This window comes from Paenibacillus harenae DSM 16969 (assembly GCF_000422465.1).
GTDB lineage: Bacteria > Bacillota > Bacilli > Paenibacillales > Paenibacillaceae > Pristimantibacillus > Pristimantibacillus harenae.
In genome coordinates this window covers 1-55206 of the sequence record NZ_AULV01000022.1, presented here as the reverse complement: position 1 = coordinate 55206, position 55206 = coordinate 1, and the positions used below count along the sequence as shown (strand labels likewise).

Genomic DNA, 55206 nt, shown 5'->3' with positions numbered 1-55206 from the left:
AAGCCCATTCTCGTCCATACGCTAGAGCTGTTTCAGTCGATGGATATGGTAAAGGAAGCCGTGCTTGTCGTAGGCGGAGAAGATGTTGAGCGCTGCCGGCAGTGGGTGCGGCAGTATAAGCTGACGAAGGTTACGGCGGTCGTTGAGGGAGGCACGGAGCGGCAGCATTCCGTGTTCTGCGGACTGCAGGCGCTCTCGACGGAATGGGCGATGGTCCATGACGGCGTTCGTCCGCTGGTTACCGCGGATGCGGTTCGGGCATGCTGCGCGGCAGCGGAAGACAGCGGAGCCGCGGTGCTCGCCGTACCGGTCAAAGATACGATCAAGCAAGTTAACGAAGCCGGGATTATCGTTTCAACGCCAGACCGCCGGAGCTTGTGGGCGATTCAGACGCCGCAAGCTTTTCGGCGTGTTTTGCTTCTGGAAGCGCTTGAACGCGCGCTGGCGGAAGATTTTATCGGAACGGACGATGCCATGGTTGTAGAACGGATGGGCGTGCCGGTTACCGTTGCGGAAGGCGAATATACGAATATCAAAATTACGACGCCGGAGGATCTTCCGTGGGCGGAATTTCTGCTGGCGCAGCGTCGCAAGAAACAGACAGAGGGGAAGAGTGAGCGAGAATGATTCGGGTTGGACAAGGCTTTGACGTGCATCAATTGGTGGAGGGGCGTCCTTGCATTATAGGCGGAGTTACGATTCCTTATGAGAAGGGGCTGCTTGGGCATTCCGATGCCGACGTGCTGCTGCATGCCGTATCGGATGCTATTCTGGGCGCTCTGGCGCTGGGGGATATCGGGAAGCATTTTCCGGATACGGCGGCGGAATATAAGGATGCCGACAGCTTGAAGCTGCTCGAGCATGTATGGAAGCTTGCGCGCGAGCGCGGCTATAAGCTGGGCAACATCGATTCCACGATCATCGCGCAGCGGCCGAAGATGCTGCCTTATATACCGCAGATGGCGGAAATTATTGCGAAGGCGCTCGAGGCGGACGTCTCGCAGGTGAATGTGAAGGCGACGACGACGGAGCAGCTTGGTTTTACGGGACGGGGAGAAGGAATTGCGGCGCAATCTATTGTTTGCCTAATTAAGGATGTGCTATGATCGGGATTAAGCAAATAGAAGAGGAAGCACGACTTTCAGGAGGGGTACCTATGTCATCAGAAGTTCGCGTGCGTTATGCGCCGTCACCAACGGGGCATTTACATATCGGCAATGCCAGAACGGCCTTATTCAATTATTTATTCGCAAGAAACCGCGGCGGAAAATTCATTATTCGGATTGAGGATACGGACATCAAGCGCAACGTGGCCGGCGGGGAAGAAAGCCAGCTTAAGTATTTGAAATGGCTCGGCATCGATTGGGATGAAAGCATTGATATCGGCGGAGGTTATGGTCCGTACCGTCAGACGGAGCGTCTTGATATTTATAAGGAATATTGGCAGGAGCTGCTTGACCGCGGGCTTGCTTACCGTTGCTATTGCTCGGAAGAGGAGCTTGAGCGGGAGCGGGAGGAGCAAACCGAGCGCGGCGAGACGCCTCGCTACTCCGGCCGGCATCGCGACTTGACCGAGGAGCAGCGCCAAGCCTTCGAGGCCGAAGGCCGAGTGCCAAGCATTCGCTTCCGTGTGCCGGAGAACCGCAGCTATGCCTTCGACGATATGGTGAAAGGCTCGATCAGCTTCGATACGGCTGACACGGGCGACTTCGTCATCGTCAAGAAGGACGGCATTCCGACTTACAACTTTGCGGTTGCGCTCGACGATCATTTAATGAAAATAAGCCATGTGCTGCGCGGGGAAGACCATATCTCGAATACGCCGCGTCAGCTCATGATCTATGAGGCGTTCGGCTGGGAGCCGCCGCAGTTCGGACATATGACGCTAATCGTGAACGATCAGCGCAAGAAGCTGAGCAAACGCGACGAATCCATCATACAATTCATCTCGCAGTACGATGAGCTTGGTTATTTGCCGGAAGCGATGTTTAACTTTATTGCCTTGCTCGGCTGGTCGCCTGAAGGCGAACAGGAGATGTTCCTGCGCGACGAGCTCATCCAAGTGTTTAATCCGGACCGTCTCAGCAAGAGCCCTGCCGTATTCGATACGCAGAAGCTTAGCTGGATGAACAACGAATATTTGAAAAAAACCGATTTGCAGCGCCTGGTTGATCTATGTATCCCGCATCTGCAGAAAGCGGACCGCTTGGAGAAGGAGCTTGATGCCGAAGGGCGCGCCTGGGCGGCGGATCTGATTGCGCTTCACCAGGAGAAGCTGCGTTATGCCGCGGAAATCGTACCGATGACCGAGTTGTTCTTCCGCGAAACGGTTGCGGATGAGGATGATGCGGCCGTCGTGCTCGCTGAGGAGCAGGTGCCGGTTGTGCTTAAGGCGTTCTTGGAACTGATCGAAGCGGGCGAAACGGAATTCCATGTCGATGGAATCAAAGAAATGATCAAGTCCGTTCAGAAATTGACGGGCTTCAAAGGGAAGCAGCTGTTCATGCCCATTCGGGCTGCGCTTACCGGACAAACGCACGGCCCGGATTTGAATCAATCGATCGCGCTGCTCGGCAAGCGGAAGGTGATCGAACGGCTGCGCGGGCGCTTAAACGGGTAAAAGCGTCAATGCCTTAAGATTGCTGACGAGCCGTGAGAGATAGCTCTTGTCACCATTTCGGGTATTCGGTATACTATGACTAATATTGAGTTGAATAGATCGGCTATGAACAGGAGAAATACGTTTGCCGGCGGATTCGCAGAGAGGACAACCGTCATTCGAATCGGCGCTGCAGGAAGTGCGGCGCTAAAGATCGAATGGGGCTGAAAGTTGTCTGTCCGCCGAACGGAAATATGCACCTGGGAGCCTTGTTCCGATCCGCTTGAAGCGGGGTAGGCAGCAACGTAACGTCTGCGTTAAAGACATCGAGACGAACATCCTTGGCCGACGGCCGGAGGCATGTTCAGAGCAGAGTGGGACCGCGAGTTTACACGCCTCTGCAGCATCTAATGCTGCAGGGGCTTTTTTTATTATAAAACGCTATATGATTTATCACTTCTAAAATGGACTTATTTCACTGCGGTACCGTTTTTCGCGAAGCATGACTCATGAGTTGCTTCAGAACATCATGACGACACCGTCATCCCCCAGAATGGAGTACACGGTTGCGTTCTCATACAAGGACGCCGACAGGCGCTTCTGCTGTCAAAGAAAATAGAGCGCGAGTAAAAGGAGTCTTGCCTATGTTTCGCCATTTTCAATCGGATATAAAAGCGGTATTCGAGAATGACCCGGCTGCGCGCAGCCGATTCGAAGTCATTTTCACCTATTCGGGCTTGCACGCCATATGGGCACACCGCGTCGCTCACCCGTTGTACCGCAGAGGCTGGTTCACGTTGGCGCGCATCATCTCGCAAGTAAGCCGTTTTATGACCGGCATCGAGATCCATCCCGGCGCTCGAATTGGCGAAAGGCTGTTTATAGACCACGGCATGGGTGTCGTTATAGGGGAAACCTGCGAAATCGGGGACGATGTCGTGATTTATCAAGGGGTGACCCTTGGCGGTACGGGTAAGGAGAAGGGAAAGCGTCATCCGACCATCGGCAATAATGTCGTTATCGGATCAGGCGCGAAGGTGCTAGGGTCCTTCAGCGTAGGCGATTATTCGAACATCGGATCGAATGCGGTCGTGCTGCGCGAGGTGCCTTCGAACTGCACGGTGGTCGGTAATCCGGGGCGCGTCGTGAAGCGTGACGGGCAACGCGTAGGCGACCGGCTGGATCATACGCAGCTGCCCGATCCGGTCATCGAAATGTTCCGTGCGATGCAGAAGGAAATAGATGATTTAAAGACCGAGCTGGAGAAGGTTCGGGAACCTATAGCTGGAGGAGAATTGAGAAAATGACAGTAACGATATATAATACGATTTCGCGTCAGAAAGAAGCATTTGAGCCGCAAGAGCCGGGCAAGGTGAAAATGTACGTCTGCGGCCCGACCGTTTACGACTATATTCACATCGGCAATGCCCGCCCCTTTATTTTCTTTGACGTTGTCCGCCGCTATTTCGTGGAAAACGGGAACGAGGTACAGTATGTTGTTAACTTTACGGATGTAGACGATAAGCTCATTCGCAAAGCCGAGCAGCTCGAAACGACGGTGCCGGAAGTGGCGGATAAATTCATTGCCGCGTACCACGAAGACATAGAATCACTCGGCATCCATAAAGCAACCTTGAATCCTCGCGTAACGGATCATATCCCGCAAATCATCACGTTTATTCAAGGCTTAATCGAGAAAGGCTATGCTTATGAGAGCGAAGGCGACGTATATTTCCGGACTTCGTCATTTGCCGATTACGGCAAGCTGTCCCGTCAAAATCTCGATGAGCTTCAATTCGGGATTCGGGTTGAGGTAGGGGAACGGAAGGAAAGCGAGCAGGACTTCGTGCTCTGGAAGGGCGCAAAGCCGGGTGAAATCAAATGGGAGAGTCCATTCGGCGATGGACGTCCCGGCTGGCATATCGAATGCTCGGCCATGGCGCGTAACTATCTTGGCGACACGCTGGATATTCATGGCGGCGGCCACGATTTACAGTTCCCGCATCATGAGTGCGAAGTGGCGCAATCAGAGGCGTTTACAGGCAAACCGCTGGCGAATTACTGGATGCATAACGGTTATATTCACATTAATAATGAAAAAATGTCAAAATCGCTCGGTAACGGTATTTCGGTTCATGAGCTGGTGAAGCGGGTAAAGCCGAACGCGATTCGTTATTTTATGCTTGCTGCGCATTACCGGAGCCCGATTAACTTTAGCGACGATACGATCGCACAGGCAGAGAACAGTGTGGAACGGATAGCCATTTGCGCGGCTAATCTGAAGCACCGCTTGGCGTCGGCCATCGGCGGGCCGTTACCTGAGGGAGGAAGCGCGCAAGGATTAATCGCTTCTGGAGAAATCGTGCTTGATGAGAAACTCCGTGCGATTCATGAACAATTTCATGCGAAAATGAGCGATGATTTCAATACGCCGGATGCGATTACCAGTGTGTTCGATCTGGTAACGGAAGCTAACCAATATATAAGCAGAACGGATGCTTCTGCGGCAGGACTTCGCGCCTTGCTAACTCTGCTCGAGCGGATGGATCGAGTACTCGGTTTATTGCCGCTCCAACAATCGAACGCCGATTTGCTGGATGCAGACATTGAACAGCTTATCGTAGAGAGAACGGAAGCGCGCAAAGCGAAGAACTGGGCAAGGGCCGATGAGATTCGCGACCTGCTGACGGAGAAAAACATCGTGCTTGAGGATACGCCGCAGGGTATCCGTTGGCGGCGCAAATGAGCGAACGGTTAGAAGGAAGCTCGTTGTTGTTCCACCAGCCGGCCAAAAACCCGCAGCTCATGAATCCCGTCGTTCTCGCATACATCGGCGATGCGGTCTTTGAATTGCTGGTTAGGCAATATTTGATTTCGCTGCCAAATCAGAAGTCGCATCACCTGCACCGCGAGGCGACCAAATTCGTATCGGCCAAAGGGCAGCGTAAGGTGCTTGAGCGCTGGCAGCCCCACTTGTCGGAGGAGGAGGCGGACATCGTCCGCCGCGGCCGCAACGCTAAATCCGGCACGCCGCCCAAAAATGCGGACCAGGCGGATTATCGCCTGGCTACGGCGTTGGAGAGCCTGGTCGGATATTTATATTACGAAGGACGCACCGCCAGGTTAAAGGAATTGCTTGCGATTGGGCTTGGCGAGGAAGAGCAGTCATAGACTCTTCTCGCAACAAATAGGAGGAAAACCAATGACCGAGGAAACGAATCAGGAGGAAATCATCGCCGGAAAGCATCCCGTGCTCGAAGCGCTGCGTTCCGGTCGTGAATTGAATAAAATATGGATTGCCGACGGCGCCCAGAAAAGCTTGACGCAGCCGATTGTTGCGGAAGCAAAGAAAAACAGTATCGTTGTCCAATTCGTTGACAAAAGAAAGCTGGACAGCTTGGCCCCCGGCGTTACGCATCAAGGCGTTGTCGCTCAGGCGGCCGCTTTTGCCTATGTTGAAGTGGAGGAGCTTCTTGACCGGGCCGGCAAGCTCGGCGAAACGCCGTTTATCCTGCTGCTGGATGAGATTGAGGATCCTCATAACCTCGGTTCCATCTTGCGGACGGCGGAATGCACGGGCGTGCACGGCGTGATTATTCCGAAGCGCCGTTCGGCCGGCCTGACCGCTACGGTGCTGAAGACGTCGGCTGGCGCAGCGGAGCATGTGCCTGTCGCGCGGGTGACCAATTTGGCGCAAACGATCGATAAGCTTAAGGAAGCGGGCGTATGGGTGGCCGGCACCGATGTATCCGCCTCGCAAGATGTATATAAGATGAAATTCGATATGCCTCTCGCCATCGTTATTGGAAATGAGAGCAAAGGAATGGGCAGGCTGATTAAAGAAAAATGCGATTTTCTCGTTAAGCTGCCTATGCTTGGCCAATTAAATTCGCTTAACGCATCCGTTGCCGCCGGCGTACTGATGTATGAAGTTGTCCGGCAGCGCCGGAGTATGTAAGGATGAACCGGCGCGACGATATTTTGTTAGTCGACGGGTATAACATGATCGGCGCTTGGCCGGTGCTTGAGAAGCTGAAGGAGCATGATCTGGAGGATGCAAGGGACAAGCTGCTCGATATGATGGCTGATTACCAGGGATATACCGGGATGAAGGTATACGTCATATTTGACGCGCATCAGGTGCCGGGACTTGGGAAGACGTACCGGCGCCACAAGCTCACCATCGTATATACGAAAGAAAAGGAGACGGCTGATGAATGTATCGAGCGCCTCTGCTCGGAATTATTTGTCAGACGCAGAAATATCTATGTCGCGACCTCCGATTTGGTGGAACAGCATGTAGCGTTCGGCAAGGGCGCGCTTCGTGTTTCCGCCCGCGAGCTGTTGATCGACATTGGGCAAAACCGCAAAAACATTGAGAAAACGCTGCGCGAAGATAAGCCGGGAAAACGAAATCCGGTCGACGGGATCATTAGTCTGGAGGTGCGCAGCCAGCTTGAGCGTCTAAGGCGCGGCGAGAAATAATGAAGCGCAGCGGATCCCACAAAGTTACAATTTTACTATATAATCGATAGTATTCGGGTGCTCGATCGGTTGACGGTGCAAGGTTACATAATGTATACTGGCTCTATGTTTCTTGAACGTTAAGAATCTATAATCTAGCGGTGTACGCCTTGCAGGCCGGAGGGATAGTTCGTGAGCATCGACCTCAAAGAATGGAGTACGCTTGAGTATGACAGCAGTACGGACGAGGAAATCGTCGAAGCGGTCCGCAATGGCGACAGCATAGCGCTGGAGTATTTAATAAATAAGTATAAGAATTTCGTGAGAGCCAAAGCGCGTTCATATTTTCTTATCGGTGCGGATCGTGAGGATATAGTTCAGGAGGGCATGATCGGTCTCTACAAAGCCATTCGCGATTTCAAAGGGGACAAGCTCGCAAGCTTCAAAGCCTTTGCCGAATTGTGCATAACCAGGCAGATTATTACGGCCATCAAGACAGCTACGCGTCAAAAGCACATCCCGCTTAATTCCTACGTTTCCTTAGATAAGCCCATTTATGATGAAGATTCGGACCGCACGCTGCTGGACGTCATTTGCGGCACGAGGGTATCCGACCCTGAGGAGCTTATTATTAATCAAGAAGAATTCGTCGGCCTGGAAGATAAGATGTCCGAGATATTAAGCGATCTGGAGCGGAAGGTGCTCATGCTTTATCTGGACGGAAGATCCTACCAGGAAATTGCTGTGGACTTGAACAGGCATGTGAAATCCATAGATAATGCGCTGCAGCGCGTAAAGCGCAAGCTTGAGCGTTATTTGGAAGTTAGAGATATTGGCGGATAACCGCACGAATAATGGCTTCAACCTAAAAGTAGGGCTGTCTTCCATCCGGCGGTTTGCGGAATGGAATAAACGGCTCTTTTTTGTTTTAAAAGAGCGAAACTAGACTATACTGAGAGAAACGAGCCCGATGTCGTATTTGTTGCCAATTTTTCGCATGCGTTTGCTCCTATCTTTTACATTGACATCAAAAATGCACTATGATAAAGTGTTTAGGTAGGCCTGAATTCGAGGTTTTTTTTCGTATTGGCGTTGGAATCAATGAACTTCATCATAGAGCTTCATGATTCGTATTTTGTAGCAGTTCGGGAGGTGTAATTCAATGCGGGTAATTATCACGTTGGCATGCACAAACTGCAAACAGAGAAACTATGCGAGCACCAAGAACAAACGCAATCACCCCGACCGCATCGAGTTGAAGAAGTTTTGCAAGTTCTGTAACGAGCAGACTCCTCATCGCGAGACGAGATAGTCAAATGGAGGTGTGACTGTGGCATTTTTGGCTAAACTAAAGCAGAGCTTTGGTACGACGTTTAGTTTTTTTGCCGACAGCTGGGCGGAACTGAAGAAGGTTCGCTGGCCAAGCCGTAAAGAGTTGACAAGCTACTCGATCGTAGTATTGCTTACGATCACGTTTGTAACGATTTACTTCTGGCTTCTTGACATCGGGATCTCGTCTCTGGTTGAACTCATTGTTTAAGAAGGGACCAAAGGTGGGTTTGTGATGGAAAAAAGATGGTACGTCGTGCATACTTACTCCGGATATGAGAACAAGGTGAAGGCCAATTTGGAGCGCCGTGTTGAATCGATGGGCATGGAAGATAAGATTTTCCGCGTCCTTGTTCCGATGGAAGATGAAGTGGTAGAGAAGGACGGGAAGAAGAAGACCGTCCAGCGTAAGGTCTACCCCGGTTATGTTCTTGTGGAAATGGTTCAAACTGACGATTCATGGTACGTTGTTCGGAATACGCCGGGCGTAACAGGGTTTGTAGGATCGACTGGATCGGGTTCTAAACCGACTCCTCTATTGCCGGATGAAGTGGAACAGATTTTGAAACACATGGGCATGGAAGAGCCGAAGCCGAAGATCGAGTTCGAGCTGAAGGAGACTGTTCGCGTCAAAGTAGGTCCATTTGCTGATTTCGTAGGTTCGGTAGAAGAAATTTTGCTGGACAAAGCGAAGCTGAAGGTTCATGTGAACATGTTTGGCAGGGAAACCCCGCTTGAGCTGGATTACACTCAGGTGGAGAAGATCTAATATCGGTTTCCAGATTCAACGGATCATTCCGGTGAAAGCTTTATCGCGTAGTAGCATTGCCCCTATCGGCGGTATATGCTGTATACGCGCGGATTACCAAGTAAGGAGGTGTCAAGCATGGCAAAAAAGGTTATCAAGATGGTCAAATTGCAAGTTCCTGCAGGCAAAGCGAACCCAGCGCCCCCAATCGGTCCGGCACTAGGTCAAGCAGGCGTTAACATCATGGCATTCTGTAAGGAATTTAACGCTCGTACTGCGGATCAAGCAGGCTTGATTATTCCAGTTGTTATCACAGTATTCGAAGACCGCTCCTTCACATTCGAAACAAAAACGCCGCCGGCAGCAGTATTGCTCCGCGTAGCAGCAGGTATCGAGAAGGGTTCGGGCGAACCGAACAAGAAGAAGGTCGCTACTGTAAAACGTGACAAAGTTCGCGAAATCGCTGAGCAAAAAATGCCGGATCTGAACGCGGCTTCCGTTGAAGCGGCAATGCGTATGGTAGAAGGTACAGCTCGCAGCATGGGCGTAACGATCGTCGACTAATGACGCTTCGTCCTTCCGGACGATTGCGTAAACTGCCGAATGGCAGTTCGCTTTGCAAAGCGATGGCTTTGCGGGTGGGAGGATCATCCCTTTGGAGGATTTTCCGCTATAACCACATAAGGAGGAAGAAAACAAATGGCTAAACACGGCAAGAAATATCTGGAAGCTGCTAAGCTGATTGACAGCGAAGCGACATACGAGCCTTTGGAAGCGATCGAGCTTGTAAAGAAGGCTGCGACAGCTAAATTCGACGAATCCGTTGAAGCGGCAGTTCGTTTGGGTGTAGACCCTCGTAAACAAGACCAAGCGGTTCGCGGCGTAGTCGTACTTCCGCATGGTACTGGCAAAACAAAACGCGTTCTCGTTTTCGCAAAAGGCGAAAAGGTGAAAGAAGCGGAAGCGGCAGGCGCTGACTATGTCGGCGATGCTGATATGATCAACAAAATCCAACAAGGCTGGTTTGAATTCGACGTCTGCGTAGCAACGCCGGACATGATGGCTGAAGTTGGTAAGCTTGGACGGATCCTCGGCGGTAAGGGCTTGATGCCTAACCCGAAAGCCGGTACCGTAACGTTTGACGTTGCGAAAGCCGTTCAAGAAATCAAAGCCGGTAAGATCGAGTACCGTCTTGACAAAGCAGGCCAAATCCACGCTCCAATCGGAAAAGTTTCGTTCGATGCCGAGAAGCTGAACGAGAACCTCAAAGCATTGGTTGACGCGCTGAACCGGGCAAAACCGGCTGCAGCTAAAGGGATTTACCTGAGAAACATTTCCGTTTCTTCGACAATGGGCCCTGGCGCTCGTGTCTCCACAGCGGTTTACCGTTAAGAAACCGGAACTAACATTCGAATACGCATACCGTAGACAGTAGGTGCCGCTAGGCTTAATTTCCTACCGAGGTGTTATGATAAAACGTTTGTAAGCAATATTCGACCATTTGGTTGATGCGCGATAACGACATCATGGCCTTCGCTTTGTCCGCGAAGGCCTTTCTCATGCATCGAGGCGTGGAAAGCCCGTCGTATTAACGGAATGTATACTATTACGGGAGGTGTACAGTTTGGCTAACGCTAATATCATCCAAGAAAAACAACAGGCAGTAGCGGTTATCGCTGCTAAAATCGCGGAAAGCTCCAGCACGGTTGTTGCTGACTATCGCGGATTGAACGTTGCCCAAGTTACTGAGCTTCGGAAGCAGCTTCGTGAAGCGGGCGTTGACTTCCAAGTTTTGAAGAACTCTTTGGTTCGCCGTGCGACTGAAGGTACGGATTATGTTGAATTGAACAACATTTTGACAGGTCCTACCGCTGTTGCATTCAGCAAAGACGATGCAGTTGTCGCTGCAAAAATTTTGAACGATTTCGCTAAGAAAAACGATGCTTTGAAACTTAAAGGCGGCGTTGTTGAAGGTAAAGTCGTAAGCATGGAAGAAGTTAAAGCACTTGCGGAACTTCCGTCCCGCGAAGGTTTGCTTTCTATGCTCCTCAGCGTATTGCAAGCTCCAATGCGCAATTTCGCGCTTGCAGTTAAAGCAGTCGGTGAACAAAAAGAAGCTTAATGACGGGTACGCCCGTGTGAACGCGGCCCGGCTTAAGCCGGCCATATAATCATAACCAAAAAAATAAACCAAACCTTCGGAGGTATAACCATGTCTAAAGAGCAAATCTTAGAAGCCATTAAAGTTATGACCGTTCTTGAACTGAACGATCTTGTAAAAGCAATTGAAGAAGAATTCGGCGTAACAGCTGCAGCACCAGTTGCTGTTGGCGGCGCAGCTGTAGCTGTTGAAGCCGAGCAATCCGAATTCGACGTAATCCTTAACAGCGCTGGCGCTTCCAAAATCAACGTAATCAAAGTTGTTCGCGAAATTACAGGTCTTGGCCTGAAAGAAGCGAAAGACCTGGTTGACAGCGCTCCTAAAGCAATCAAAGAAAAAGTGGCTAAAGAAGAAGCTGAAGCAGTTGCAGCTAAACTTACTGAAGCTGGCGCTTCCGTAGAAGTTAAGTAATATCGCTTGAATATCATACAGCAGAATACCCGCTTATGCGGTGATTCGGCTGACGAGCCCCTTGAACCGTCAGGTTTCAAGGGGTTCGTTGTATGTTTACGACCAACATTTGGCGGGAGGGATGGATTATGTCGGATCATTATTACTCCCAGAGTCCGGACGTGAAGCATAATCGTCAAGTTCATGAAGTGTCTCTGCGAGGTTTTCCTTTCAGATTTGTGACGGATGCCGGCGTTTTTTCGAAGTCGGGTATCGATTATGGAAGCCGGGTTTTGATAGATGCGTTAGAGCTTAAGGCTGATGCGAAGGTATTGGACGTCGGCTGCGGATACGGGCCGATCGGATTGACGGCGGCGAAGCTTGCGCCTCAAGGCCAAGTGACGATGATCGACATCAACGAGCGGGCTGTCGAGCTTTCACGCGAAAATGCGAAGTTAAACGGCATTGCCAATGTGAACATTTTGCAGAGCGATGTGTATGAAGCGGTTAAGGAGATGCGTTTCCAAACGATTTTAACCAATCCGCCGATTCGAGCAGGCAAGTCGGTTGTACATCAGATTTTCGAAGAGGGCTATCAGTTGTTGGAGGAAGGCGGCAGCATGTGGATCGTCATTCAGAAGAAACAGGGCGCTCCTTCTGCCGAAGCGAAGCTGGAGGCTTTGTTCGGAGAAGTTGAGGAAGTTACGAAGGATAAAGGCTACCGGATTTTTCGGGCTGTAAAAGGTTAGTCGAATATCTCAAAAGCTGTTTTGAAATTTCCTTTGAAAACAGAGTTAAATTTATTGACTTGACTTTTTAGATATGGTAATATTATAAAATGTCAGCATTAAATTGGGCTCAATCTCTTTAGTTAACTAAAATGTCAAGTGTGATTTTAGAGCGCGGAATGCATAAAATAAATACATTTGACGTATAATGTTTACGTTTTGGGCAAAATTACTTGATATGAGACTATCGCGTCCGCGCTGCGATCGGTTAACTGCCGGAACTTGCTCTTTTTTCGAACTATTCGATAAGGGCTTTTCTTTATTTGACAATATAGGCGGCTGGTTCCGACTATGGTGACGCAGTAAGTATCGGTGCTGTGATACAGACATGAGGGGTGAGGTTAAGTTGGCAGGACAACTTGTTCAGTATGGTCGGCGCGCACGAAGAAGCTACGCCAGGATCAACGAGGTGCTGGAAGTCCCGAACCTGATTGAAATCCAACAAAAATCGTATGAGAAGTTTTTGGACAGCGACTTGATTGAGTTGTTCCAGGATATTTCTCCGATTTCGGACTTTACGGGCAATCTATCGCTTGAGTTTATCGACTATAGCTTAGGCGAACCGAAATATTCGGTCGATGAATCAAAAGAGCGCGACGTGACGTATGCAGCTCCTTTACGCGTGAAGGTACGACTTTTTAATAAGGAGACCGGCGAGGTAAAGGAACAAGAAGTTTTCATGGGTGATTTCCCGCTTATGACAGAAACGGGCACGTTTATTATTAACGGAGCCGAACGTGTCATAGTAAGCCAATTGGTTCGATCCCCAAGTGTATACTTCAGCACGAAGGTCGATAAGAACGGGAAGAAGAACTACACCGCAACGGTTATCCCTAACCGCGGCGCATGGCTGGAGCTTGAAACAGATGCCAAAGACATCATTTACGTTCGTATTGACCGGACCCGGAAAATACCGGTAACGGTGCTTTTGCGTTCGCTTGGCTTCGGAACAGACGCAGAAATTCTAGAACTGCTGGGCCACGATGAGTATATTCGCAATACGCTAGACAAGGATAACACGGATTCAACCGAGAAAGCGCTGATCGAAATTTACGAGCGCCTTCGTCCGGGCGAGCCGCCGACCTTGGATAACGCGAAGAGCTTGCTGGTTGCTCGCTTCTTTGATCCGAAACGCTATGACCTGGCCAATGTAGGCCGTTACAAAATAAACAAAAAGCTCCATATCAAAAACCGTTTGTTCAATCAGCGGCTTGCGGAGAATTTGATTGACCCGACTACCGGCGAAATTATCGCGGAATCGGGGCAGATGATTGACCGCCGCTTGCTTGATGAAATTTTGGAAAAGCTTGAGAAGGACGTAGGCTTCAAAACGTATCATGTAGCAAACGGCGTCTTGGATGCTGATAGTATTCCACTGCAAACGATCAGTGTATTCTCGCCTTATGATGAAGGCAAGGTGATCAAAGTTATTGCGAACGGCAATATCGACAAATCCGTTAAGCATATTACGCCGGCGGATATTATTGCTTCCATTAACTACTTTATTAACCTGCTCCACGGTGTTGGCAGCACAGACGATATCGATCACTTGGGCAACCGTCGTCTGCGCTCGGTAGGCGAGCTGCTTCAGAACCAATTCCGTATCGGTCTGTCTCGTATGGAGCGCGTTGTGCGCGAGAGAATGTCCATTCAAGACGCGAATGCAATTACGCCGCAAGCGTTGATTAACATTCGTCCGGTTATTGCATCGATTAAGGAGTTTTTCGGCTCCTCGCAGCTTTCCCAGTTCATGGACCAAACGAATCCGCTTGCTGAATTGACGCATAAGCGTCGTTTATCCGCACTCGGACCTGGCGGTTTGACGCGGGAACGCGCGGGCTTCGAAGTCCGTGACGTCCATCACTCCCACTATGGGCGGATGTGTCCGATCGAGACGCCGGAAGGACCGAACATCGGTTTGATCAACTCCTTGTCTTCATTCGCCCGAATTAACGAATACGGCTTTATTGAGGCCCCGTATCGTTGGGTCGACCCTAAGACGGGTATCGTTACGGAACAAATTTCTTACATGACAGCGGATGAAGAAGATAACTACGTTATTGCGCAAGCGAATGCGAAGCTGAATCCGGATAGTACATTTACAGAAACGAACACGATTGTTCGTTACAATAAACAAGCGGATAACATCCTGACGATGCCAAGCGATCGCGTTGATTATATGGACGTATCGCCTAAGCAGGTTGTATCGGTTGCAACGGCGTTAATTCCGTTTCTGGAGAACGATGACTCCAACCGTGCGCTTATGGGATCGAACATGCAGCGGCAAGCGGTGCCTCTTCTTATTCCGAAGGCTCCATTTGTCGGTACGGGGATGGAACATAAAGCTGCGAAAGACTCCGGTGTATGTATTGTATCCAAATTCGACGGAGTTATTGAACGTGCCTCCGCGAACGAAATATGGCTTCGCCGCGTTGAGCAAATTGACGGAAAACCGGTTACAGGCGACCTCGTGAAGCATAAGCTTCATAAGTTTATGCGCTCTAATCAAGGAACGTGTATTAATCAGCGGCCGCTTGTACGCAGAGGCGATGTCATTAAAAAAGGCGACATTCTTGCAGACGGTCCTTCCACGGAAATGGGAGAATTGGCTCTTGGACGCAACGTTGTCGTTGCCTTCATGACGTGGGAAGGTTACAACTACGAGGATGCCATTCTGCTTAGCGAGAAGCTTGTTAAGGAAGATGTCTACACATCGATCCATATTGAAGAATATGAGTCCGAAGCTCGTGATACGAAGCTTGGACCGGAAGAAATCACACGCGATATTCCGAATGTCGGCGAGGAAGCGCTGCGCAATCTTGACGAGCGCGGTATTATCCGCGTTGGTGCCGAGATTGGCGCCGGCGACATTCTGGTAGGCAAAGTTACTCCAAAGGGCGTAACCGAGCTTACTGCGGAAGAAAGATTGCTGCACGCTATCTTCGGCGAGAAGGCTCGCGAAGTTCGCGATACATCGCTCCGCGTACCGCATGGTACGGACGGTATCGTTGTAGACGTGAAAGTGTTCACTCGCGAGAACGGCGATGAATTGCCGCCTGGCGTTAACCAATTGGTTCGTGCATATATCGCTCAAAAACGGAAAATTTCCGAAGGCGATAAAATGGCCGGACGTCACGGCAACAAAGGGGTTATTGCCCGCATCATGCCGGAAGAGGATATGCCGTTCCTGCCGGACGGCACACCTGTAGAAGTTGTTCTTAATCCGCTCGGCGTACCGTCGCGGATGAACATCGGTCAAGCGCTTGAGGTACACTTAGGCATGGCCTGCAAGCATCTCGGCATTCATGCTGCGACGCCGGTTTTTGACGGCGCGCGCGAGAATGACGTTTTCGATACGATGGAAGAAGCCGGCATGCAGCGTAACGGTAAAACGGTGCTGTACGATGGACGGACCGGTGAAACATTCGAACGTGAAGTTACCGTCGGGGTCATGTATATGATCAAGCTGGCGCACATGGTCGACGATAAGATCCATGCCCGTTCAACAGGTCCTTACTCTCTCGTTACGCAACAGCCTCTCGGCGGTAAAGCCCAGTTCGGCGGACAGCGTTTCGGGGAGATGGAGGTATGGGCGCTCGAAGCATATGGCGCTGCCTATACGCTGCAAGAGATTTTGACCGTCAAGTCCGATGACGTGGTTGGACGCGTCAAAACGTACGAATCGATCGTCAAGGGCGAGAACGTTCCAGAGCCTGGCGTTCCGGAATCGTTCAAAGTTTTGATCAAAGAGCTTCAAAGCTTAGGCATGGATGTTAAGATCCTGACCGAGAATGAAGAAGAGATCGAAATGAAAGAGATAGATGATGAAGACGAGGCTACCGGCGATAAGCTTAACCTCAATTTAGAAGGCGCAGAAGCAGGCGCTGAATAACAGGCATGATGGATTCCGTCTATGGTCACGCGCTCTGGACGGAATCCGGCTATTAAGAGACACAGTCATACATGACGGAGGAGGGTTGCTCCTTGTTGGACGTGAACAACTTCGAGTATATGAAAATCGGTCTGGCTTCGCCGGATAAAATTCGCTCGTGGTCCCGCGGAGAAGTGAAAAAGCCGGAGACGATCAACTACAGGACCTTAAAACCGGAGAAGGAAGGACTCTTCTGCGAGAAAATTTTTGGACCTACAAAAGACTGGGAATGCCATTGCGGCAAATATAAACGCGTTCGTTACAAAGGCGTTGTATGCGACCGCTGCGGAGTAGAAGTAACCCGCGCGAAGGTGCGTCGCGAGCGTATGGGACATATTGAGCTTGCCGCTCCCGTATCCCACATTTGGTATTTCAAAGGTATTCCTAGCCGCATGGGCTTGGCACTTGATATGTCCCCTCGCTCGCTCGAGGAGATCATCTACTTTGCATCCTATGTCGTAACGGATCCAGGTGATACGCCTCTTGAGAAAAAGCAGCTGTTGTCCGAGAAGGAATACCGCAGCTACCGGGAGAAATACGGCTACGGATTCCAAGCGGGCATGGGTGCCGAAGCGGTTAAGAAGCTGCTCCAGGACATCGATGTCGAGAAAGAATTGGAGCAATTGAAGGAAGAACTCCGTACGGCTCAAGGCCAACGCCGCAATCGTGCGATTAAACGCCTTGAAGTGGTAGAAGCATTCCGTAATTCCGGCAACGAGCCGGAGTGGATGATTCTTGACGTTCTTCCTGTTATTCCTCCGGAGCTTCGTCCGATGGTACAGCTTGACGGCGGACGTTTTGCAACGTCTGACCTTAATGATTTGTATCGCCGTGTTATTAACCGCAATAACCGTCTGAAGCGTTTGCTGGATCTTGGCGCGCCCGACATTATCGTGCAAAACGAGAAACGGATGCTGCAGGAAGCGGTTGACGCGTTGATCGATAACGGCCGTCGCGGCCGCCCGGTTACGGGTCCCGGCAACCGTCCGTTGAAATCGCTCAGCCATATGCTTAAAGGTAAGCAAGGACGTTTCCGTCAGAACCTCCTTGGTAAACGGGTTGACTATTCCGGTCGTTCGGTTATCGTCGTAGGTCCGAATTTGAAAATGTTCCAGTGCGGCCTTCCTAAGGAAATGGCGCTTGAGCTGTTCAAGCCGTTCGTCATGAAGGAGCTTGTCAATAAAGGTCTTGCGCACAACATTAAGAGCGCTAAGCGCAAGGTTGAGCGCGTAAGTCCGGAGGTATGGGATGTTCTTGAGGAAGTAATCAAGGAACACCCGGTATTGCTGAACCGTGCTCCGACGCTTCACCGTCTCGGAATTCAAGCATTTGAACCGATTCTCGTTGAGGGTCGCGCCATTAAGCTTCATCCGCTCGTATGTACGGCATACAACGCCGACTTTGACGGCGACCAGATGGCCGTTCACGTTCCGTTGTCTGCAGAAGCGCAAGCAGAAGCGCGATTGCTCATGCTGGCATCCGGCAACATTTTGAACCCGAAAGACGGTAAGCCGGTAGTTACTCCGTCTCAGGATATGGTTCTCGGAAGCTTCTACTTGACGATGGATAATAAAGAATCGAAGGGCAGCGGTTCCGTATTCGGCACCGTAAACGAAGCGATCTCGGCTTACCAGCGCGGAATTGTGTCCCTGCATGCGAGAATCTTCATCCCTGTTCGCGTTCTGAAGAAAACAAACTTCACGGAGCAGCAGCAGAAATCGTTGCTGGTCACGACGGTTGGCAAGGTTATCTTCAACGAGATTTTCCCTGAGGATTTCCCTTATATCAACGAAGCGACCAAGAAGAACCTGCTGCACGGTACTCCGGATAAATATTTTGTGTACGAAAAAGGCGCCGACCTTCCGAAATTCATGGATGCGATCGAAACGCCTGGTGCGGTAGGCAAAGACTATCTCGCATTAGTAATTGCAGAGTGCTTCCGTCAATACCACACTACGCTTACGGCGGTTATTCTTGACCGCATTAAGCAGCTTGGTTTCACTTATTCGACAAAGGCTGGTATTACGATCGGCGTATCCGATGTTATCATCCCGAAAGAAAAAGCGGAAATCATGAAGCAGTCCGACGAGAAGGTCGCAACCGTTATGAATCAATACCGTCGCGGTTTGATTACGAACGAAGAGCGCTATGACCGGATTATCGGCATTTGGAGTAAATGTAAAGACGAGATTACCGACGTTCTGATGAAGTCGATGGATCGTTACAACAACATCATGCTTATGGTGGACTCCAAAGCACGGGGTAACAAATCGCAAATTACGCAGCTTGGCGGTATGCGAGGACTGATGGCGAATCCGTCCGGCCGTATCATCGAGTTGCCGATTAAATCGAACTTCCGCGAAGGCCTCACCGTCCTTGAGTACTTTATCTCGACGCACGGCGCGCGGAAAGGTTTGGCGGATACGGCGCTTCGTACGGCCGACTCCGGTTACTTGACCCGCCGTCTCGTAGACGTTGCGCAGGACGTTATCGTTCGCGAAGACGATTGCGGTACGGATAAAGGCTTCTCCGTCAGCAAGATTCAAGACGGTAAAGAGGTTATCGAGGATCTTTACGACCGGATCGAAGGACGTTATGCGTTCGAGACTGTCCGCCATCCGAAGACGGGAGAAATTATCGTTAACCGCAGCGAGCTGATTGATTCGAATAAAGCGGATGCGATTATCGAAGCAGGCGTCGAGAAGCTGCAAATACGTTCTGTACTGAGCTGCCGTGCCCGTCATGGCGTATGTAAAATCTGCTATGGCCGGAACCTGGCAACAGGCAAACACGTCGAGATCGGTGAAGCTGTCGGTATTATTGCAGCGCAATCGATCGGCGAACCGGGAACACAGCTGACGATGCGTACGTTCCATACAGGCGGCGTTGCCGGAGACGACATTACGCAAGGTTTGCCGCGTATTCAAGAGTTGTTTGAGGCGCGTAACCCGAAAGGTCAAGCGATCATTTCCGAGCTTGACGGCGTTGTCAAAGAAATCCGTGAAGCGAAGGACCGTCGCGAGATTGAGGTTCAAGGCGAAGCGGAGTCGAAGGTTTATGCCGTTACCTACGGATCGCGTATTCGCGTAACCGAGGGGCAGCAAATCGAAGCAGGCGATGAACTGACTGACGGTTCGATTGACCCGAAAGATATGCTGCGCATCAAAGGGATCCGCGGCGTTCAAAACTATATTTTACAGGAAGTACAGCGCGTTTACCGGAACCAAGGGGTTGAAATCAATGACAAGCACGTTGAAGTCATGATTAAACAAATGCTCCGGAAGATCCGGATCGTAGACGCGGGCGGTACTTCGCTTCTTCCAGGCGCTTTCGTGGACATTCATGAATATGAAGCGCAAAATCGAGAAGCGATCTTCGCTGACGCGGAGCCGGCTGTTGCAAAACCTGTATTGCTCGGTATTACGAAAGCTTCTCTCGAGACGGATTCCTTCTTGTCGGCGGCCTCGTTCCAAGAGACAACTCGCGTATTAACGGATGCCGCAATTAAAGGCAAAGTTGACCAGTTGCTTGGTCTCAAGGAAAATGTTATTATCGGTAAGCTGATACCGGCCGGTACCGGTATGCCGCGTTACCGCAACATTCGTTTTGCAGGCATTGAAGATGAGGTTGTCGAGCTTGCGGATCTTGAAACGGAAACGGAAGCTGTAGCAATCGAATAGAGAGCTCAACAGCAGCAACGTACTGTTTAAGACCCGATACGGATAAACATCGGAAGAGCGATACAGCATTCGCTTCCTTTTGGAGCGTTTGCTGTCCGCTCTTTCGCATGTTATTTGAACGCTGGATTTTAACCAAATGTTTGCAAATGAATCTGCTTAAAGTTTCTTGACATGAGCATAGCCTAGGTGTTAATATATCGAAGTGTGCCTAGTTGTGTGATCGCTTTAAGAGTGAATGAAGGTGATATCATGCAATTCAAAGTCGGCGCGAAGCAGACAATGAAGATGCTCGAGCAGAATAGAGCGATTGAAGTCTATGTTGCGAGAGATGCAGATCCGCAGATGAAAGAGAAAGTCGTTCATCTATGTGAGCGGGCAGGAGTTCCATTTAAGTGGTTTGATACGAAGGATGTCCTTGGGGAAACCTGCGGAATCGATATCGGTGCCGCAATGGCAGCGCTCGTACCTGAAGAAGAATAAGGCAATGGCCGTTTTTGTTAGTTGATTATTTAGCGATGATTGACTGACGAGAACTTTTGTTTGTTCTTTTATGAACCGCCTGGATCTGTGGGCTTAAAATTAGGTAAAATGTCTACCGTAATAAAGACATTGATATAGGGGAAGGGGGTGGCAACATGCCAACAATTAACCAGCTGGTCCGTAAAGGACGTGAAGCGAAAGTAGTAAAATCGAAATCGCCAGCATTGCAAAAGGGATTCAACGCTCTGAAACGTGAGGCTACTGACATTAGCGCTCCTCAAAAACGCGGTGTGTGCACTCGTGTAGGTACAATGACTCCTAAGAAACCGAACTCCGCACTTCGTAAATATGCGCGTGTACGTTTGACGAACCGTGTAGAGGTAACGGCGTACATTCCGGGTATCGGTCATAACCTGCAAGAGCACAGCGTCGTATTGATTCGCGGCGGACGGGTAAAAGACCTTCCAGGGGTACGTTATCATATCGTTCGCGGCGCACTTGATACTGCAGGTGTGAATAACCGTAATCAAGCCCGTTCCAAATACGGAACGAAACGTCCGAAAGTTAAAAAATAAACCGTATAACCCTCTCGGGTTATCGCAATGCTAGAACTAGCGACTATTAGAAGAAAGGGGGACTTTCTCATGCCACGCAAAGGTCCTGTAACGAAACGCGATGTGCTTCCAGATCCGCTATATAACAGCAAGCTGGTAACGCGCCTAATCAACCGCATTATGCTTGACGGTAAAAGAGGTGTTGCGCAAACACTGTTATACGATGCTTTCAAATTGATTCAAGAACGCACGGGTAAAGATCCGATGGAAGTTTTTGAAGCAGCTTTGAAAAATATTATGCCGGTTCTCGAGGTTAAAGCACGCCGTGTCGGCGGTGCAAACTATCAAGTGCCAATCGAAGTTAAACCAGAGCGCCGTACGGCACTTGGTCTCCGTTGGCTCGTGAACTACTCACGTAACCGCGGTGAGAAAACGATGGAAGAGCGTTTAGCTGCAGAAATTACAGATGCATCCAATAACACTGGCGCAGCTGTTAAGAAGCGCGAAGATACTCACAAAATGGCTGAAGCAAACAAAGCGTTTGCTCACTACCGCTGGTAGAATCTTTACATTCGAGAGGAGACAATTTTATGTCAAGAGAGTTCTCCTTGAAAAATACGCGTAATATCGGGATTATGGCGCATATTGACGCCGGTAAAACCACAACCACTGAACGGATCCTGTTCTATACGGGCCGCACTCACAAAATCGGCGAGGTGCACGAAGGTGCAGCGACGATGGACTGGATGGAGCAAGAACAAGAGCGCGGTATTACGATTACGTCTGCCGCGACAACCGCTCAATGGAATGGTCACCGCATTAATATTATCGACACCCCGGGACACGTTGACTTCACGGTTGAAGTTGAACGTTCCCTGCGCGTATTGGACGGGGCCGTAGGCGTTTTCAGTGCGAAAGAAGGCGTTGAGCCGCAGTCTGAGACTGTATGGCGTCAGGCTGACCGTTATGGCGTTCCGCGGATCGCTTACATCAATAAGATGGACATTATTGGCGCAGACTTCATGAATGTTATCAAAGACATGCGTGAGCGTCTGCAAGCTAATGCTGTTGCGATCCAAATACCGATTGGCGCTGAAAGTGATTTCATAGGCGTTATCGATATCGTTGAACGCGTAGCTTATAAGTACAAGGATGATCTCGGAAAAGACCCTGAGAAAATCGAAATTCCTGCAGAATATGCAGACCAGGTTGAAGAACTTCGCACGGAATTGATTGAGAAGGTTGCCGAGCTGGATGAGGAATTAACGATGAAATATCTGGAAGGTGAAGAAATCACTATTCCAGAAATTAAAGCAGCGCTCCGTACGGGTGTTTGCCAAGTTAAAATCTTCCCGGTTATCGTTGGATCTTCTTATCGTAACAAAGGCGTTCAAATGATGTTGGATGCGGTAGTTGACTACCTTCCTTCCCCGCTTGACGTACCGGCAATCAAAGGTACGCTCGAAGACGGAGAAGAAGGCGTGCGTCATTCTTCCGACGAAGAGCCGTTTGCGGCTTTGGCGTTCAAAATCATGACAGACCCTTATGTCGGTAAGCTGACGTTCTTCCGTGTCTACTCTGGCATACTGAAATCCGGTTCGTATGTTCTTAATGCAACGAAGAATAAACGCGAACGTATCGGACGTATCCTTCAGATGCACGCGAACAGCCGTCAAGAGATTTCCGAGGTTTACTCCGGCGATATCGCGGCCGCAGTCGGTCTTAAAGACACGATTACAGGCGACACGCTTTGCGATGAGAAGAACATTATCGTTCTTGAATCGATGAACTTCCCTGATCCGGTTATCTCGGTTGCGATCGAACCAAAAACGAAAGCTGACCAAGACAAACTCGGTATCGCAATCTCCAAGCTTGCTGAAGAAGATCCTACTTTCCGTGCACACACGGACGAAGAAACGAATCAAACGATCATTTCCGGAATGGGTGAGCTTCACCTTGAAATTCTCGTTGACCGTATGTTCCGTGAATTCAAAGTTGAGACAAACGTTGGTAAACCGCAGGTTGCTTACCGTGAAACGTTCCGTCAAGCGGCGAAAGTGGAAGGTAAGTTCGTTCGTCAATCCGGCGGTAAAGGTCAATTCGGTCATTGTTGGGTTGAGTTTACCCCGCAAGAGCCAGGCGCAGGTTTCGTATTCGAAAGCAAGGTTGTCGGCGGCGCGATCCCGCGTGAGTTCATAGCTCCGATCCAAGCGGGTATTGAAGAGTCGATGAAGAACGGCGTTATCGCCGGCTTCCCGCTCGTAGACGTGAAAGCAACTGTAGTTGACGGATCGTACCATGACGTTGACTCCTCGGAGATGGCATTTAAGATCGCTGGTTCCCTGGCGCTTAAAGCAGCTAAAGACAAGTGTAAGCCTGTCTTGCTCGAGCCAATCATGAAGGTTGAAGTTACCGTTCCTGAAGAGTACATGGGCGATGTAATGGGTATGCTGAACTCCCGCCGCGGTCGTATTGAAGGTATGGATACTCGCGCAGGCGCGCAAATTATCCGTGCTAAGGTACCTCTCTCCGAGATGTTCGGCTACTCCACAACACTTCGTTCCGGTACGCAAGGACGCGGCGTATTCTCGATGGAGCTTTCTCACTATGAAGAAGTTCCTAAGTCGATTTCTGAAGAAATCATAGCTAAGCACAAAGGCGAGTAATAATGCCCCGCTTGCTGTAACAATTTGTTTTCGGCCGCCACCAGGTATGCTTGCACTCTAGGTGCCGGCCCACACATAAAAAATAAATGGTATATGAGGAGGATTAAGTTCAATGGCTAAGGCTAAATTTGAACGTACTAAACCGCACGTTAATATCGGTACAATCGGTCACGTCGACCATGGTAAAACGACTTTGACAGCTGCGATCACAACTGTACTTTCCAAAAAATACGGCGGTGCAGCAGTAGCATTCGACCAAATCGATAAAGCTCCAGAAGAGCGCGAGCGCGGTATCACGATCTCGACAGCTCACGTTGAGTATGAGACGCCTAACCGTCACTACGCACACGTTGACTGCCCGGGTCACGCCGACTATGTTAAAAACATGATCACTGGCGCTGCACAAATGGACGGAGCTATCCTTGTAGTATCCGCTTCCGACGGCCCAATGCCACAAACGCGCGAGCATATCCTGCTTTCCCGTCAAGTTGGCGTACCTTACATCGTAGTATTCCTGAACAAATGCGACATGGTTGAAGACGAAGAGCTTCTTGAGCTTGTTGAAATGGAAGTTCGCGATCTTCTTTCCGAGTATGAGTTCCCAGGCGACGACACTCCAATCATCCGCGGCGCGGCTCGTGAAGCACTTGCTAACCCAGACGGTCCTTGGGCTGACAAAATCGTTGAACTGTTCGAACAAGTTGACACTTATATCCCAACTCCAGAGCGCGACACGGCTAAGCCTTTCCTTATGCCTGTCGAGGACGTATTCACAATCACTGGCCGCGGTACAGTTGCAACTGGCCGTATCGACCGTGGTGTGGTTAAAGTTGGCGATGAGATTGAAATCGTTGGCCTGGCAGAAGAAACTCGCAAATCCGTTGTTACGGGCGTAGAAATGTTCCGTAAATTGATGGATTCCGCACAAGCGGGCGACAACATCGGCGCATTGCTTCGCGGTGTAGACCGTAAAGATATCGAGCGTGGTCAAGTATTGGCTAAACCGGCTTCGGTTAAGCCGCACACGAACTTCACGGCTCAAATCTACGTTCTTACTAAAGAAGAGGGTGGCCGTCACAAGCCTTTCTTCACTGGATACCGTCCACAGTTCTACTTCCGTACAACTGACGTAACAGGTATCATCAACCTGCCAGAAGGTACTGAAATGGTTATGCCTGGCGACAACATCACTGTAACGGTTGAGCTTATCGCACCAATCGCGGTTGAAGAAGGAACTCGTTTCTCCATCCGTGAAGGCGGCCGTACAGTAGGCGCCGGCGCTGTAGCAACAATCCAAAAATAATTCAAGGCGGCATTAGCCGCTGCGAATTTAAGCCCTCACTTCGGTGAGGGCTTTTTAAATTTTAAGAGATCGTCTAAAGTTTCTCTTACTTATTTTTACATCGAACTAATGATTGACGTCATACGTCCGGCACATTTAATATTAGGTAATAGTAAATAAAAGTCGTACATGCTCGATTAAAGTAAACTCATGTCGTTTATTAACACGCTTTAATGCGAGGAAGCGGTATAGCTTTGCTATGATCGTTTAGGTTCGGGTGAGCAAAGAGGTATTGAAATCGGTTTGAAATGGAGAGGGGATTACCAGGATGAAGAAAAAATTTTGGTTAGGACTTGCACTTGCTTCCGTCATGGTTGTAACAGCAGCCTGCGGTGCGAATACGGGGAAAACAGAATCAAATAATGAAGGAAACGCTGCAAATAAGGAAGGTGGTGCTGAGAAGACGTATTCAATCGCGATTTCTCAGATCATCGAGCATCCTTCTCTAGATGCTACTCGTGAGGGCTTTCTTGCTGCATTGAAAGATGGAGGTTTCGAAGAGGGCAAAAATTTGAAAGTCGATTACAATAATGCGCAAGGTGACCCGACGAACGTGCAAACGATCGCACAAAAAATTGCTTCTTCAGATGCGGATTTGGCATTCGGCATTGCAACGCCTACAACGCAAAGTTTAGTAGATGAAGTTAAGGACAAGCCTGTATTATTCGCAGCCGTAACGGATCCGGTTGATGCGGGCATCGTACCACAGCTTACAGCGCCGGGCGGCAACGTCACGGGAGCGGCAGACACGAACCCGGAAGCGATAGTGAAGACAATGGATTTTATTGCGAAGGAATTCCCTAACGTGAAGAAAGTCGGACTTGTCATTAATGAAGGTGAAGCGAATACGGTTGTCATGAGCGGCATCGCCAAAGAAGCGCTGGCTAAACATAAAATCGAGCTGGTCAAAGCGCCGGTAGCAAACAGCTCTGACATTCAAACAGCGGCTCAATCATTGGTCGGACGCGTCGATGCCATCTACATTACGCTCGACAACATGGTTGTCGGCGGCGTGGACAGCATTATCGAAGTAGCGAACGAGAAAGACATCCCGTTCTTCTCGGCAGACCGCGATTCTGTAGAGAAGGGTGCGTTCGCGACGGTCGGCTTCAAATATTTCGACCATGGATACGAGGCCGGACAGATGGCTGTTGAAATTCTAAATGGTAAAAATCCAGGCGAGATGGACGTAACGGTTCCTCAGAAGCTCGACTTTATTATCAACCTCAAAGCGGCAGCCGAGCAAGGGATTACGGTTACGGACGCCATGAAGGCATACGTTCAAGATCCGACGAACAATATTATCGAATAACGGCGTGAATACAACCGAAAATTAGTAAACAGCTTTTGGGGTGATCGGGTAATCTGGTCCACCCCATTGCTTTTCATGAGGGAGGATTTCATTTTATGCTTGCATCGATGCAAGGGGCAGTCGAATCGGGATTGCTTTACGCACTCATGGCGCTCGGCGTCTACATTACGTTCCGCATCTTGGATTTCCCAGACTTGACGGTGGACGGAAGCTTTACGACGGGAGCGGCGATCGCGACGGTCATGACCATTAATGGCACGCAGCCATGGATTGCGATTATTTGCGCTTTCCTGGGCGGGGCGGCTGCAGGGTTATGTACGGGATTACTTCATACGAAAGGAAAGGTCAATGGGCTGCTTTCGGGCATTATTATGATGATTGCGCTATACTCCATTAACCTGCGAATCATGGGGAAACCGAACCTTTCCTTGCGCAACCAAATGAATGCGTTCGACCAAATCCCGGTTATTGTTATAGCCATTGTTTTAGCTGTTGTTATTAAAATATTGCTTGATCAGTTCTTCAGAACGGATCTGGGTCTAAGCCTGCGAGCTACGGGTGACAATAATCGGATGATTCGCAGCTTCGGCTCCAATACGGATTTGACGACGATCGTTGGTATCGCATTGTCCAATGCCCTAGTTGCTTGCTCGGGCGCACTAATCGCGCATCACCAGAAGTTTGCAGATAACAGCATGGGAATCGGGATGATTGTAATCGGCCTAGCCTCGGTTATTATCGGTGAAGCGATATTCGGCTCGAAGTCAATATTCAGAGCGACACTTGCCGTCATACTAGGCGCGATCATTTACCGTATTATTTATGCGCTTGCCCTTCGCGTACCCGGCATGGAGGCACAAGACATGAAGCTGATTACGGCTGTCATTATTACTTGCGCGCTTGTCATACCGACTGTGCGGAGAGCGATTAACACGAAGACGAGTGCAAGAAAACGAACGGCGGAAGTACTATCGGGACTCAGCCGGCCTGGCGGAGGTGGACGGTAATGCTTAAGATCGATGGCGTGTCCAAATTGTTTAATCCAGGAACCGTGGACGAGAAGATCGCTCTCATGCATGCTAACCTGCATCTTAAGCCGGGAGACTTCGTTACCGTGATTGGAAGCAACGGCGCAGGCAAGTCGACCCTTATGAATATTATCTCAGGCGTCATGAAATCCGATGCAGGTAAGATATTCATTGAAGGTAAAGATGTCAGCGAGCTGACCGAGTTCAAACGAAGCAGATGGATCGGACGTGTATTTCAAGATCCGATGGCCGGTACGGCGCCGCGAATGACAATTGAGGAAAATATGGCGATTGCATACACACGTGGCAAATCACGCGGATTATCCTTTGGCGTGACGCGTGCGAAACGTGAGATTTTTAGAAAAGAACTGCAGCGTTTGGGCATTGGTCTGGAAAACCGTCTGAATGCAAAGGTCGGTTTATTGTCTGGCGGAGAGAGACAAGCGCTAAGCCTGCTGATGGCAACCTTTACAAGACCGCAAATCCTGCTGCTTGACGAGCATACGGCAGCGCTTGATCCGGCGAGAGCCGAACTCATCACGACCCTGACGGATAGCATTGTCCGTGAAATGAAGCTGACGACACTGATGGTTACGCACAACATGGAACAAGCGATCCGTCTTGGCAACCGTCTAATCATGATGGATAAAGGCCGAATCATTCTGGACATACCGGAATCGCGCAAAAAGGATCTTACCGTCGAGCAGCTGCTTGGCGAGTTTGAGCGGATTAGCGGCAAGAAGCTGGCGGATGACCGCATCGTGCTGGGGTGAGTTTGATATTCGAATTTACTGCTAGAAAAGTGGGCGCTGAAGCTTCTAATTAATGATGAGCTTCACTGCGAGAAATACGGGCGCTTGCGCCTGCGTTGAAGCCTTGTTCCCTTGGAATTAGGAATATTGGTTGGAACGAGCCTTCAAAAGCAGGACGTAAACTCTCCAGCTGCCCGTTTTTCTCTCCGTTCCGTCTTCATCAAACTTATATAATAAAATAAATCACGCAACGTCTTGATTCGTTGCGTGATTTTTCTTTAACCCCATAAACGTTCAACGTGCTCCAGCTTATTTTTATCAAATACAAGCTTGTAAATATCCGGCTTCGATGTGCCGTTCCAGAAATCGAATCCGTACTTGTCATCGTAATGATTCATAATGATGGTCATAATATTACCGTGAGTCCCAATAACAATGTTTTTTCCTTGTTGTTCTTTAAGGAGCTTCTCTATTATAGGAATTGCTCTTCGCTGAACCATTCTGGTTGTTTCCCCGCCTTCCAGGGCATAATCCTTATCCATAGAGGATTTGCGAATGGCTTCGTACAACTCCTCCCACGGCGCTTTATAATCGAGTCCTTTGATGGGCCGTTCGATTAACTCTTCATACTCTACGATGTCCAAAGCTTTAGCTTCAGCCAAGAAGCGGATCGTCTGCTTTGCTCTGTTATATGGACTGGAAGCCATATAATGAATATCAATATTTTTTAATAACTCAGCAACGCGCTTAGCATCTTCAAATCCTTCATCTGAAAGACCCCGTTCTCTCTCTTGGCCAAACGCAAAAGGCGACTCTGCATGTCTTACCATATAGATCGTTGTTTTCATATGAACCCCCTTGTGTTGACTTTTTTGTTTGTTGTTCTTTTACATTCGATATTACCTGCAATTCTCCTGTTCCTTCTTCTGTTTGTTAATTGGCATTATTTTGCGGTGTCTTTTAAATGCTCAGCTGTTTATAATCATATAGGACAATTCATTCGGCTAATTACAGATTTATTCTAAATTAGCGGAAGAACGGACATAATGGGCGTTATACGGCAATAGAACGAATGAGTCAATCAAGTTTGCTACGGGAGACAAACAGATTCAATGAAGTTATTCCTTCATTATAAATAAGTGTGGACGACAAAAGTCCACACTTTGCTGTTTTCTCCTTGAGCGTGCTTGTATGAAAGCAATTGTTGTGTTTGAGGAAAGCAAAGCTGTAATCGAGTCTGAGAGTTTACGTGCTGCTCTTGAAACCGTGAATTAACCTTGTAATCTAATAATAGAATTCATGGTTTCAATGCATGCCGAAGACCGATTACAGCGCCGCGCAGCGATAAACACATAAAAAATGATTTTTATGCAACTACGTTCAATATTCTTGTTGCATTTGCCTACTCATTTCGGTATAATATTGACTGTTGGTCTGACGTTGCGATGATGTGAGAGGTTGCCGACACACCCGGCCCCTTTGCCATGGGGCTCGTGCCAGGGTTTTTCTCACGGAGTATGTCCGATAATAAATTGGGCGATAGAAGGAGGGACTTATATGGCAAAGCAAAAGATTCGTATCCGCTTGAAAGCATACGATCACAGAATTCTTGATCAATCCGCAGAGAAAATCGTTGAAACTGCAAAACGTTCCGGTGCAGGCGTATCCGGGCCGATTCCGTTGCCAACGGAAAAGCAAATCATCACCGTTCTCCGTGCGGTACACAAGTACAAGGATTCCAGGGAGCAATTCGAACAACGCACTCATAAGCGTTTGATCGACATTGTAAACCCGACTCCGCAAACGGTTGATGCGTTGATGCGCTTGGATTTACCATCCGGTGTAGATATCGAAATCAAACTGTAATAGAAGCATATGCGATCATAGAAAGGGAATGAGGTGTCAACATGAAAGGTATCTTAGGGAAAAAACTTGGTATGACTCAAGTGTTCACCACTGAAGGTAACGTCGTTCCAGTAACGGTTATCGAAGCTGGACCTTGCGTAGTGCTTCAGAAGAAAGATCAAGAGAACGATGGCTATGAAGCCGTTCAATTCGGTTTCTCTGATAAGAAAGAAAGCAGATCGAACAAGCCGGAAGCGGGTCACGCTAAAAAGGCTAACACAACACCTAAGCGCTACGTTCGTGAGATTCGCGGAATCAACCTGGGTGATTATGAAGTTGGCCAGGAAGTGAAAGCTGATCTTTTTGCAGCTGGCGAATTCGTTGACGTAACTGGTATTTCGAAAGGTAAAGGCTTTGCCGGCGTAATCAAACGTTGGGGACAAAGCACTGGACCTATGTCTCACGGTTCCCGTTACCACCGCGGGCCGGGTTCGATGGGCTCGATCCAAGCGAACCGCGTACCGAAGGGCAAACGCCTTCCAGGTCATATGGGTAACGAAACAATCACGATTCAGAAGCTTGAAGTTATCCGTGTAGATACAGAACGTAACGTTCTTCTTGTAAAAGGATCGATTCCAGGTCCGAAAAACGGATTCGTTAAAGTGAAGCAAACAGTTAAGAACTAATTGCTCTTAAAGAAAGGAGGAACAAGAAATGCCTAAAGTAACAGTATTCAACGTGAGCGGAGCTCAAGTTGGTGAACTGGAATTGGCTGAATCGGTTTTCGGTATTCAACCAAACTCTCACGTATTGCATAGCGCTGTCGTTCTTCAGCAAGCTGCTGAACGTCAGGGTACGCACAAAACAAAAGGACGCTCTGAAGTGCGCGGCGGCGGTCGCAAGCCTTGGAAACAAAAAGGCACAGGCCGTGCTCGTCAAGGCAGCATTCGCTCCCCGCAGTGGGTTGGCGGCGGTACCGTATTCGGACCGACTCCACGTTCGTACGGTTTCAAGCTTCCTAAGAAAGTTCGTCGTCTTGCGATCAAATCCGCATTGTCTTCGAAAGTTATCGCGAGCGAAATTATCGTTCTTGATCAACTGGCTTTCGCGGCTCCTAAGACGAAAGAATTCGCAGCGATTCTAAACAACCTTAAAGTTGACCGTAAGGCTCTTGTCGTAACGGCTAACTATGAAGATAACGTTGCATTGTCCGCCCGTAACATTCCAGGTGTGAAGTTCGTCGCAGCTGACGGCATTAATGTTCTGGATGTATTGGTACATGACAAGCTTATTATTACCAAAGAAGCAGTAGAGAAAGTACAGGAGGTGCTTGCGTAATGAAAAATCCACGCGATATTATCAAGCGCCCGGTTATTACGGAACGTACGAGCGATTACATGGCTAACAAACGTTATGTGTTTGAAGTAGACATTCGTTCGAACAAAACCGAAATCAAAGATGCAATTGAACAAATTTTCAAAGTAAAAGTAACCGGCGTTAACACGATGCGTGTAGCGGGTAAACCGAAACGTTATGGTAAACATAGCGGCTACAGACCGGATTGGAAAAAAGCGATCGTTCAATTGAGCGCTGACAGCAAAGAACTTGAGTTCTTTGAAACGTCTGTTTAGAAAAGGAGGGAATACAAGTGCCAATCAAAAAGTACAAACCGACATCTCCAGCTCGTCGTGGCATGTCCGTATCGACTTTCGAAGAGATCACGACAAGCACACCGGAGAAATCGTTGCTTGCTCCGCTTTTCAAAAAAGCTGGACGTAATAACCAAGGTAAAATTACGGTTCGTCACCATGGCGGCGGACACAAACGCAAATATCGTATTATCGACTTTAAACGTAATAGCAAAGACGGTATCATTGGTAATGTTGCAACGATCGAATACGATCCGAACCGTACATCCAATATCGCTTTGATCCATTACGTAGATGGCGAGAAAGCTTACATCATCGCTCCGAAGGGCCTTAAAGTCGGAGATCAAGTTATGACCGGGCCTACTGCCGATATTAAACCGGGCAACGCGTTGCCGCTTGTGAATATCCCAGTCGGTACAGTTATCCACAACATCGAATTGAAACCAGGCAAAGGCGGACAATTGGTTCGTGCTGCCGGAACGGAAGCTCAGCTTCTTGGTAAAGAAGAAAGCTACGTATCGATTCGTCTAAGCTCCGGCGAAGTTCGCCGCATTCTGAATACATGCCGCGCAACAATCGGTTCTGTTGGCAACGAAGATCACGAACTCGTGAAAATCGGTAAAGCCGGCCGTTCCCGTTGGATGGGCAAACGTCCAGAAGTTCGCGGTGTCGTCATGAACCCTAACGATCACCCGCACGGTGGTGGTGAAGGCCGCGCTCCAATCGGACGCAAGTCGCCTATGTCCCCATGGGGTAAGCCGACTCTTGGATACAAAACACGCAAGAAGAAAAAAGCATCGAGCCAATATATTATTCGTCGTCGTACGAAGTAATAACCGCTTGATCCAAACCGCGTGATACGAATATCACGCTCGTGTGAAGGGAGGAACTCGAATGGGTCGCAGTTTAAAGAAAGGTCCGTTTATCGACGGTTACCTGCTTAAAAAAGTCGAGGTTATGAACGAGACTGAGAAAAAGGTCGTTATCAAAACTTGGTCCCGCCGCTCGACCATTTTCCCGCAATTCATCGGCCACACTTTTGCTGTATATGATGGTCGTAAACACGTGCCGGTGTATGTGACGGAAGATATGGTTGGACACAAACTTGGTGAATTCGCACCAACTCGTACGTACAAGGGCCACGCAGGCGATGACAAAAAAACGGGCAGACGTTAATTTGCCCTTAAACATCTTTAAATGATCGAGAGGAGGTTCCTACATGCCAGAAGCTAAAGCGCACGCTAAATTTATTCGAATTGCTCCTCGTAAAGCACAGCTTGTTGCGGATTTGATTCGCGGTAAACAAGTTGGCGAAGCAATCGCGATTTTGCGTCATACGCCGAAGTCTGCATCCCCAATTTTGGAGAAGCTGCTTAACTCCGCAATTGCTAACGCTGAGCATAACTATCAGCTGGACGTTAATAAATTGTTCATCTCTCAAGCCTTCGTTAACCAAGGACCGACGATGAAACGTTTCCGTCCTCGCGCAATGGGTCGCGCAAGCCGGATTAATAAAAGAACCAGCCACATTACCTTGGTGGTATCTGAAAAATAAAGGAGGGATTACGTGTGGGTCAAAAGGTAAATCCAATAGGTTTTCGAATCGGAGTTATCCGTGATTGGGAATCCAAGTGGTTCGCAGGCAAAGACTTCGGCGATCTTCTTTTGGAAGACGTGAAGATTCGTGAATATCTGAAGAACAAGCTGAAAGACGCAGCCGTTTCACACATCGAGATCGAGCGTGCAGCTAACCGCGTGAACGTAACGATCCAAACTGCTAAACCGGGCATGGTTATCGGTAAAGGCGGTTCCGAGGTGGAAAACCTGCGTACGGAACTTGGCAAAATTACGAACGGCAAAAAAGTACACATCAATATCTCTGAAATCAAACATGCAGATCTTGACGCTATTCTTGTAGCTGAAAGCATCGCACAACAACTTGAGCGTCGTGTATCTTTCCGTCGCGCATTGAAGCAAGCTATGCAACGCTCCATGCGTTCGGGTGCTAAAGGGATTAAAACCGCGGTTAGCGGACGTCTCGGAGGCGCGGAAATCGCACGTTCGGAAGGCTACAGCGAAGGTACAGTTCCACTTCATACGCTGCGCGCTGATATTGACTATGGCACAGCAGAAGCACATACGACTTACGGCCGAATCGGCGTAAAAGTATGGATCTACCGCGGTGAAGTCCTTCCGACTAAGAAGAAAGCAGCTCCAGTGGAAGGAGGCAACTAATTATGTTGGTACCTAAACGTGTCAAACACCGCAAACAACAACGCGGTCATATGAAGGGCCGCGCTAAAGGCGGCACAACAGTAGCATTCGGTGAGTTTGGTCTTCAAGCTCTTGAGCCATCATGGATCACGAACCGTCAAATCGAAGCGGCTCGTATCGCAATGACACGTTATATCAAACGTGGCGGTAAAGTTTGGATTAAAATCTTCCCGGCTAAGCCGATTACTCAAAAGCCTCTTGAGGTTCGTATGGGTAGCGGTAAAGGTAACGTTGAGAAGTGGGTAGCAGTGGTTAAACCAGGTAAAATCCTGTTTGAACTGGCTGGCGTTTCGGAAGAAACAGCTCGTGAAGCAATGCGCCTTGCAGCTCACAAGCTTCCGATTAAAACGAAGTTCGTGAAACGCGAAGAAGTGGGTGGTGAAGCAAATGAAAGCTAGTGAATTTCGCAACCTAACCTCTGCTGAGATTGAACAACAAATCTCTGGTTTTAAAGAAGAGCTTTTCAACCTTCGTTTCCAATTGGCTACCGGTCAACTGGATAACCCGACTCGGATCCGTGACGTTCGTAAGGAAATAGCTCGTGCTAAAACCATTTTGCGTGAGAGAGAACTCGGAATCAGCAGCTAGTAAATACCCATGCAAATAAAGTATGATCACTGCTGAAGGAAGGAGGATGAACATGAGCGAACGCAATGCCCGCAAAGTTCAAATCGGCAAAGTCGTAAGCGACAAAATGGACAAAACAATTGTGGTTGCTGTTGAAACTTACAAAAAACACAATTTGTACCATAAACGCATTAAATACACGAAGAAATTTAAGGCACACGATGAAAACAACCAAGCGAAAATTGGCGACATCGTGAAAATCATGGAGACTCGTCCGTTATCGAAAGACAAGCGCTTTAGACTCGTAGAAGTTGTTGAAGTTGCTGTTGTCATTTAATGAACGTATGCAGTACCTGAGCATTTTTCCGAAAGGAGGACGTTGAAATGATTCAACCATTTTCGCGCTTAGCTGTCGCTGACAACTCCGGCGCTAAAGAATTGATGTGTATCCGTGTACTTGGCGGAACGGGACGTCGCGTTGGTCACATCGGCGATTTGATCGTTTGCTCCGTAAAACAAGCAACACCAGGCGGCGTTGTCAAAAAGGGTGACGTTGTTAAAGCGGTAATCGTTCGTACGAAGCGTTCGGTTCGCCGTAAAGACGGTTCCTACATCGCATTCGACGAGAATGCGGCAGTAATCGTTAAGGAAGACAAAAGCCCGCGCGGTACTCGTATTTTTGGACCTGTTGCCCGTGAGCTTCGCGATAGAGATTTCATGAAAATCGTATCGCTTGCACCAGAAGTTATCTAATTAAAGAATCCCTATATAAGCTTGAAAGCACAAGCGTGCAGGAGGTGTACTCATGCCAAGGCTGAAAAAAATATTGGAATCCCATAACAACAAATTGCACGTGAAGAAAGACGACACGGTCATCGTCATTACCGGTAAGGACAAAGGTAAAAAAGGCCGCGTTATCGCTGCTTATCCTCGTGAAAACCGCGTTCTTGTTGAAGGTGTAAACATGGTGAAGAAGCACTCGCGTCCTTCCCAAGCGAACCCGCAAGGCGGCATCATTGAGCAAGAAGCTGCAATTCACGTGTCGAACGTTATGCATATCGATCCGAAGAGCGGTAAAGTAACACGTATCGGATACAAAGTGCTGGACAACGGCAAGAAAGTTCGGATCGCAAAACGTTCCGGAGAAGTAATCGACTAATCGTTACGGTAGGAAAGGAGGTCCATGAACAATGGCAGCAAGATTGAAAGGTCGTTTTCTAAACGAAATAACTCCTGCTCTGATGCAGAAGTTTAATTATACGTCTGTTATGCAAGTACCGAAAATCGAGAAAGTAGTTATCAACATGGGGGTAGGCGAAGCGGTTTCCAATTCGAAAATCCTTGATGTAGCTGTTGAAGAACTTCGCATCATTTCCGGTCAAAAGCCAGTCGTAACTCGTGCGAAGAAGTCTATCGCAGGCTTCAAGCTTCGTGAGAACATGCCAATCGGGGTTAAAGTAACACTGCGCGGCGAGCGCATGTACCACTTCCTTGATAAGCTGTTCAATATTTCTCTTCCACGCGTGCGTGACTTCCGCGGTGTATCGACTAAAGCTTTCGACGGTCGCGGTAACTATACACTTGGGTTGAAAGAGCAATTGATTTTCCCGGAGATCGAGTACGATAAAGTCGATAAAGTGCGCGGTATGGACATCGTCATCGTCACGACGGCAAAAACGGACGAAGAATCTCGTGAACTGCTGACCCAAATGGGCATGCCGTTTGCGAAGTAATCCACTTTTAGGAGGTGTAATACCCAGTGGCAAAAACTTCGATGAAAGTGAAGCAGCAACGCGAACCGAAATTCAAAGTGCGTGCATACACACGCTGTGAGCGTTGCGGTCGTCCGCATTCTGTTTTGCAAAAGTTTAAAATTTGCCGGATTTGTTTCCGCGAGTTAGCATACAAGGGCCAGATTCCTGGCGTTAAAAAAGCAAGCTGGTAATCAGCCTAGTTCGGGAAGGAGGTTCACACAAATGGTTATGTCTGATCCGATTGCAGATATGCTGACGCGTATTCGCAATGCGAATGTCGTTCGTCACGAAACCGTGGAAATGCCCGCTTCGAAAATCAAGAAGCAAATCGCTGAAATTCTGAAGCGCGAGGGCTTTATCCGCGATGCTGAATATATCGAGGACAACAAACAAGGGATTATCCGTATTTTCTTGAAATACGGCCCTAACCAAGAGCGCGTAATTACAGGTTTGAAGCGTATCTCCAAACCAGGTCTTCGCGTTTACACACAATCAACTGAAATCCCACGTGTTTTGGGCGGCCTAGGAATCGCAATTATTTCTACGTCCAAAGGGGTTATGACCGATAAAGAAGCTCGTCAGGTTAAATCCGGCGGCGAAGTCGTTTGCTACGTTTGGTAAGTAACAAGTCACAAAGTCAGGAGGTGTAACAATGTCCCGTATTGGTCGCAAAGCGATCCAAGTGCCTAACGGCGTAAGCATTAACTTGGATAACACAGTCATTACTGTAAAAGGACCGAAAGGTACGCTTTCCCGTGAAATTCACAAAGATATGAAAGTGAACGTAGCGGAAAACGAAATCGTAGTAGAACGTCCTTCCGATAATAAATTGCATCGTTCCTTGCACGGAACTACTCGCAGCATCATCGCTAACATGGTGAGCGGCGTTACTGAAGGCTTCTCGAAAAACCTTGAGCTTGTAGGCGTAGGTTACCGTGCAAACAAAGCGGGTGAAAAAATCGTACTTAACGTCGGTTACTCTCACCCGGTGGAAATTGCTCCCGAGACTGGAATTGAGTTCGATGTTCCTGCGAACACGAAAATTACCGTTCGCGGTATCGACAAAGAGCGCGTAGGCGCTGTTGCCGCTCAAATCCGTTCCGTACGCGAGCCTGAGCCTTATAAAGGTAAAGGTATCAAGTACGAAGGCGAACGCATCATCCGTAAAGAAGGTAAAGCTGGTAAGAAAAAATAAGCAAACGGTCCGTTTGCTTAAGATAGCTTCTTAAGGCAATGAGAAAGGAGTGAACCTTGCATGATTACGAAAGGCGACAAGAACAAGGCCCGTCTAAAAAGACACCTTCGTGTTCGTAAAAAAATTAACGGCACAGCAGCACGTCCGCGTCTGTCTGTATTCCGTTCCTCCAAGCACATGTACGCGCAATTGATCGATGATGTAGCAGGCGTAACGCTGGTATCCGCGTCCACACAGGACAAAGAATTGGTTGAAGCGATCGGCAACGGCGGCAACGTCGAAGCAGCTGCTAAAGTCGGAGAATTGATTGCAAAACGCGCTCAAGCGAAAGGCGTAACTGAGGTCGTATTCGACCGCGGCGGTTACTTGTATCACGGCAGAATTCAGGCGCTTGCTGCTGCAGCTCGCGAAGCTGGTCTTGAATTCTAATCGACTTTACTTATAAGGAGGTTAAATGACTTGCGTGTAGATCCTAATACGTTAGAACTGACTGAAAAAGTTGTTCATATCAATCGCGTAGCAAAGGTTGTAAAAGGCGGACGCCGTTTCAGCTTTAGTGCGCTTGTAGTAGTCGGTGACGGCAAAGGCTACGTAGGCGCAGGGATCGGTAAAGCAGGCGAAGTACCTGATGCGATTCGCAAAGGTATCGAGGATGCTAAGAAAAACCTGATCCATGTACCGCTCGTAGGAACCACAATCCCTCACCTTGTTCTCGGACACTTCGGCGCTGGAGAAGTTCTCCTGAAGCCGGCATCCGAAGGTACTGGCGTTATCGCCGGCGGCCCGGTTCGTGCTGTGCTCGAACTTGCTGGCGTTGGCGACATTTTGACGAAATCCCTAGGTTCTTCGAATTCCATGAATATGGTTAACGCAACGCTCGAAGGTCTTTCCCGCTTGAAACGTGCGGAAGATGTTGCGAAACTGCGTGGAAAAACAGTCGAAGAGCTGTTACGTTAAGGAGGGAAATAAGATGGCAAAATTGCAAATCACCCTCGTTCGCAGTTTGATCGGCCGCAATGAAAAACAACGTGCAACTGTTGCATCCTTTGGACTTAAGAAGATCCGTCAGTCCGTTGTTTTGAATGATAGCCCAGCTATCCGCGGCATGGTTAACTCGGTTAGCCATTTGGTTAAAGTTGAGGAAGTTTAGGAATAGATCGTTCGCTGATCCGTCATTAGCCGGTATTAGCGCATACGCTTGAAGAAATAAATAAGGAGGTGCACGAACGATGAAATTGCATGAGCTAGCTCCAGCACCGGGTTCTACCCAAGAGCCGAAGCGTAAAGGCCGCGGTATCGGATCCGGTAACGGTAAGACAGCCGGTAAAGGTCACAAAGGCCAAAACGCTCGCTCCGGCGGCGGCGTTCGTCCTGGTTTCGAGGGCGGTCAAAATCCTTTGTATCGTCGAGTGCCGAAGCGCGGATTTAACAACCGTTTCCGTACAGAGTATGCTATTGTGAACATTGAAGAGCTTAACAGCTTTGCAGCAGGAACTGAAGTCACTCCAGAAGTTCTGATCGAGCAAGGGATCGTAAAGAACCCGCTTGCAGGAATCAAGATTTTGGGTAATGGTGAAATTAGCGTTTCACTTACTGTTAAAGCAAGCAAGTTCTCTCAATCTGCGGTAGAGAAAATCCAGGCTGCCGGCGGTAAAACCGAGGTGATCTAATTGTTCAAGACCGTGTCCAATATTTGGAAAGTGGCGGATCTTCGTACAAGGATCCTCTTCACCCTTTTCATCTTACTGATCTATCGTATCGGTTCCTTTATACCGGTACCGGATGTAAACAAAGATGTGTTTAAGCAGGTTGATGCAGCCGGTGCGGATCTGTTCGGCTTGCTTAACACGTTTTCTGGCGGTGCTTTGTTCCAATTCTCCATCTTCGCAATCGGGATTACTCCTTATATTACAGCTTCGATTATCGTACAGCTGTTATCGATGGATGTTATACCGAGGTTCGCGGAATGGGCGAAGGAAGGCGAGAACGGTAAACGTAAGCTCGCACAAATCACTCGTTACGGCACGATTGTGCTTGGTATGATTCAAGGCTTCGCAACGGCAATCGGATTTAATCGTCAATACGGTTACGAGATGATTGTTGGCGCCACCTTCGTTGATTACTTGCTGATCGCTATCATTTTGACTGCAGGTACTGCATTCTTGATGTGGCTGGGCGAGCAAATCACGGAAAGAGGAATCGGCAATGGTATTTCCATTCTGATCTTCGCGGCCATTGCGGCAGGTATTCCTGGACACATTCGCACGATCTACGAGGATCAATTCGTAGGTGTCCAAGATCAACTGTTCCTGAATGTTGTTAAGATGGTTTTGATTTTGATTGCGATCATCGCAATCATTGTCGGCGTTATCTTCGTGCAGCAAGGTATTCGTAAAATTCCGGTTCAATACGCTAAACGTGTAGTGGGACGGAAAATGTACGGCGGACAATCGACGCATATTCCGATGAAAGTGAACGGCGCTGGCGTTATACCGGTCATCTTCGCGGTATCGCTTATCATGTTCCCGATTACGATCGCGCAGTTCTGGTCCACAGCGGCCTGGGCGGATTGGATTATCAAAAACATGAACTATGACCAACCACTCGGTATGGTGTTGTACGTTCTGCTCATTATCGGATTTACCTTCTTCTATACATTCGTGCAAATTAATCCGGTACAAATGGCGGATCAGATGAAGAAAAACGGTGGATACATCCCTGGCATTCGTCCTGGTAAGCCAACCTCGTCCTACCTGACGCGCGTAATGTCGCGCATCACGTTGACGGGTGCGATCTTCCTGGCGCTCATCTCTGTTCTTCCAGTGTTCTTCGGAGCATTAGCTGGATTACCGCGCTCAGTACAGCTAGGCGGCACCTCGCTCTTAATCGTAATCGGGGTTGCCCTTGATACGATGAAGCAAATCGAGAGCCAGTTGATCAAACGCCATTACAAAGGGTTTATCAATAAATAACAATAGGTTCTGACCGGGCTTTACGCGTTCGTCGATTCGTTGGTGGCGCGCCAGGCCCGCCCGAGCCTATTGTGCTTAAAGCGAGGAACTCGGCAATGAACATTTTATTTATGGGTCCTCCGGGAGCCGGTAAAGGTACGCAAGCTGAACGGATCGTAGAAGAGTTCGGTATACCGCATATTTCCACTGGCGATGCATTCCGCCTTGCCATGAAACAAGGAACCGCACTCGGTCTTAAGGCGAAGGAGTTTGTCGATCAAGGCTTGCTTGTTCCCGATGAGATAACGAACGGAATCGTCAAAGAACGTCTTGAACTGGACGATTGCAAAAAGGGCTTTTTGCTCGACGGTTTCCCTCGTACGCTGCAGCAAGCCGAAGCGCTTGACGGCATGCTGTCGGAGCTTGGCCGCAGCATTGATCATGTTGTAAATTTAAAGGTTGACCGCGGACTGCTGCTTGCTCGTTTGACGGGCAGACGCATCTGTAGAACTTGCGGAGCGACTTACCATGTAATCTTTAATCCGCCTAAAGTCGAAGGCATTTGCGACAAAGACGGCGGGGAACTGTATCAGCGTTCTGATGATACGGAAGAAAAGGTAGGCACGCGTCTGGATGAGTATACATCGAAGACCGCCCCTCTTCTTGATTACTACAATGTTAAAGGTCTTCTGCGCGAAGTCGACGGCGAGAAGGACATTGATGTCGTAACATCGGACATCGTATCCCAATTGCGAGGTTCATTGTAATGATTATTTGCAAATCCGAATCGGAGCTGCGATATATGAGAGAAGCAGGTCGCATTGTTGCGGAGACGCATCGTCTAATGGCGCAGGCTGTGAAACCGGGCATCACGACTCGTGAGCTTGACCAAATCGCCGATACGTACATTAGAAGTCAAGGCGCGATTCCTTCTTTCAAAGGTTACAATGGTTTTCCGTCCAGCATTTGCGCTTCAGTCAATGACGAGCTGGTGCACGGCTTCCCTGGGTCACGCAAGTTGAACGAAGGCGATATAATCAGTATCGATATCGGTGCGCAGTATGAAGGCTATCACGGTGATTCAGCTTGGACCTATGCGGCCGGAGCGGTAACCCCTGAAGTACAAAGACTGCTTGATGTAACCGAGGCTTCGCTGTATGCGGGGCTGCAGCTCATCAAACCCGATATCCGATTGTATACGATATCGCATGCTATTCAGAAGGTTATTGAAGATGCAGGATTCTCCGTCGTGCGGGAATACGTAGGGCACGGAATCGGCGCGGATCTCCATGAGGAACCGCAAATACCGAACTACGGCATACCGGATCGCGGACCTCGTCTAAAAGCCGGAATGGTGCTTGCAATCGAACCAATGGTTAATATCGGCGAACGATATGTCCGTACGCTTGAGGACAATTGGACGGTCGTAACGGAAGACGGCTCATGGTGCGCTCATTTCGAGCACACGGTGGCCGTGACAGAGGACGGCTTTGAAATATTGACCATTTTGCCGCAGCAGCCAACCGCTTGATGATGGATGCTCGTCCCCAGATTGGTCAGTTCGTCAAAGTACTTCGCGGCAAGGATGAGGAAAGCTGCGCTGTTATCATCGCAATTCTAGACGAACGCTTCGTTCTGATTGCGGACGGCAGCAAACGCCGATTCGACCAGCCGAAGAAAAAGAACGTTCTGCATCTCGAGTTACAGCCTGCCGTTAGTCAAGAGGTCTCAAGCAGCTTGAATGAAACAGGCAGAGTGACCAATGCCAAGTTACGTTATGTGATTCAGAAGTATGCGAATGCGAAAGGAGAATGACGGTGGCTAAGGAAGACGTCATTGAGGTCGAAGGTACGGTTATTGAACCGTTGCCGAATGCCATGTTCAAGGTGGAGCTGGAGAACGGTCATCAAATTCTCGCACACGTTTCCGGCAAGCTCAGAATGCACTTTATTCGCATCCTGACAGGAGACAAAGTGGTTATACAGTTATCGCCTTATGATTTATCCAGAGGGCGCATCACCTATCGGAAGTAGTCCTTCAGGGATTGCTTGCGAAGGATTCGGGAGGTAATTCACAATGAAGGTCAGACCTTCGGTAAAGCCGATCTGCGAAAAATGCAAAGTCATTCGTCGTAAAGGCAATGTTATGGTAATTTGTGAAAATCCGAAACACAAACAAAAACAAGGATAAAAGGAGGGGAATATAGCCTATGGCACGTATAGCTGGTGTAGACTTGCCGCGTGACAAACGCGTCGAAATCGCCCTGACGTACATTTTCGGTATCGGTAAAACAACGTCGCAAAAGCTTTTGAAAACGGCTGATGTCAACTTCGACACTCGCGTTCGCGATTTGACGGAGGATGAATTGGGTCGCCTGCGTGAAGCAATCGACAAATCGGTTAAAGTAGAAGGCGACCTGCGTCGTGAAATCTCGCTTAACATTAAGCGTCTGACTGAAATCGGATGCTACCGCGGCCTTCGCCACCGTCGTGGCCTGCCTGTTCGCGGTCAACGTACAAAAACGAATGCTCGTACACGCAAAGGTCCTCGTCGGACTGTAGCGAACAAGAAGAAATAAGAAGGGAGGATAATGGACAATGGCTAAACCAAAAAAAGTCGTTCGCACGAAACGTCGCGACCGGAAAAATATTGACACTGGCGTTGCGCACATTCGCTCGACGTTTAACAATACGATCGTTACAATCACGGATCCGCACGGAAATGCAATCTCTTGGGCAAGCTCCGGTAACCTTGGTTTCAAAGGTTCCCGTAAGAGCACGCCGTTCGCAGCTCAAATGGCTGCCGAATCCGCAGCAAAAGCAGCGATGGAGCATGGCATGAGAACTGTTGAAGTGATGGTTAAAGGTCCTGGCGCAGGCCGCGAGGCTGCGATTCGTTCGCTTCAAGCTGCCGGATTGGAAGTTAACCTCATTAAAGACGTAACACCAGTTCCTCACAACGGATGCCGTCCTCCAAAACGTCGTCGCGTATAGTTGGATTCTTGGTGGTATCAAATATCAACAACTTGTGAATAATGGTTGTGAAGGTTTGGCATACTACAAGATTTGACTTAAAATAAGGTAGGTAACGGAGCGACGTTTGAAGGAGGGTACTATTAGTGATTGAGATCGAAAAGCCGAAAATCGAAACCGTAGAACTGAATGACGAAGGGACTTACGGACGTTTCGTCGTCGAGCCGCTGGAACGCGGGTACGGCACGACGCTGGGAAATTCGCTTCGCCGAATTTTATTGTCGTCTTTGCCGGGTGCAGCAGTAACCTCGGTTCAAATCGACGGAGTGCTTCACGAGTTCTCTACGGTTCCCGGAGTGATTGAGGATGTGACCGAAATCATTCTGAACCTGAAGGGCCTCTCGTTGAAAATCCACTCCGATGAAGAAAAGGTGTTGGAAATCGACGCGGAAGGCGAAGGGAATATTACAGCGGGCGACATTCGAGCTGACAGCGATGTCGAGATTTTAAGCCCTGATCTTCACATCGCAACCTTGGCCTCCGGCGCGCGGCTCCATATGCGGGTTTTTGCAAATCGGGGACGCGGTTACGTGCAAGCGGACCGTAACAAGAAGGACGAACAACCGATTGGGGTAATACCCGTTGATTCGATTTACACGCCAATTACTCGCGTTAACTATAGCGTAGAGAATACACGCGTCGGTCAAGTCACAAACTATGACAAGCTTACGCTTGAAGTTTGGACGGACGGCAGTATTAGACCGGAAGAGGCTGTAAGCCTCGGCGCTAAAATTTTGACCGAGCACTTGGACTTGTTCGTTGGATTAACCGATGAAGCCAAAGACGCGGAAATAATGGTTGAGAAGGAAGAAGATAAGAAAGAGAAAGTTCTCGAGATGACGATTGAGGAGCTGGATCTTTCCGTCCGTTCTTACAACTGCTTGAAGCGCGCAGGCATCAATACCGTTCAAGAGCTGATCACGAAATCCGAAGAGGACATGATGAAGGTTCGTAATCTGGGCCGTAAATCGCTTGAGGAAGTTCAAGAGAAGCTTGAGGAGCTCGGTTTGGGCCTCCGCATGGAAGAGTAGAATCAGCTAGAACAGACAAACGAGCAAGGGAGGGGAAAACAAGATGGCATATCAAAAATTGGGACGTGACGCTAGTGCGCGGAAAGCTTTGTTCCGCGACCTCGTTACTGACTTGTTCCTATATGAGCGTATTCAAACGACCGAAGCTAAAGCGAAAGAAGTTCGTTCTATCGCTGAGAAGCTGATCACCAAAGCGAAGCAAGGCGATCTCGCGGCTCGTCGTCAAGTAGCAGCTTACGTCCGCCGGGAATCCGTTGACGGACAACAAGACGCTATTCAAAAGCTATTCTCCGAACTGGCTACCCGTTACTCGGAGCGTGCTGGCGGATACACGCGTATCCTGAAGCTAGGACCTCGTCGCGGCGATGCTGCGCCTATGGTTTACCTGGAACTGGTTGACCGCGCGTAATGAACCGGTATACGAGCAGCGTATAAGCCTGACCAAAGCGCCTAAGTCTTGTCCAGGCTTTATGCGAAGAGAAAAGGGTGGACCCTAGAGGCCACCTTTTTTTAATTTCCAAGCAGGTAAAAGTTGTACACTTATAAGCGCCTAGAATCCACCGTGAAGCGCGGTATCCTTTGACAAGGACGCCGGGCAGGTTCTGCTTGTTTTGCGGGAGAGGACAGCGGAAGCGATCGTAGAAGCGTGTGCGTGAGGAGGTGAGGATGATTGCGCAACATTTGCGTCAAAGTCAGCTATGACGGTACAGGCTTTAACGGATTTCAGACACAGCCTTACGGCCGGACAGTCCAAGGTGAAATTGAAAAGGCGATTAAAAAATTGTCGGGCGAGACGATTATTATAATCGGCTCCGGACGCACGGATGCCGGCGTGCATGCGCAGGGGCAAATGTTTAACTTCTATACGGAATCTACCATTCCGACGGAGAGGTGGGCGATCGCGCTAAATACGCGGCTGCCGAAGGACATTGTCATCATCGAAGCGTTCGACGTACCGGAGCATTTTCATGCCAGAAGATCGGCTAAACGTAAGACCTATCGGTATACGATAGATATGGGAAAATTTCCGGATGTATTTGGCCGACAATACCGCTTTCATCATCCGGCTCCGCTTGACGTGGATGCGATGCGGGAGGGTCTGCAGTACTTGGTGGGCGAGCATGACTTCACCTCTTTTACATCGATCCATTCAACGAAGCCTCATCATATACGCACGATCTACGAAGCGGATTTTGTACAGGAGGGACCGATCCTTCATTTGTACGTGACGGGCAACGGCTTTCTGTACAATATGGTTCGGGTTATGATGGGAACGCTGCTCTGGGTAGGGGAAGGAAAGCTGGATCCTGCGGAAATAAAAAGCATTTTGGAAGGTCGCAGCAGATCACTTGCAGGTCCAACTGCGATGCCGCATGGATTAATGCTGATGGACGTGGAATATTCCTTTGAAATATAGGGTTTTATAGCGATAAATCACTTGCACTTACCTATTTTATATAGTAGAATATAACTTGTGCTTTCTTAGTGGCTCTCCCACAGCCCCGACTAAGATTGTCGCAAACTTGGCAGGCAAGAACAAACTAACAATGAATAACAAACCAACGTTTACGTTGTTATAAAAAACGATTAATGTATAAGAATTAAGGAGGATCATCCATGCGTACCACCTATATGGCTAAGCCAAATGAAGTTGAGCGTAAATGGTTCGTCGTTGATGCGGAAGGTAAGACGCTTGGCCGTTTGGCTAGTGAAGTAGCTGCCCTGATCCGCGGCAAGCACAAACCGCAATTTACTCCACATGTTGATACTGGCGATTTCGTAGTTGTTATCAACGCTGAGAAAATTCATCTTACAGGTAAGAAACTTTCTGACAAAATGTACTACCGTCACTCGATGTACCCAGGCGGCCTTAAAGCAACGCCTGCGCAAGAGATGATTAAGAACAAGCCGGAGCGCGTGATCGAATTTGCCGTACACGGCATGTTGCCTAAGAACCGTCTTGGCGACAAAATGAAGCTTAAGCTTAAAGTTTACGCAGGTGCGGAACATCCACATCAAGCACAAAACCCTGAAGTCTACGAACTTCGCGGGTAATAAAGAGGAGGACAAGTTTCATGGCTCAAGTGCAATACTATGGAACCGGTCGTCGTAAACACTCTGTTGCACGTGTACGTCTTGTGCCGGGTGAAGGACGAATCATTGTTAATAAACGCGATTTGAATGAATATTTCGGTTTGGAAACGCTCAAGCTGATCGTAAAACAACCGCTTAACCTGACTGACACATTGTCGAAATACGATGTGCTTGTCATTGCTAACGGCGGCGGCATGTCCGGCCAAGCCGGCGCGATCCGTCACGGTATCTCCCGCGCTCTGCTCAAGGCAGATCCTGAGTTCCGTCCGGCTTTGAAGCGTGCAGGGTTCCTGACTCGTGACCCGCGTATGAAAGAACGTAAAAAATACGGTCTTAAAGCGGCTCGTCGCGCTCCACAATTCTCGAAACGTTAATATGTTTTCCCAAAATGCCTTCTCTGCATGCCAGAGAGGGCATTTTTTAAATTTTGGGCAACAAAAGCAGCGGAACTTTATATCATATTGGAGAAAACTTAATATTGAACATTGCCCTTATTGGACGTATACTGATAATACAGACTAAATTACTTGGAATTAAAGATGGAGGCTATGACGATGAATCTTTTTGAGAAAGAAGCGCTTATCGCGCAAAAGGCGGTTGAGCTTGAGAACGCGACACCGGAGGAAGTTATCGCTTTTGCGGTAGAAACCTTCCCTAACCTTACATTTGCTTGCAGCTTTGGAGCAGAGGATGTTGTGCTTGTCGATATGCTGCAAAAAATTAGCCCGAAGACTGACATCTTCTATTTGGATACCGATTTCCACTTTAAAGAAACATACGAGACGCGTGACCGAATGGCAGAACGTTATCCGGGCATTCCATTTGTAGAAGTGAAGCCGGAAATTACGCCGGAAGAGCAAGCTGCGCAGTTCGGAGATGAACTGTGGAAAACCGACGCGAACGCATGCTGCAACATCCGTAAAGTGAAGCCGTTAACGAATATTCTATCGAAATACGAAGCTTGGATTACCGGTATACGCCGTGACCAGGCACCGACTCGCGCGAATGCGAAGAAGATTGAATACGACACGAAGTTCGGTTTGGTGAAATTCAATCCGATTGCTCACTGGACGAATGAAGACGTATGGAACTACATTCGCGAGAATGATATCATCTACAATCCGCTGCATGACCAGAACTACCCAAGCATCGGCTGCGAGCAGTGCACGCGCAAAGTTATGCCGGGCGAAGACCCTCGTGCCGGACGCTGGGCCGGTCAAGAAAAAACGGAATGCGGCTTGCATAAATAAGAACGGCGAAGCCCAATCTTCATACTCGCAAAACTTAACTGCAAAACTTTTAGGAGGCTTACGACAAAATGAGTGAAATTTTACCACACGGCGGCGAGCTCGTCAATCGCATCGCAACGGGCGAGCAGCGTGAAGCGTTACTTGCCGAAGCTAAAGCTTTGAAATCCATAACGATTAATACGTGGGCGATTTCCGACCTTGACTTGATCGGCGTAGGGGCATTCTCCCCGTTAAAGGGCTTCATGAACGAGGCTGACTACCGGTCGGTCGTTGACAATATGAGACTTGCTGACGGATTGGTATGGAGCATTCCAATCACGCTGGCCGTCGATGAGGCGAAAGCGGCCCAGTTCGCGGCTGGCGAGCGCGCAGCGTTAATCGGAGAGGATGGCGTCGTATATGGCGTAATCGATATCGACAGCATCTTCAGCGTTGATCAGAAGCATGAAGCCGTTCGCGTATTCAAGACCGATGACCTTGCTCATCCGGGCGTGCAGAAGCTGTTTGACCGTTCCAACACATACGTTGGCGGAGCTATCACGGTTTTAAACCGTCCAAAACCGGAGAAGTTCGAAGATTTTTATTTTGACCCTTCGGAAACTCGCCGCATCTTTGCGGAAAAAGGCTGGAAAACGGTTGTCGGTTTCCAAACGCGTAACCCGGTTCACCGCGCTCACGAGTACATCCAAAAAACGGCGATGGAAATCGTTGACGCTTTGTTCCTGAACCCGCTCGTGGGCGAGACAAAGTCCGATGACGTTCCGGCGAACGTTCGGATGAAGAGCTATCTGGCGCTGCTGGAAAATTATTATCCGAAAGACCGCGTTTTCCTGGGCGTATTTCCGGCTGCAATGCGTTATGCGGGTCCGCGCGAAGCGATTTTCCATGCGCTCGTCCGCAAAAACTACGGATGCTCGCACTTTATCGTTGGCCGCGACCATGCCGGCGTTGGCGATTATTACGGTACTTATGAAGCACAGGAACTGCTTAAATCGATTCCTGCTGAAGACCTTGGCATTACGCCTCTGTATTTCGAGCACAGCTTCTTCTGCACGAAATGCGGAAATATGGCCACTTCAAAAACTTGTCCGCATGACAAGGAGCATCATCTGACGCTTTCCGGCACGAAGGTTCGCGGATTGCTGCGCGACGGCGTATGCCCGCCGCCGGAGTTCTCGCGTCCGGAGGTAGCCCGAATCCTGATCGAAGGTATGTCAGAGCAGCCTGTAGGCTAACAACTTTTCAATAAAGGTTTGTCTCATAAACGACCATCTCGTCCCATATAAATGAGTGAGAGCATAACGCTTAGTATAAACTAAGAATGCCGCTTTTTCATTTGATGGAGGACGAGGTGGTTTTTTTATGCGCCGAATCGGTCGGCATGTTGTCGTATGGATGACTTATAAAGGGGTTATACGCATTGGAATGGGATTACTGATCATTGCCGTGACGGGATTGCTGCTCAGTCAAACGATGCCGGCTTCAAGCACGTGGTCTTATTGGACGCTGCCGTTGTCAGGGAAAACCGTCGCGATTGATGCCGGGCACGGAGGCGTTGACGGGGGCGCCGTTAGCAAGCAGGGCGTAATCGAGAAGGATTTGAATTTGGCGATTGCGCTTTATTTGCGCGATTATTTGCAGCAAGCGGGGGCGATCGTCATCATGACCCGGGAAGGGGACTATGATCTCGCAACCGGCGATGCGCGGGCATACAGCAAACGCAAGACGGAGGATTTGAAGAAGCGCGTAGCGCTCATTCGGGAAAGCAATCCCTACGCCGTCATCAGCATTCATATGAACAGCATCCCGTCAGCCAAATGGTCGGGCGCGCAAACCTTCTATCATCCGGACAATCATCCGGAGAACCGCATTCTTGCAACCTTTATCCAGGATGAGATTAAACGGAATCTGGAGAACACGACGAGAGTCGCAGCAACACAAAAGGATGTTTACGTGCTGAAGGCGCTGGAGAACGTCCCAACAGCGCTGGTTGAAGTCGGATTCCTATCGAATCCCGGCGAAGCGCAGCGGCTTGCGGATACGGAATACCAACGCAAGGTTGCCGCTTCGATTTATGAGGGCATCCTGCGCTATTCGTCCGGTGAGAAGCTTAGCGGAAGCGTGCTTCAAGAGGATGTAGTAAGGGAATAGACCGGTGAATATTGACCTATCGGCATGCGAATAGCGGGCTCCTTGCATATGGGTATGTTATAATGACAATGAAGTAATCGCCATTACATAAAGGTGGGACATGTGAAATGCTGACACGTGAACAAGCAATGGAAGCCGTCCGGTCTGTGACGGCACAATATACTGCGGAACAACTCTCGTTCCGCGATGTCATGGTGAAGGACCGTCAAGTATCCTTGACGGTTCTGGGGGCTTCCGCGGCTGCGCAGCCCGCGGTAGAGGCCTCGCTCCGCGAGGCGCTGGCGCGCATCGGCGCCGAAACCGTGCGTTGCCGGTTTCGGGACGAGAGCGCGCCTCCGGCGGCCGCCGCGGCTAGCGCCGGCGCCGGCAAGGCTGGCGGCCCCGCGCCCGTACAGGGCCACGGGGCGGGCCTTGCAAGCCCGCTGCTCGATCCTCGCAGCGGGGTGCAGTTCATCGCCGTCGCCAGCGGCAAGGGCGGCGTCGGCAAGTCGACGGTGACCGTGAATCTGGCGGTCGCCTTAGCCCGCAAGGGCAAGCGCGTCGGAATCATCGACGCGGACATCTACGGCTTCAGCGTGCCCGATATGATGGGCATCGAGGAACGACCGAACGTGGTGAACGAGCGGGTCATACCGATCGAGAAGTTCGGCGTTCAAGTGATGTCGATGGGCTTCTTTGTCGAGGATAACAGCCCGATCGTCTGGCGCGGCCCGATGCTGGGCAAGATGCTCCGGAACTTCTTCCAGGAGATCGAATGGGGCGAGCTCGATTATTTGCTGCTTGATTTGCCGCCTGGCACGGGCGACGTTGCGCTGGATGTGCATCAGATCATCCCGCAAAGCAAGGAAATCATCGTAACGACGCCTCATGCGACGGCTGCTTTCGTAGCGGCGAGGGCAGGGGCGATGGCGATCAAGACCGAGCATGAAATTATCGGCGTCGTCGAGAATATGTCTTACTACGTATCGACCTCGACCGGCGAGAAGGAATATGTTTTTGGCCGCGGCGGAGGCGCGCGACTCGCAGAGACGCTGCATGCTGAGCTCCTGGCCCAGATTCCGCTCGGAGCACCGGATAATCACCCGTCGGAGCCTGATTTTTCGCCATCGGTGTACAAGGCCGAATCGGAGACAGGCAAGCTTTATCTGGAGCTTGCGGACCGCGTGTTAAGCAAGTTAAACCCGTAAAACTCAGCTAAGTATATAGACAACGAAGCCCGAACGATGATCGAGCAAGCTGGCGATAACGCCGGAGTGGTCGAATCTAGTCATTCGGGCTTTTATTTTTTCAAGTATGGTCTGTTCAGATCAAATCCACGATCTATGCATCTGCATACCTGTTACATGCCGGAGCCTTGCTCCTCTTCCTCCGAGCTCGCTTCCTCGCTTTGCTGCTCTTCCTCGCCGGCAGCCTGTTCCTCTTCGCCGCCGCCTTCCTCCTGCTTTTTCTTCTCAACTTTTTCGTCAGGTTTTGGTTTGAGCTCTTCCTTAACCGCAGCTTTCATTAAATCGAGAACTTCAAGCCGGAATAGAGGATTTTGCATCGATTCCTGCATCAAGGACATGACCTCTTTGCGGTATTGCGTGCTTTGCAGCACCTCAAGAATCATTTTGTCCATTTCCGGGTTTTTAAGGACCTTTACTAATTCAGCTTGATAAGAAGGATCTTTGATCAGCTCTTTATGGATTTCCTTGTTTTGTTTATTCACGGATTTGGCGAATTCGCCTGCAAAACGGGTATCCACCATCAGCTTCTTAATGACTTTGTCATATTCGGGCGAGACAAGCACGTCCTTGACGGCAAGCCGCACTTCCTCCTGGTCCTGCACAGATAACAGTTTCGTACCCTGAGCATTATATCCCGACAGGGTTTGCGCGGATTCCTGTAACGCCTTTTGCGCGTCCTCGGTTTTCAAAATATCGATGACCATCGATTTTAAATCCTTATAACTGACCTGTTCGTTTCCTCCGGTCGGCTCTGCGCCGCAGCTTGTCAAAATAATCGTCATTGCGGAGATAACCAACAATAAAGCCCACTTCATGCGCATGTTCAGCTTGCTCCCTTCTATGTCAGTACGAAATAAACGCCGGGCTAGATCATGCCTTTCATACATTTGGCTACGTGCTTTTATTATGCGCATTGTTCACCGGATTATCATGGACGGCCATTAGCTTTTTGTTGTGAACGTGGTAAAATAAAGGGTAATGCGGAAGCAAGCTAACGCCTAGGAATGGGCAATCCTATACAAACCCTCAGGAGGATACGGAACGTGAATTTAAAAAAGTGGTTTTTCTTATTTTGGAGCGGCATGGCCGTCGGAGCTGTCGTGTGCGTGGCCGCTGGCGCGCTAATGCAATGGCTGGATCCGGAATTCGGCTTTTTGGGCTTCAAAGCTGCCGGCTTTAACGCCTTAATGATGGCGATGGTCGGGCTTATGATCGGCGCCTTCAGCCAGATGGGCTTTTTTGCATATCTAACCTTAAACTATATAGCGCTAAGCGTATTCGGCAAGAAATACTTATGGAACGCACTGCAGGGCTATACGACGATATTTGCCGCCGGCGGATTAGGTTATATCTTGTATGAGAAAAACTTGAACAACTGGTTTTTCTGGGTGCTGCCGGTTTTCTTGCTGTCGCTGTCGGGTGCTGTAACCTGGTTAAAGGTTAAGCAGACGAACAAAACGGCATTTGTGCCGACCATGTTTCTGATGGTCGTTGTGACGTTTATTGAAGCTTGGCCGGCGATAAAAGGGGACACGAATGTTTATGCCATCATATTTATGATTATCCCTTTGTTTATTTGCAATGCGTACCAAATCATGATGATGCATCGTCTGACCAAAAAAGAAACAACCGACCAGGCAGCAATCGCTGCAAAGCCGGTTGTCTAAATGATTATTTCAATGCGGCGGCATTCAGTTGAGGGAAGGTAGAGGTTGTTTTATCCTGAACGGCTTTGCCGTCGACTTCCGTTTGCGAGATGAGATCGGTTACAGATACGAAATCATAGCCGCTTGTCCGCAGCTGGTCGATAATAACAGGAAGCGCTTCATGCGTTTGTTTAACGGAATCGCTGGCGTGGAACAAAATAATATCGCCCGGATGCGCGCGGGATACGACGCGGTTAATAATTTTGTCCGTACCGATATTCATCCAATCGAGGGAATCCGTATCCCACTGAATGACCTTGTATTTTAATTCCTCTGCAATCCGCAGCACCCGCTTGTCAAAATCCCCGTTCGGCAATCGGATCAAATTAGGCTGTTTCCCTGTCACTTCAGACAAAATCGTATGAGCGGTCGAAATTTGCTTACGGATCTCCTCATCGCTCAGCTTGCTGTAATTGTCATGCTTGTGCCCGTGGCTGCCGATTTCAAATCCGGCGTCTTGTATTTTTTTGACGATTTCAGGATGAGACTGGCTCCAGGGCGAAGATAAAAAGAAGGTAGCGTGCTTGATATTTTTTTCTTTGAGCACATTAAGGATGGGCTCCGTACGCTTATCGCCCCAGCTGATGTCGAAGGTCAAGGCAACGACTTTCTTATTCGTCGGCACGCTGTAGATCGCAGCCGGCTGCTGCGGGGCGAATACCGTGATGTTGTCCCGTTCGGCATAAATGATACCGATCGAGAAGACAACCGCAATGGCAATTAAAAAATACCGTTTCATCTTACGTCCGTTCAATACATAAAAGACATTCATTGGGAAGGGCTCTCCTCTCTAATGGAAGCTTGTTCTACTACAATCTATGCTCGTACAAGCAAGATATTCGTACAAGTTGTCAACTTCGGTTCAGGAGGCGATGCTCATGTTTAATAGACGCCAGATTACGGATCATTTTAAGCAAATGAACGGCTATATCGTTTTTGGTTTTATTTTATTTTTTGCGGGAATGGTCATAGGCGGTACGAACCCGGCGTTCGAAAACTTTTTGATCAGTCAGATCGAGGGGTTAAGCGGACTTAAGGAAATCGTGGATCAATCGAAGAATCCGACCTTGACGATGATAATCGTTATTTTTTTGAATAATGCGATCAAATCGATTTTTGTCATGTATTTAGGAGCTTTGTTCGGTATTCTTCCGTTTTTGTTTCTCGTCATAAATGGAATGGTCGTCGGTTTCTTATTAAAATATACAGCCGAGCTAAACGGCGGAGGTTATGTGATTGAACTTGTATTTAAAGGATTATTGCCGCACGGCATACTCGAAATACCGGCAATTATCGTCGCGTGCGCGTACGGCATGCGGTTCGGGGTGCTTGCGGCGAAAGGAATAGGCACGGTTATATTCAACAGATCGAAAGCGGCAGGAACCGGGCGCGAGATCGAATCCTTTGTGATTCGAACGGTTCCGGTCATGCTTATTTTGACGATTACGCTGCTAATTGCTTCTATTATTGAAAGCACGATTACAGTATGGTTGGTCTCGATGTAATAAATTTACCAATATTTGAGCATAACAATAAAGCAGTGTCGAAACACAATTGTGTAAGACGTTGCTTTTTTGTTCCTTTAAGGACGGTTGGTTGCGCTTTACATCAAAAGGAGGTCACCCACAGCTATGCTCGGAATACTGTTCAACGACAAAGAATGCAAAGAGCTCGACTACGTCCTTCGCAAAGAACTGGATGAAATGTTGCTTGATTTAAGCGATTCAAGATTGGATGGAGACATTAAACAAGCGATCACAAGAAGATATAAAATTATTTTTCGCATGTATGCGCGCATTGCCTCACCGAAAGAACTGTCGCGTTACGCTTTGAGTGCGAGAAATTACCGTTAATGATCATGCTAGAAAAAAACTTTTGAAAAGGGGTTGCATTTAATTGGGCCCCTGTGATATATTATTTCTTGTCGCCAACGAGATACACGGCTGACATGAAAGAAAAGATTGTTCTTTGAAAACTGAACAACGAGTGAAACTGCCCCGTTAATCCTTACGGATTAATGGAAAAGCGATAAAAAAGTAATGAGTCAACGAGAAACTTCAATCTGACCTTTGGCTAGAGAGAGGTTTCGCGGACAACTAACCAATTTGGAGAGTTTGATCCTGGCTCAGGACGAACGCTGGCGGCGTGCCTAATACATGCAAGTCGAGCGGAGTTATTCCTTCGGGAGTAACTTAGCGGCGGACGGGTGAGTAACACGTAGGTAACCTGCCTGTAAGACCGGGATAACATTCGGAAA

71 protein-coding genes, 1 rRNA gene and 1 other annotated feature (1 of these 73 only partly in view) are annotated in these 55206 nt (G+C 49.0%); of the genes, 69 read left to right on the top strand and 3 right to left on the bottom strand.

The window, feature by feature from the left end; genetic code table 11:
* The 27 genes from ispD to H581_RS0108555 all read left to right on the top strand — a co-directional run.
* Window positions 1–627, top strand: partial view of a 2-C-methyl-D-erythritol 4-phosphate cytidylyltransferase gene (ispD, locus tag H581_RS0108685; protein WP_028609683.1) — the 3' portion only. 93 nt of this gene lie to the left of the window's left edge; the window shows 627 of its 720 coding nt (coding positions 94–720); its start codon lies beyond the left edge, outside the window; its stop codon occupies window positions 625–627.
* On the top strand, window positions 624–1106 hold the full coding sequence (gene ispF, locus H581_RS0108680; protein ID WP_028609682.1) for a 2-C-methyl-D-erythritol 2,4-cyclodiphosphate synthase: 483 nt from the start codon (window positions 624–626) through the stop codon (window positions 1104–1106). Before ispD ends, ispF begins: the two co-directional genes overlap by 4 nt.
* Window positions 1107–1156: 50 nt before the next feature.
* Window positions 1157–2620: a glutamate--tRNA ligase gene (gene gltX, locus H581_RS0108675; protein WP_028609681.1), complete on the top strand. Its 1464-nt coding sequence runs from the start codon at window positions 1157–1159 to the stop codon at window positions 2618–2620.
* Window positions 2621–3243: 623 nt separating this feature from the next.
* Window positions 3244–3906 (top strand): serine O-acetyltransferase, encoded by a 663-nt coding sequence (cysE, locus tag H581_RS0108670; RefSeq protein WP_028609680.1) that lies wholly within the window; start codon window positions 3244–3246, stop codon window positions 3904–3906.
* Complete coding sequence (gene cysS, locus H581_RS0108665) at window positions 3903–5345, top strand: cysteine--tRNA ligase (RefSeq protein WP_028609679.1); 1443 nt, start codon at window positions 3903–3905, stop codon at window positions 5343–5345. The genes cysE and cysS overlap by 4 nt, the downstream gene beginning before the upstream one ends.
* On the top strand, window positions 5342–5770 hold the full coding sequence (locus H581_RS0108660) for a Mini-ribonuclease 3 (RefSeq protein ID WP_028609678.1): 429 nt from the start codon (window positions 5342–5344) through the stop codon (window positions 5768–5770). Before cysS ends, H581_RS0108660 begins: the two co-directional genes overlap by 4 nt.
* A 31-nt stretch (window positions 5771–5801) precedes the next feature.
* Complete coding sequence (rlmB, locus tag H581_RS0108655; RefSeq protein ID WP_028609677.1) at window positions 5802–6557, top strand: 23S rRNA (guanosine(2251)-2'-O)-methyltransferase RlmB; 756 nt, start codon at window positions 5802–5804, stop codon at window positions 6555–6557.
* A gap of 2 nt (window positions 6558–6559) precedes the next feature.
* Complete coding sequence (locus H581_RS0108650; protein ID WP_028609676.1) at window positions 6560–7084, top strand: NYN domain-containing protein; 525 nt, start codon at window positions 6560–6562, stop codon at window positions 7082–7084.
* A gap of 171 nt (window positions 7085–7255) precedes the next feature.
* Window positions 7256–7906 carry an RNA polymerase sporulation sigma factor SigH gene (sigH, locus tag H581_RS0108645; protein WP_028609675.1) on the top strand — a complete coding sequence of 217 codons (651 nt, stop codon included), beginning with the start codon at window positions 7256–7258 and terminating at the stop codon, window positions 7904–7906.
* Between the two features lie 319 nt (window positions 7907–8225).
* Window positions 8226–8375, top strand: a complete 150-nt coding sequence (gene rpmG, locus H581_RS0108640) for a 50S ribosomal protein L33 (RefSeq protein ID WP_028609674.1) — start codon at window positions 8226–8228, stop codon at window positions 8373–8375.
* 18 nt (window positions 8376–8393) lie between these two features.
* On the top strand, window positions 8394–8603 hold the full coding sequence (gene secE, locus H581_RS0108635; protein ID WP_028609673.1) for a preprotein translocase subunit SecE: 210 nt from the start codon (window positions 8394–8396) through the stop codon (window positions 8601–8603).
* 24 nt (window positions 8604–8627) lie between these two features.
* A complete protein-coding gene (gene nusG, locus H581_RS0108630; protein WP_028609672.1) occupies window positions 8628–9161 on the top strand; it encodes a transcription termination/antitermination protein NusG in 534 nt (177 codons plus the stop codon).
* 117 nt (window positions 9162–9278) lie between these two features.
* On the top strand, window positions 9279–9704 hold the full coding sequence (gene rplK, locus H581_RS0108625; protein ID WP_028609671.1) for a 50S ribosomal protein L11: 426 nt from the start codon (window positions 9279–9281) through the stop codon (window positions 9702–9704).
* Window positions 9705–9839: 135 nt separating this feature from the next.
* A complete protein-coding gene (rplA, locus tag H581_RS0108620; protein WP_028609670.1) occupies window positions 9840–10532 on the top strand; it encodes a 50S ribosomal protein L1 in 693 nt (230 codons plus the stop codon).
* Between the two features lie 12 nt (window positions 10533–10544).
* Window positions 10545–10708, top strand: a sequence feature (ribosomal protein L10 leader region).
* Window positions 10709–10764: 56 nt separating this feature from the next.
* Complete coding sequence (rplJ, locus tag H581_RS0108615; protein ID WP_028609669.1) at window positions 10765–11262, top strand: 50S ribosomal protein L10; 498 nt, start codon at window positions 10765–10767, stop codon at window positions 11260–11262.
* Between the two features lie 90 nt (window positions 11263–11352).
* Complete coding sequence (gene rplL, locus H581_RS0108610) at window positions 11353–11712, top strand: 50S ribosomal protein L7/L12 (protein ID WP_028609668.1); 360 nt, start codon at window positions 11353–11355, stop codon at window positions 11710–11712.
* Between the two features lie 128 nt (window positions 11713–11840).
* Complete coding sequence (locus H581_RS0108605) at window positions 11841–12440, top strand: class I SAM-dependent methyltransferase (protein WP_028609667.1); 600 nt, start codon at window positions 11841–11843, stop codon at window positions 12438–12440.
* A 367-nt stretch (window positions 12441–12807) separates the two neighbouring features.
* Entirely contained in the window at window positions 12808–16371 is a 3564-nt protein-coding gene (gene rpoB / locus H581_RS0108600) for a DNA-directed RNA polymerase subunit beta (protein WP_084134508.1), read from the top strand.
* 92 nt (window positions 16372–16463) lie between these two features.
* The gene (gene rpoC / locus H581_RS0108595) at window positions 16464–20090 is read left to right on the top strand and encodes a DNA-directed RNA polymerase subunit beta' (RefSeq protein WP_028609665.1); all 3627 of its coding nucleotides are present in this window, start codon (window positions 16464–16466) and stop codon (window positions 20088–20090) included.
* Between the two features lie 249 nt (window positions 20091–20339).
* Window positions 20340–20570 (top strand): ribosomal L7Ae/L30e/S12e/Gadd45 family protein, encoded by a 231-nt coding sequence (locus tag H581_RS0108590; RefSeq protein WP_028609664.1) that lies wholly within the window; start codon window positions 20340–20342, stop codon window positions 20568–20570.
* A gap of 155 nt (window positions 20571–20725) precedes the next feature.
* Complete coding sequence (rpsL, locus tag H581_RS0108585) at window positions 20726–21145, top strand: 30S ribosomal protein S12 (RefSeq protein WP_028609663.1); 420 nt, start codon at window positions 20726–20728, stop codon at window positions 21143–21145.
* 69 nt (window positions 21146–21214) lie between these two features.
* Window positions 21215–21685, top strand: coding sequence for a 30S ribosomal protein S7 (rpsG, locus tag H581_RS0108580; RefSeq protein WP_028609662.1), 471 nt, complete (start codon window positions 21215–21217; stop codon window positions 21683–21685).
* 29 nt (window positions 21686–21714) lie between these two features.
* Window positions 21715–23790 carry an elongation factor G gene (fusA, locus tag H581_RS0108575; protein WP_028609661.1) on the top strand — a complete coding sequence of 692 codons (2076 nt, stop codon included), beginning with the start codon at window positions 21715–21717 and terminating at the stop codon, window positions 23788–23790.
* Window positions 23791–23902: 112 nt separating this feature from the next.
* On the top strand, window positions 23903–25093 hold the full coding sequence (gene tuf / locus H581_RS0108570; RefSeq protein WP_028609660.1) for an elongation factor Tu: 1191 nt from the start codon (window positions 23903–23905) through the stop codon (window positions 25091–25093).
* Window positions 25094–25400: 307 nt separating this feature from the next.
* Complete coding sequence (locus tag H581_RS0108565; protein ID WP_028609659.1) at window positions 25401–26444, top strand: ABC transporter substrate-binding protein; 1044 nt, start codon at window positions 25401–25403, stop codon at window positions 26442–26444.
* 95 nt (window positions 26445–26539) lie between these two features.
* The gene (locus H581_RS0108560) at window positions 26540–27451 is read left to right on the top strand and encodes an ABC transporter permease (RefSeq protein WP_028609658.1); all 912 of its coding nucleotides are present in this window, start codon (window positions 26540–26542) and stop codon (window positions 27449–27451) included.
* Window positions 27451–28245, top strand: a complete 795-nt coding sequence (locus H581_RS0108555) for an ABC transporter ATP-binding protein (protein WP_028609657.1) — start codon at window positions 27451–27453, stop codon at window positions 28243–28245. Before H581_RS0108560 ends, H581_RS0108555 begins: the two co-directional genes overlap by 1 nt.
* 257 nt (window positions 28246–28502) lie before the next feature.
* On the opposite strand, the gene H581_RS0108550 is transcribed toward H581_RS0108555, so the two are convergent.
* Complete coding sequence (locus H581_RS0108550) at window positions 28503–29072, bottom strand: histidine phosphatase family protein (protein WP_028609656.1); 570 nt, start codon at window positions 29070–29072, stop codon at window positions 28503–28505.
* A 709-nt stretch (window positions 29073–29781) separates the two neighbouring features.
* On the opposite strand from H581_RS0108550, the gene rpsJ reads away from it, so the two are divergent.
* The 38 genes from rpsJ (at window position 29782) to H581_RS0108360 (ending at window position 51204) form a co-directional block, all read left to right on the top strand.
* Window positions 29782–30090: a 30S ribosomal protein S10 gene (rpsJ, locus tag H581_RS0108545; protein ID WP_028609655.1), complete on the top strand. Its 309-nt coding sequence runs from the start codon at window positions 29782–29784 to the stop codon at window positions 30088–30090.
* A 41-nt stretch (window positions 30091–30131) separates the two neighbouring features.
* Window positions 30132–30755: a 50S ribosomal protein L3 gene (gene rplC / locus H581_RS0108540; RefSeq protein ID WP_028609654.1), complete on the top strand. Its 624-nt coding sequence runs from the start codon at window positions 30132–30134 to the stop codon at window positions 30753–30755.
* Between the two features lie 28 nt (window positions 30756–30783).
* Window positions 30784–31407, top strand: coding sequence for a 50S ribosomal protein L4 (rplD, locus tag H581_RS0108535; protein ID WP_028609653.1), 624 nt, complete (start codon window positions 30784–30786; stop codon window positions 31405–31407).
* Window positions 31407–31700 (top strand): 50S ribosomal protein L23, encoded by a 294-nt coding sequence (gene rplW, locus H581_RS0108530; RefSeq protein ID WP_028609652.1) that lies wholly within the window; start codon window positions 31407–31409, stop codon window positions 31698–31700. The genes rplD and rplW overlap by 1 nt, the downstream gene beginning before the upstream one ends.
* Before the next feature lie 17 nt (window positions 31701–31717).
* The gene (gene rplB / locus H581_RS0108525; RefSeq protein WP_028609651.1) at window positions 31718–32551 is read left to right on the top strand and encodes a 50S ribosomal protein L2; all 834 of its coding nucleotides are present in this window, start codon (window positions 31718–31720) and stop codon (window positions 32549–32551) included.
* A 61-nt stretch (window positions 32552–32612) separates the two neighbouring features.
* Window positions 32613–32894: a 30S ribosomal protein S19 gene (gene rpsS / locus H581_RS0108520; protein WP_028609650.1), complete on the top strand. Its 282-nt coding sequence runs from the start codon at window positions 32613–32615 to the stop codon at window positions 32892–32894.
* Window positions 32895–32937: 43 nt separating this feature from the next.
* Window positions 32938–33273: a 50S ribosomal protein L22 gene (rplV, locus tag H581_RS0108515; RefSeq protein WP_028609649.1), complete on the top strand. Its 336-nt coding sequence runs from the start codon at window positions 32938–32940 to the stop codon at window positions 33271–33273.
* A 14-nt stretch (window positions 33274–33287) separates the two neighbouring features.
* Complete coding sequence (gene rpsC / locus H581_RS0108510; RefSeq protein ID WP_028609648.1) at window positions 33288–33953, top strand: 30S ribosomal protein S3; 666 nt, start codon at window positions 33288–33290, stop codon at window positions 33951–33953.
* A gap of 2 nt (window positions 33954–33955) precedes the next feature.
* Complete coding sequence (rplP, locus tag H581_RS0108505; protein ID WP_028609647.1) at window positions 33956–34390, top strand: 50S ribosomal protein L16; 435 nt, start codon at window positions 33956–33958, stop codon at window positions 34388–34390.
* Window positions 34380–34580 (top strand): 50S ribosomal protein L29, encoded by a 201-nt coding sequence (rpmC, locus tag H581_RS0108500; protein ID WP_028609646.1) that lies wholly within the window; start codon window positions 34380–34382, stop codon window positions 34578–34580. The genes rplP and rpmC overlap by 11 nt, the downstream gene beginning before the upstream one ends.
* 52 nt (window positions 34581–34632) lie before the next feature.
* Window positions 34633–34896, top strand: coding sequence for a 30S ribosomal protein S17 (rpsQ, locus tag H581_RS0108495; RefSeq protein ID WP_028609645.1), 264 nt, complete (start codon window positions 34633–34635; stop codon window positions 34894–34896).
* A gap of 47 nt (window positions 34897–34943) precedes the next feature.
* Complete coding sequence (rplN, locus tag H581_RS0108490; protein ID WP_028609644.1) at window positions 34944–35312, top strand: 50S ribosomal protein L14; 369 nt, start codon at window positions 34944–34946, stop codon at window positions 35310–35312.
* A gap of 52 nt (window positions 35313–35364) precedes the next feature.
* Entirely contained in the window at window positions 35365–35718 is a 354-nt protein-coding gene (gene rplX, locus H581_RS0108485; protein WP_084134507.1) for a 50S ribosomal protein L24, read from the top strand.
* Window positions 35719–35749: 31 nt separating this feature from the next.
* Window positions 35750–36292 carry a 50S ribosomal protein L5 gene (gene rplE, locus H581_RS0108480; RefSeq protein ID WP_028609642.1) on the top strand — a complete coding sequence of 181 codons (543 nt, stop codon included), beginning with the start codon at window positions 35750–35752 and terminating at the stop codon, window positions 36290–36292.
* A gap of 26 nt (window positions 36293–36318) precedes the next feature.
* Window positions 36319–36504 carry a type Z 30S ribosomal protein S14 gene (locus tag H581_RS36990; protein WP_036589425.1) on the top strand — a complete coding sequence of 62 codons (186 nt, stop codon included), beginning with the start codon at window positions 36319–36321 and terminating at the stop codon, window positions 36502–36504.
* Window positions 36505–36535: 31 nt separating this feature from the next.
* On the top strand, window positions 36536–36934 hold the full coding sequence (gene rpsH / locus H581_RS0108475; RefSeq protein WP_028609641.1) for a 30S ribosomal protein S8: 399 nt from the start codon (window positions 36536–36538) through the stop codon (window positions 36932–36934).
* A 31-nt stretch (window positions 36935–36965) separates the two neighbouring features.
* The gene (rplF, locus tag H581_RS0108470) at window positions 36966–37508 is read left to right on the top strand and encodes a 50S ribosomal protein L6 (RefSeq protein WP_028609640.1); all 543 of its coding nucleotides are present in this window, start codon (window positions 36966–36968) and stop codon (window positions 37506–37508) included.
* A 60-nt stretch (window positions 37509–37568) separates the two neighbouring features.
* Window positions 37569–37937 carry a 50S ribosomal protein L18 gene (rplR, locus tag H581_RS0108465; RefSeq protein WP_028609639.1) on the top strand — a complete coding sequence of 123 codons (369 nt, stop codon included), beginning with the start codon at window positions 37569–37571 and terminating at the stop codon, window positions 37935–37937.
* A gap of 30 nt (window positions 37938–37967) precedes the next feature.
* Window positions 37968–38465, top strand: coding sequence for a 30S ribosomal protein S5 (rpsE, locus tag H581_RS0108460; protein WP_028609638.1), 498 nt, complete (start codon window positions 37968–37970; stop codon window positions 38463–38465).
* 13 nt (window positions 38466–38478) lie between these two features.
* Window positions 38479–38658 (top strand): 50S ribosomal protein L30, encoded by a 180-nt coding sequence (gene rpmD, locus H581_RS0108455; RefSeq protein WP_028609637.1) that lies wholly within the window; start codon window positions 38479–38481, stop codon window positions 38656–38658.
* Between the two features lie 79 nt (window positions 38659–38737).
* On the top strand, window positions 38738–39178 hold the full coding sequence (gene rplO / locus H581_RS0108450; protein WP_028609636.1) for a 50S ribosomal protein L15: 441 nt from the start codon (window positions 38738–38740) through the stop codon (window positions 39176–39178).
* Entirely contained in the window at window positions 39179–40480 is a 1302-nt protein-coding gene (gene secY, locus H581_RS0108445; RefSeq protein WP_028609635.1) for a preprotein translocase subunit SecY, read from the top strand.
* A gap of 95 nt (window positions 40481–40575) precedes the next feature.
* A complete protein-coding gene (locus tag H581_RS0108440; protein WP_028609634.1) occupies window positions 40576–41226 on the top strand; it encodes an adenylate kinase in 651 nt (216 codons plus the stop codon).
* Window positions 41226–41990, top strand: coding sequence for a type I methionyl aminopeptidase (gene map, locus H581_RS0108435; RefSeq protein ID WP_028609633.1), 765 nt, complete (start codon window positions 41226–41228; stop codon window positions 41988–41990). The genes H581_RS0108440 and map overlap by 1 nt, the downstream gene beginning before the upstream one ends.
* 2 nt (window positions 41991–41992) lie before the next feature.
* On the top strand, window positions 41993–42274 hold the full coding sequence (locus H581_RS0108430; RefSeq protein ID WP_028609632.1) for a KOW domain-containing RNA-binding protein: 282 nt from the start codon (window positions 41993–41995) through the stop codon (window positions 42272–42274).
* A 2-nt stretch (window positions 42275–42276) separates the two neighbouring features.
* Entirely contained in the window at window positions 42277–42492 is a 216-nt protein-coding gene (infA, locus tag H581_RS0108425; protein WP_015847200.1) for a translation initiation factor IF-1, read from the top strand.
* Between the two features lie 43 nt (window positions 42493–42535).
* Window positions 42536–42649 carry a 50S ribosomal protein L36 gene (gene rpmJ / locus H581_RS0108420; protein ID WP_003333770.1) on the top strand — a complete coding sequence of 38 codons (114 nt, stop codon included), beginning with the start codon at window positions 42536–42538 and terminating at the stop codon, window positions 42647–42649.
* Window positions 42650–42668: 19 nt separating this feature from the next.
* Window positions 42669–43037, top strand: a complete 369-nt coding sequence (rpsM, locus tag H581_RS0108415; protein ID WP_028609631.1) for a 30S ribosomal protein S13 — start codon at window positions 42669–42671, stop codon at window positions 43035–43037.
* 19 nt (window positions 43038–43056) lie between these two features.
* Window positions 43057–43452 (top strand): 30S ribosomal protein S11, encoded by a 396-nt coding sequence (rpsK, locus tag H581_RS0108410; RefSeq protein ID WP_028609630.1) that lies wholly within the window; start codon window positions 43057–43059, stop codon window positions 43450–43452.
* 125 nt (window positions 43453–43577) lie between these two features.
* A complete protein-coding gene (locus H581_RS0108405) occupies window positions 43578–44522 on the top strand; it encodes a DNA-directed RNA polymerase subunit alpha (protein ID WP_028609629.1) in 945 nt (314 codons plus the stop codon).
* Between the two features lie 43 nt (window positions 44523–44565).
* On the top strand, window positions 44566–44931 hold the full coding sequence (rplQ, locus tag H581_RS0108400; RefSeq protein ID WP_028609628.1) for a 50S ribosomal protein L17: 366 nt from the start codon (window positions 44566–44568) through the stop codon (window positions 44929–44931).
* A 261-nt stretch (window positions 44932–45192) separates the two neighbouring features.
* Entirely contained in the window at window positions 45193–45939 is a 747-nt protein-coding gene (gene truA, locus H581_RS0108395) for a tRNA pseudouridine(38-40) synthase TruA (protein WP_028609627.1), read from the top strand.
* Window positions 45940–46139: 200 nt separating this feature from the next.
* Window positions 46140–46577 carry a 50S ribosomal protein L13 gene (gene rplM / locus H581_RS0108385; protein WP_028609626.1) on the top strand — a complete coding sequence of 146 codons (438 nt, stop codon included), beginning with the start codon at window positions 46140–46142 and terminating at the stop codon, window positions 46575–46577.
* A gap of 20 nt (window positions 46578–46597) precedes the next feature.
* On the top strand, window positions 46598–46990 hold the full coding sequence (gene rpsI / locus H581_RS0108380; protein ID WP_028609625.1) for a 30S ribosomal protein S9: 393 nt from the start codon (window positions 46598–46600) through the stop codon (window positions 46988–46990).
* Window positions 46991–47170: 180 nt separating this feature from the next.
* The gene (locus H581_RS0108375; protein WP_028609624.1) at window positions 47171–47866 is read left to right on the top strand and encodes a phosphoadenylyl-sulfate reductase; all 696 of its coding nucleotides are present in this window, start codon (window positions 47171–47173) and stop codon (window positions 47864–47866) included.
* Between the two features lie 68 nt (window positions 47867–47934).
* Window positions 47935–49101: a sulfate adenylyltransferase gene (gene sat, locus H581_RS0108370; protein WP_028609623.1), complete on the top strand. Its 1167-nt coding sequence runs from the start codon at window positions 47935–47937 to the stop codon at window positions 49099–49101.
* A 127-nt stretch (window positions 49102–49228) separates the two neighbouring features.
* On the top strand, window positions 49229–50017 hold the full coding sequence (cwlD, locus tag H581_RS0108365) for an N-acetylmuramoyl-L-alanine amidase CwlD (protein ID WP_028609622.1): 789 nt from the start codon (window positions 49229–49231) through the stop codon (window positions 50015–50017).
* A gap of 107 nt (window positions 50018–50124) precedes the next feature.
* A complete protein-coding gene (locus H581_RS0108360; RefSeq protein ID WP_028609621.1) occupies window positions 50125–51204 on the top strand; it encodes an Mrp/NBP35 family ATP-binding protein in 1080 nt (359 codons plus the stop codon).
* 152 nt (window positions 51205–51356) lie between these two features.
* On the opposite strand, the gene gerD is transcribed toward H581_RS0108360, so the two are convergent.
* Window positions 51357–52064, bottom strand: coding sequence for a spore germination lipoprotein GerD (gerD, locus tag H581_RS33420; RefSeq protein ID WP_051250574.1), 708 nt, complete (start codon window positions 52062–52064; stop codon window positions 51357–51359).
* A 222-nt stretch (window positions 52065–52286) separates the two neighbouring features.
* On the opposite strand from gerD, the gene H581_RS0108350 reads away from it, so the two are divergent.
* Window positions 52287–52910, top strand: a complete 624-nt coding sequence (locus tag H581_RS0108350) for a KinB-signaling pathway activation protein (protein WP_036718186.1) — start codon at window positions 52287–52289, stop codon at window positions 52908–52910.
* Window positions 52911–52914: 4 nt separating this feature from the next.
* Here the strand turns inward: H581_RS0108350 and pdaB are convergent, their stop codons facing one another.
* Complete coding sequence (gene pdaB / locus H581_RS0108345; protein WP_028609619.1) at window positions 52915–53721, bottom strand: polysaccharide deacetylase family sporulation protein PdaB; 807 nt, start codon at window positions 53719–53721, stop codon at window positions 52915–52917.
* A 106-nt stretch (window positions 53722–53827) separates the two neighbouring features.
* Here pdaB and H581_RS0108340 point away from each other — a divergent pair, with 106 nt between their 5' ends.
* The 3 genes from H581_RS0108340 to H581_RS0108330 form a co-directional block, all read left to right on the top strand.
* Entirely contained in the window at window positions 53828–54454 is a 627-nt protein-coding gene (locus tag H581_RS0108340; RefSeq protein WP_028609618.1) for a stage II sporulation protein M, read from the top strand.
* 126 nt (window positions 54455–54580) lie between these two features.
* Window positions 54581–54802 (top strand): hypothetical protein, encoded by a 222-nt coding sequence (locus H581_RS0108335; protein ID WP_028609617.1) that lies wholly within the window; start codon window positions 54581–54583, stop codon window positions 54800–54802.
* Window positions 54803–55051: 249 nt separating this feature from the next.
* Window positions 55052–55206: ribosomal RNA gene (locus H581_RS0108330) — 16S ribosomal RNA — on the top strand; the annotation flags it as partial.

Bases quoted from the DNA above. Each gene is read 5' to 3' on its own strand.
- rplK (WP_028609671.1), top strand. From the start codon at position 9,279: ATGGCAAAAAAGGTTATCAAGATGGTCAAATTGCAAGTTCCTGCAGGC.
- rpsG (WP_028609662.1), top strand. From the start codon at position 21,215: ATGCCACGCAAAGGTCCTGTAACGAAACGCGATGTGCTTCCAGATCCG.
- rplD (WP_028609653.1), top strand. From the start codon at position 30,784: ATGCCTAAAGTAACAGTATTCAACGTGAGCGGAGCTCAAGTTGGTGAA.
- rplC (WP_028609654.1), top strand. From the start codon at position 30,132: ATGAAAGGTATCTTAGGGAAAAAACTTGGTATGACTCAAGTGTTCACC.
- rpsS (WP_028609650.1), top strand. From the start codon at position 32,613: ATGGGTCGCAGTTTAAAGAAAGGTCCGTTTATCGACGGTTACCTGCTT.
- H581_RS0108550 (WP_028609656.1), bottom strand. From the start codon at position 29,072: ATGAAAACAACGATCTATATGGTAAGACATGCAGAGTCGCCTTTTGCG.
- rplL (WP_028609668.1), top strand. From the start codon at position 11,353: ATGTCTAAAGAGCAAATCTTAGAAGCCATTAAAGTTATGACCGTTCTT.
- sat (WP_028609623.1), top strand. From the start codon at position 47,935: ATGAGTGAAATTTTACCACACGGCGGCGAGCTCGTCAATCGCATCGCA.
- rplF (WP_028609640.1), top strand. From the start codon at position 36,966: ATGTCCCGTATTGGTCGCAAAGCGATCCAAGTGCCTAACGGCGTAAGC.
- H581_RS0108590 (WP_028609664.1), top strand. From the start codon at position 20,340: ATGCAATTCAAAGTCGGCGCGAAGCAGACAATGAAGATGCTCGAGCAG.
- map (WP_028609633.1), top strand. From the start codon at position 41,226: ATGATTATTTGCAAATCCGAATCGGAGCTGCGATATATGAGAGAAGCA.
- rpsQ (WP_028609645.1), top strand. From the start codon at position 34,633: ATGAGCGAACGCAATGCCCGCAAAGTTCAAATCGGCAAAGTCGTAAGC.
- H581_RS0108375 (WP_028609624.1), top strand. From the start codon at position 47,171: ATGAATCTTTTTGAGAAAGAAGCGCTTATCGCGCAAAAGGCGGTTGAG.
- rplX (WP_084134507.1), top strand. From the start codon at position 35,365: ATGCCAAGGCTGAAAAAAATATTGGAATCCCATAACAACAAATTGCAC.
- rplQ (WP_028609628.1), top strand. From the start codon at position 44,566: ATGGCATATCAAAAATTGGGACGTGACGCTAGTGCGCGGAAAGCTTTG.
- rplA (WP_028609670.1), top strand. From the start codon at position 9,840: ATGGCTAAACACGGCAAGAAATATCTGGAAGCTGCTAAGCTGATTGAC.
- tuf (WP_028609660.1), top strand. From the start codon at position 23,903: ATGGCTAAGGCTAAATTTGAACGTACTAAACCGCACGTTAATATCGGT.
- rpmD (WP_028609637.1), top strand. From the start codon at position 38,479: ATGGCAAAATTGCAAATCACCCTCGTTCGCAGTTTGATCGGCCGCAAT.
- cysS (WP_028609679.1), top strand. From the start codon at position 3,903: ATGACAGTAACGATATATAATACGATTTCGCGTCAGAAAGAAGCATTT.
- rpsI (WP_028609625.1), top strand. From the start codon at position 46,598: ATGGCTCAAGTGCAATACTATGGAACCGGTCGTCGTAAACACTCTGTT.
- rpsH (WP_028609641.1), top strand. From the start codon at position 36,536: ATGGTTATGTCTGATCCGATTGCAGATATGCTGACGCGTATTCGCAAT.
- rpmC (WP_028609646.1), top strand. From the start codon at position 34,380: ATGAAAGCTAGTGAATTTCGCAACCTAACCTCTGCTGAGATTGAACAA.
- nusG (WP_028609672.1), top strand. From the start codon at position 8,628: ATGGAAAAAAGATGGTACGTCGTGCATACTTACTCCGGATATGAGAAC.
- pdaB (WP_028609619.1), bottom strand. From the start codon at position 53,721: ATGAATGTCTTTTATGTATTGAACGGACGTAAGATGAAACGGTATTTT.
- rplM (WP_028609626.1), top strand. From the start codon at position 46,140: ATGCGTACCACCTATATGGCTAAGCCAAATGAAGTTGAGCGTAAATGG.
- rpsL (WP_028609663.1), top strand. From the start codon at position 20,726: ATGCCAACAATTAACCAGCTGGTCCGTAAAGGACGTGAAGCGAAAGTA.
- ispF (WP_028609682.1), top strand. From the start codon at position 624: ATGATTCGGGTTGGACAAGGCTTTGACGTGCATCAATTGGTGGAGGGG.
- H581_RS0108335 (WP_028609617.1), top strand. From the start codon at position 54,581: ATGCTCGGAATACTGTTCAACGACAAAGAATGCAAAGAGCTCGACTAC.
- rplV (WP_028609649.1), top strand. From the start codon at position 32,938: ATGCCAGAAGCTAAAGCGCACGCTAAATTTATTCGAATTGCTCCTCGT.
- rpoB (WP_084134508.1), top strand. From the start codon at position 12,808: ATGAGGGGTGAGGTTAAGTTGGCAGGACAACTTGTTCAGTATGGTCGG.
- rplN (WP_028609644.1), top strand. From the start codon at position 34,944: ATGATTCAACCATTTTCGCGCTTAGCTGTCGCTGACAACTCCGGCGCT.
- rplW (WP_028609652.1), top strand. From the start codon at position 31,407: ATGAAAAATCCACGCGATATTATCAAGCGCCCGGTTATTACGGAACGT.
- H581_RS0108660 (WP_028609678.1), top strand. From the start codon at position 5,342: ATGAGCGAACGGTTAGAAGGAAGCTCGTTGTTGTTCCACCAGCCGGCC.
- H581_RS0108560 (WP_028609658.1), top strand. From the start codon at position 26,540: ATGCTTGCATCGATGCAAGGGGCAGTCGAATCGGGATTGCTTTACGCA.
- rpsJ (WP_028609655.1), top strand. From the start codon at position 29,782: ATGGCAAAGCAAAAGATTCGTATCCGCTTGAAAGCATACGATCACAGA.
- H581_RS0108340 (WP_028609618.1), top strand. From the start codon at position 53,828: ATGTTTAATAGACGCCAGATTACGGATCATTTTAAGCAAATGAACGGC.
- gltX (WP_028609681.1), top strand. From the start codon at position 1,157: ATGTCATCAGAAGTTCGCGTGCGTTATGCGCCGTCACCAACGGGGCAT.
- cwlD (WP_028609622.1), top strand. From the start codon at position 49,229: ATGCGCCGAATCGGTCGGCATGTTGTCGTATGGATGACTTATAAAGGG.
- H581_RS0108555 (WP_028609657.1), top strand. From the start codon at position 27,451: ATGCTTAAGATCGATGGCGTGTCCAAATTGTTTAATCCAGGAACCGTG.
- H581_RS0108440 (WP_028609634.1), top strand. From the start codon at position 40,576: ATGAACATTTTATTTATGGGTCCTCCGGGAGCCGGTAAAGGTACGCAA.
- gerD (WP_051250574.1), bottom strand. From the start codon at position 52,064: ATGCGCATGAAGTGGGCTTTATTGTTGGTTATCTCCGCAATGACGATT.
- H581_RS0108360 (WP_028609621.1), top strand. From the start codon at position 50,125: ATGCTGACACGTGAACAAGCAATGGAAGCCGTCCGGTCTGTGACGGCA.
- fusA (WP_028609661.1), top strand. From the start codon at position 21,715: ATGTCAAGAGAGTTCTCCTTGAAAAATACGCGTAATATCGGGATTATG.
- rpmJ (WP_003333770.1), top strand. From the start codon at position 42,536: ATGAAGGTCAGACCTTCGGTAAAGCCGATCTGCGAAAAATGCAAAGTC.
- H581_RS0108650 (WP_028609676.1), top strand. From the start codon at position 6,560: ATGAACCGGCGCGACGATATTTTGTTAGTCGACGGGTATAACATGATC.
- rpsM (WP_028609631.1), top strand. From the start codon at position 42,669: ATGGCACGTATAGCTGGTGTAGACTTGCCGCGTGACAAACGCGTCGAA.
- rpsK (WP_028609630.1), top strand. From the start codon at position 43,057: ATGGCTAAACCAAAAAAAGTCGTTCGCACGAAACGTCGCGACCGGAAA.
- rplR (WP_028609639.1), top strand. From the start codon at position 37,569: ATGATTACGAAAGGCGACAAGAACAAGGCCCGTCTAAAAAGACACCTT.
- H581_RS0108565 (WP_028609659.1), top strand. From the start codon at position 25,401: ATGAAGAAAAAATTTTGGTTAGGACTTGCACTTGCTTCCGTCATGGTT.
- rplE (WP_028609642.1), top strand. From the start codon at position 35,750: ATGGCAGCAAGATTGAAAGGTCGTTTTCTAAACGAAATAACTCCTGCT.
- cysE (WP_028609680.1), top strand. From the start codon at position 3,244: ATGTTTCGCCATTTTCAATCGGATATAAAAGCGGTATTCGAGAATGAC.
- rpmG (WP_028609674.1), top strand. From the start codon at position 8,226: ATGCGGGTAATTATCACGTTGGCATGCACAAACTGCAAACAGAGAAAC.
- rplP (WP_028609647.1), top strand. From the start codon at position 33,956: ATGTTGGTACCTAAACGTGTCAAACACCGCAAACAACAACGCGGTCAT.
- H581_RS0108605 (WP_028609667.1), top strand. From the start codon at position 11,841: ATGTCGGATCATTATTACTCCCAGAGTCCGGACGTGAAGCATAATCGT.
- rplO (WP_028609636.1), top strand. From the start codon at position 38,738: ATGAAATTGCATGAGCTAGCTCCAGCACCGGGTTCTACCCAAGAGCCG.
- H581_RS0108430 (WP_028609632.1), top strand. From the start codon at position 41,993: ATGGATGCTCGTCCCCAGATTGGTCAGTTCGTCAAAGTACTTCGCGGC.
- rlmB (WP_028609677.1), top strand. From the start codon at position 5,802: ATGACCGAGGAAACGAATCAGGAGGAAATCATCGCCGGAAAGCATCCC.